Here is a 57,671-nt window from a genome sequence, read left to right on the forward strand (position 1 = left end):
GGGTATTACCGCTTACTTGGTCACACGCTATGTTCATTTTGACTGTTTTAGAAATGAAAGAGAATGGAATAGAACTTTAACCGCCTGTGGATAAGCCAAGTTGTCCACACACTTATACACGGTAATCACAGTTTATTCATAACATTTAATAAGCAAAGTAAATTTCCCCCTGTGGATAAACTATGCAAAAAGGATCTTCAGGTCTATATTGGCCAGAAGATCCTTTCATTTTATATGGATATACTTTCTGATCTTCTGAAACAACTTAAGCCATCATCTCTGACTGGATGGATATACTATAGACAAGCAACCTTTTCAGCAATACCCTGAGTATCATCACTTAATCTATGGTTATTCTCGATATTTGTTTGAGTTAATATATATCTGATTATTGATTTCTTAATACTGTCAATTACACGTTCCGGCTATTTCAGAGGCAGCTTCCGAACTTTTCAGAACACATATGAAAAGAACTATAATCAACTGCATACCTTCCGAAACATTCATAACCCCTTTATTCATTTGGATGATTATAGATTCCCGGGATTAGCTGAGACCCCTCTAAATCTGCCATCAAGGAAAAAAAACTAATGAACAAAGCAATCATTATAATTTATACTTAGGTAGTATTATAAAATAACAATATTTAAATAATTTCGTTCGTCTAAAAAATACTTCAAATAAACCGAAAATAAAATTGAACCATTTGCTGAAACTAAATCAGGTATTTATTTCATGATAGATATTCAATAAAGAGGGGGCATAACATATATAATACGATTAAATAGTCAACAGAACACAGGCTTATAAACATACCTATAAATCCTGAGATTGGAGGAGTTTACAATGAGTGAGCATCATCACCATGGTCATCATCATAGTCACGAAAGCGGAGGCCATCATCATCATAATGCAAATAAAAAAGCCCTTGCGATTAGCTTTAGTTTAATATTTGCCTTCATGATTATAGAAGTGATTGGCGGGATTTGGACCAACAGTCTTGCTCTTCTTTCCGATGCTGGGCATATGCTCAGTGACGCAGCTGCTTTGGGATTAAGCTTATTTGCCTTTAAATTTTCAGAAAAGGCTGCTGATTACTCCAAAACCTATGGCTATAAGCGCTTCGAAATATTAGCTGCATTTATAAACGGCATGACTTTAATCATTATTTCCTTCTTTATCTATTGGGAGGCAATTGAACGTTTTAGAGTGCCGCCAGAGGTTAGCTCCAATATGCTTTGGATTGCTCTAATTGGATTGATTGTCAATTTAGCGGTTGCCTGGATCTTGATGAGAGGTGATACAGAGGAAAATCTGAATATGCGAGGAGCCTTCCTTCATGTATTAGGGGATTTACTTGGATCAGTCGGCGCAATTATTGCCGGAATCTTAATCATTCTGTTCGGCTGGAACTTGGCAGATCCGATTGCCAGCATGATTGTAGCAACTCTTGTCTTAGTTAGCGGATGGCGTGTATTAAAGGACTCTTATCATATTTTAATGGAGGGTACTCCTACAGGAATCCAAATCGAGCAGGTAAGAAAAAGTCTAATGAGTATAGAGGGTGTTCTGGATGTGCATGATTTACATATCTGGACGATCACATCCGGTTTCCCAGCACTTAGCTGCCATGTTGTCGTTGAGAAAAAAGTGGACCGTGATGAAATTCTTATTCAATTACAGAATTGGTTAAAGAACAATCATCAGATTGAACATTGTACATTTCAAATCGAAGGATACACTATAGCAGAGAGCAGTCAACATGAACCATGTAACTAATACTGAATGGCCATTAACCTATTAAGATTACAATTTCGCTACGTTTTCAAGTCAAATTCTAAAAGCAATTGAATGTGAAGGTTCTAACTATTATAATAATTTTATCAGCTAAGGTAATGTTTACATAATTTGTAATCTATTATCTAGAAAGGGAATCAAATATGATCGGTGATCGTGTTAAAAGAATTAGAAAAGAGAAAAAGATGTCTATGACGGAGCTAGCGGAGAAGGCAGGAGTAGCAAAGTCCTATTTAAGTTCACTCGAAAGAAATATACAGGTGAATCCCTCCGTTCAATTTCTTGAAAAGATAGCAGCTGTACTAAATATCCCACTTGATGCTCTCTTAAACGATGAACCAGACATGACCAATCTTGATGAGGACTGGGCAGAGTTAATAAAAGAAGCAATGAATTCGGGAGTATCCAAAGATCAGTTCAGAGAGTTTATTGAATTTAATAAATGGCGTATTAAGAAAGATTGAATAGAAAGGCCTTAAAATAAATACTAGAATTCCCAAAACACTTATATAGCTGTAAGTGTTTTTTCTTGTTTAAGAAAACAAAATAAATACCCCGAACTTCAACTGAAACCGAGGCATTTCATATATTCACCCTCATTCCTGTGCGTTTTCTTCTCTCTCTATAAAGCCCCTAATCTCTTCTTTAGTAAATCCTATTTGTCGGGCGATCAATATAAGATTTACCCACTCTTGATCCAATTCAGCTTTAACGGTACACATCTACTATATCTCCCCCCTAAAATACTTTCCTCTATTTCAGGCAGTCCAGCCATCATAGTAATTAAACCTTAGACCTGTGACTTTGCGTCCTTATTTTTCAATAAGTTTGCCCTTTACTGTCAGTCTTCATTAGTATAATTGCTTACTCACTATTTTATTGCCACTGTTTGTAGTTTTCAAACCTTTTTTGGGTATATTTTCCTTCATTTTTCTACAAATATAGGTAAAAAGGATGATATATGCCGTTTCTAAACTAGACTTATGTCGAAAACAAATGAAATTTGTCCTTTTCCATCTGATATTTTTCATAATAAATTTGTTTATTTTGCGAATACTCTAAGGCTCTTAACACCTGTTGTTTGGTTAAATCATTCCCACAGGAAGGACATAGCCATTCACCAATTTCACAGCTGCTATAAGAAGCTCGATGGCAGATATAACAATTTTTACGATACATAATATCCTCCTTAAATGTTCTTTTTAAAGAACAATAACGTCAAAAAAATAGCATATAATGATGGTGATTAAGTCCTGAATACGGACTAATGGTCTAAATCCATATTAAATATAGAAACGTTCTTTTTTAAGAACATTTTACTATCTATTTATTTAACAGTCAAATAATTCCAGAAAGAACTTATACTATTTATTCCTATAAATGAATCCCTTTTGTATCAATCTATATGGCGCATCCAGATATCTGATTACAAAAAAATCCTCTCACAATAGAGAGGATTGACAATTATTATTTAGAAAACATATAGGTCTTAGTCTTTGTAGATATATTTAACACAATACTTAAAGCGAGAAGAGTTCCCAATACTGAGCTCCCTCCATAGCTCAGCAATGGTAAAGGGATGCCAGTAATCGGAACAAGTCCCATGACCATTCCTATATTCTCAAAGATATGGAAGGTAAGCATGGAAACGATACCTATGCAGATATACCGTTCATACTGTCCCTTATTTAATGTGGCAATTGCAATTATTTTATAAATCATAATGAAGTAAAGGGCAATGACCATACTGGCAACGATAAAGCCTCCCTCCTCTCCAATCACGGTAAAAATAAAATCAGAGTGAGCTTCCGGAACATACATAACACCATTGTTAAAGCCTCTGCCCGAATCCATTCCTGATCCAATGGCAAGTATGGAATTTTTCAGCTGATAGCCTTCACTAAAATTAAATGGATCAACCCAGGCGTGTATCCGATTTATTTGATATTCTCCTAAAAAGCTTAGTAATAGTTTTGTATGATAAAGATAGATGTAAGCTAGCGTAACCACGGCAGAAATCCCTGTTAAAATCAAGGTGAAAATGATTCTCCAATTCACTCCGGACACAAAAATCATGCCTATTAAAATAGCTGCGATTACCATAGCCGTACCTGCATCGGGCTGCAAGAGAATCAATCCAAGGGGCGGAATTGCAGCCAATCCTAATTTCAGCAATAAGATGAAATCAGATTTAAGAGATTTATTTCTCATAAATTTATCATTATGGGAGACTATGATTTTTGCCAAAAAAAGAATGAGAAATACCTTCATAAACTCTGAAGGCTGCACAGAAAAACCAGGTAGTTGAAACCAGGATTTTGCCCCCTTCGTTTCCTCCGCAATACTTTCAGGAGCGACTAGAAGGAAAGCTAATACACCGATTCCGAAAAGATATAGATAGATAGACATTCTCTTAATCTGGCTCAAATCAAAATAATAAACAACCGATGTCAGGATTAGTCCTATACAAAAATAAATGGCCTGCTTTATTGCAAATGGATTTCCATAAGGTAAATACTTCTGTGCACTATAAATATAGAAACAGCTGATGCCCATAAAAACAAAGATAATCAACAATAAGTCCAGATCAAAATAACTCTTACGAACCTTGTTTAAATTCATTAAATGACCCCTACTGTTTTTCCATATTATAACATTCACTAAATATGTATTACAAATATTACAAAAACCAATACTACTATTACAAAAAGAATTTAGATTACATAAATGAAATTATGGCTGAAAACTGATACTCCCCTTCACCATTGAATAGCAAGAGTATTGATAGCGCAAAAAAGAATAGTTAAGAGGGCTAAAATGAACATTTATCAAACGATACTTTATAAAGTAGAAGATATGCTTATTAAATTGTTTACAAAAAAAGAAAAATACGCCGATGTTAAAGCCGGCATTGAACAAAAGAGAGCTGAAAAGGAACAAACTCGCCTTCTAAAGCAACAGGAAAAAGAGCGGTTAAAAAGGGAACGGGAAGAACAGGAAAGAAGAGAAATAGAAGCCATCATCGCTAATTTACTGGAACATAACGGCCAAAATTACTCCCCTTATGAATATAACGAAATTAAAAGGAATAAAGTATTCTTTAGATCCCTTATTCAACGTGTTTTTGAACCTAATGAGAAGGCTTTGGCCTTCATTTACTGTGAATATGATAAAAGCAGTAAGAAGGAAATTTTCGGATACTTAATTCCTACCAATAAAAGGATAATTTTTGTTAATAAGAGGTTCAGTGTAATACAAAGATTCAGGTATCAGACCGTTAGAAACGTCAACTGGTTCAAGGATGGGCTATTAGAAAGAGGATTAAAAATCCAATATGGTAAGCGTAGATTGGAATTTGATGAAATATTTGATCAGGACCAGTTGATTAGAGTAGGGAATATTATTTTGAATAAGTCCAGGAATATTTGAATAGTATGATCCGAAAACTAAATAAAACAGTGATCACAGATATAAGCCTGTGACCACTGTTTTATTTCATTCATACTATTACTAAAGCTTCTACCTCTTCAGTTCACTATCCACTGTCAAAATACCTAATTCGTGATGGTCTCCCTCATATAAGGCATTTTGGACAAGCCTGATTTGCTCATTCGTATCATAGACTTCCAGCTTACAATGAGCACGATTGATTTGTAAGGCTTCATAAAGTTGCTCAGAGTTGTAAACCTGTTGTCCATTCACACGGGTCAAACGCTCCCCTGCTTTTAAACCCATTCGCTCTGCCGGCGATTCCGGAAGTACACCTAGGATCATCAAGCCTTTTTTTCCTGAAGTGAAGAAAGCATTCGATTGATTTTCATTATTTTTATACACAAACTGTATGACTTCCCTGCCAAGGATTGCAACAATGGCAGCTGCTAAACTGACAATCGGATACCACTTTCCTGCTACAGCCAGAGCTAATACAATGATGCCTAGGATAGCTACATGGTTTCCAAGCCTTCCAGCCACATTGCCCATCAAATTACTTTTCACTTTAAGGGAGAACCCCATAAAAAATGGCACCAGAATAGGACTCCAATCCGTTCCTCCAAATGAAAAGACAGGCCAAAAATCTCCGCTAACATTCAACATTCCATTAGGAATAAATAATAAGACCGGCACCAGCCAAACTCTTTTTGTTGTTTGCGTTCCAATATAGAGACCGCGCTTTCCTTTTTCAACTGAAGGAGAAACTTGAATAGCTCCTCTTTTCCGAATTAATACTCCCTCTGTAATAATCAATAAACCTATTAAAACAGCTATTGAAGGATAAATCGCCTGCTCAAATGCAAAAAAGCTGTTATTTAGGATGCCATCAAACCCTGTTACATATAAAATATAGATAACAAGAAAGGCCAATCCAACTGTATAAGCCGGGGAAAGAAATCTGATTTGCATGCTTACACTAATCAGTAACATGAAGATTCCTACGATTACAATGAAATCAAATGGTACAGCTAAGCCGAGTAGCCCAGTGATGACCGAGAGAATGAGTCCCCATACTAAACTAGGAACAATATATTCCTTCATTTCAATCATAGAATCCTCTACACGGACATGAAACAGTTTTCTTTCCTGTTTGACCCTCATGGAGCCAAGTATATATGTAAGTATAAATCCCACATAGAAAAGCGGGTGTAAAAACAATTCGCCTATTCCTTTTGCAATTTCAATTATCCACGTTTCCCACAAATTAATCACCAACCTCGCATACACTTACTTAATATTCTATCAAATCCCCCCCTCCTTTCCTATCAATTCTTTTCAGATAGTCACTATACTACAAAACTCACCAAGAACTTCTAAGATGTCCTCCCTGCAAAGAAACAAAAGGATCGGTAACAAATTACAATAATAATGGATGAATCAGCATACAAAAAAATGAAGGCTCATAGCCTTCACTTTTTTGATATTCACCTTTAAGAAAACAAGGCACTTTATATTCTCATACCATGACCCGAATGCTATTGCTGGGCCAACCAACTTAAACCAGTTTGCAGCTGACGGTCATTTTTTTCATCCTTAATCTTATCCACTACGGCCTGCTGGAGCTTAGCTGCGACATCCTGATCAACACTCCCTGTAACCGGCAATTTATGCATCCGCTGAAAGGCTAGGACAGCCTTCTCTGTCTTACTGCTAAAATAACCATCTGTACGCCCTGGTGCATATCCCAATCCCTCTAACATCTGCTGCAGTGTCTTCACCTGTTTATTATTCATATCCTTCCGCAGGTCTTCCGTAACAACAAGGGGCTGTAAGGTATAGTAGCTATCCTGATGAACGGACATCGTCGGAGCAATACCCTTTTTATGAATCCACGTACCATTTGGTGTCAGCCATTTATAGAAGGTTAACTTAATGGTACTACCATCCCCCATTGAAACAGGCTGCTGAACAGTCCCTTTTCCAAATGTTTTCTCGCCAATCAATGGATAACCTTCCGCTTCCTGCATGGCACCGGCAAATATTTCTGAAGCTGATGCGCTTCCCTTATTAATAAGCACAGCAATCGGGTACTCCTTCTCACTTTTTAAAGTAGAGAAAAATTTATTCTTTTTGCCATTTCGCTCTTGAATTTGAATATAAGGATGTTCATTCGTTACAAATACCTCCAGGATTTCCTGAACACTTGTTAACAGTCCTCCAGGATTTCCCCTTACATCAATCAAAAGTCCATCCACCTTATCCTCTTCCAGACCTTTTAGATCTTCCAGAAAATCCTCTGCAGTTTCTTCACTGAATGAGGTGATTTGGATATAACCAATTTTTTTATCCCTTACTTTCTTTATAGCCGTGTGGATTGTTTCAATCGGAATCTCATCACGCTCCACTAAAAACGTGATTGGCTGATCATTGCCGTTTCTTTTAATGTCTATCGTCACTTTAGTTCCAATCTTCCCACGTATCAGGGAAACTACATCATATAGTTCCAATCCCTTAACATCCTTACTATCAATACGGATAATTTCATCACCAGGTTTTATACCGGATCGTTCGGCCGGGGAATTTTTAAATGGGGACACAATGATAAACTTCCCGTCCATAAAACTTATCTCAGCTCCAATTCCCTGAAACCTGGAATCCAATGTTTGTTGAAACTGTGACGAAGTCTCTTCATCCATATATACCGAATATGGATCTTTGAGCTCCCCAAGCATCCCTTTAATAGCTCCCTCAGTCAGCTGCCCTCCATCTATACGCTCTACGTAATTAGACGTAATAATATCATATGCCTGTCGTACTTTATCAAACTGGGGCCAGGAATCAGCCTGATTCTCTTTTTGATTCTTCGATTCAAGCGTATTCTCCAATGTCACATACTTCCACCACAAGCCAGCGATTGTAACAACTAATAGAAAGATGGCTACAGAAAATAACCAGTACCATTTATTTTTCATAGATCGCTCCTTTCATAGTTCTATCAATTAAAAAAGCACTGCACGTATAAATGTGCAATGCTTAGTCCTACTATATACAGTATGAAAGGCTTGTACATAGTATGATTATTTATCTAATTTTTGACTGGCACCCGGAGCAATCGGTCCTGGATCTTTAGCAAATACTGCAGCACTTCCAAAAGCGCAAGTCAGTATACATAACGTGATGACAAACCCAGCTATTCGCTTCATAAACCTATTCACCTCCCAATCTTGCTTTGTATCTATGTACATTCTCGGAGTTCAATAGTTGAAGATAAAAAAAGTTTGAGTTCGATGTAAAAACATCTCTGGCAACTTGCATTAATTTTTCATTATCAGTTGCGATGCTATAAAAAAACAGCTGATACGAAGTTAAATACCCATTCTCTTTTTTCAGATTATCTAATATATGCAAAGCCTCTTCTGTTCGTCCTGTTACAAGATAGCGATGGGCTTTTTCTGCTTCATCCTTTGGTATTGAGTCAGTATCGACTCCCCAAAAAGAGTTCAAAAACTCCATAGTATTTATTAAAAAACTCATCCTTTTGGATTGTATGTCGGCTGGCAGGGAACTTAAAGTAGCCATTGATTTATTTAGCCAGTATTTTGCCACCTGATAATTTTCAAACATAAAGGATTGACCCAATGTGTGATAGAAAACGGAATAGATAACAGGAAAATATACTTCCAATTCGCGTCTTTCAATCACTTTCATGCATTTTTCTCTGCAGAGATCAATTTTATTCATATACAGGTAGGTAAGAACTTCCATCTCAGCCAAACGAATTGAATATGATTCACGCAGGAAATCATTATCCATTAATTCAACCATTGGTACGATAACACGCCTGACCTTATGAAAAGGTTCATATAGGCCTGTTTCGCTGATTCCATATAGATGAATAATTAATGAAAGAATAAGCGTTTCATTACTCGTATTCTTCACCTTAAAAATGGCATCAATTAAATCCGTACCAGTTAAAAGACCATCTCTTCGCTTACTTAGGATGGAATAGATTGAGAGCCATGTCCTCATCTCCGGACTGTCGAACTCTCTTTCAGATTGGAGGAGGGATTCTACTTCTTTCGTATCTCCCTGCATCGTAAAGTACTCCATTAAAATGTGAGGTTTTATGGCATCTCTGCAATTGATATAATATTCCTTCAGAAAATATTTCTGTTTTTCATAGTTGTTAGGATATAAATCATTCAGTGAAAATATAATACTATGTAAATCAATTTGTGCAGGATCATAGAGTTCTTTTTGTTTACTGATGAAATCTGTAAACTGTTGATCGTCCTTGATCAGAAAATCCTTCAAAATAACACCCTCCATGCCACACCTCATTATTTGTAAAATTTTATACCATAATACAAATTTTAGCAGGCGTTGTCTAAATAGTACACTTTAATTATCCATCAAAATAGTTGGTAAACCGACATATTTCGGGTTTCTTTGCTAGCATATTCAGATTTACCCCAGGAACAAAAAAACGCAGTTCAAAATAGAACTGCGTTACGTGCATCTTTCAACTTACATACCACTTAAATATTTCAATGGATCTACAGCATTCTTTTTAGAAGCAGTCCATTCACCTACGTATAATTCAAAATGTAAATGCTGTCCAAATGAGCGACCCGTATTTCCCATGATTCCGATTTGTTGGCCCTTACTTACTGTTTGACCCTCAGAAACATTTCTTGATCTCAAATGGGCATAGACTGTTGTATAAACTTGTCCATCTATATAGTGCGACAGGTAGATAACATTCCCATAGGAACTTGAAAAATTTGACCTTGTTACGACACCGGCTGCCGAAGCTACGACTGGAACTGTACCTGACTTGGCAATATCAATCCCATTATGGTTTCTTCCCCATCTTCCGCCAAATCCTGAGGATACATATCCTGCTGCAGGGCGCATAAATTTACCGGACGTAATGGCCGGCGCAGATACTGTATTACCATTTCCCCCGCCTGTGCTTGCAGAAACCTTTTTAGCTTCTTCTGCCTGACGGTCCTTTTCTTGTTGAATGGCTTTTTTCACAGCTTCTGCTTGACTCGCCAATAATTGCTTTTCCTCCTCCAGGCTTAGTTTTTCTTCTTCAAGTTCAGCCTGTTCGGATTTTAGAATAGCCATTAATTTATTTTTTTCGACCTTCTGGCCATCAAGCTTTTCATTTATAGTTACCAGCTCTTGTTTCATTGCATTTAATTTATTGAGCTTATCTTCAACTTCTTCTTTTTTTGCAACCAAGTCAGCTTTATCATTTTCTTGTTCCGTTAAGATATCCTTATCCGCTTGCATAATAGTGGATACAGCACCTACACGTTCAACAAATTCACCAAAACTGCTGGCTCCAAAAACAACCTCTAAATAATTCACTCCTCCACCATTTTGCTGGTAGGAGCGAGCCCGTTCTTTTAAAATCTCATTGCGAGTTTCAATTCTGGCCTCAATTTCTTTAATGCTCTCTTTTAAACTTGTAACTTTCTCTTGTGTTGAAGTAATTTGGCTATTTTTCTCTTTAATTTTCTCTTGTGTTTCAGTTATTGATTTTTGTAATTTATTAAGTTCTGCTTTTACTTCAGCTTTTTGAGATTCAATCTGATTGATTTTACCGTTTGCTTCTGAGATATCTGTTTCAACAGCTGATTTCTTTTCTTGGATGTTATTCTTCTTTTGTTGTAAAGAATCAATGGATGCTGCTTGAACACTGCCTCCAAAGAGGCCAGCAAAACCCAGCACTAGCGCTGTGTTTAATGCAACAATGGTCTTCTTCACGTGACTTTCCCCTTTCATACTAGGTAACACAATCTGTCTATTCTATGTAGGCCCCTTTGTTACAAGGGGCACAATTGATAATGTTTGAAATTTAGATGGTTATATTTTCAAAAACTTACGAACCGACATTAAACTTCCCCAAATACCAATCAAAGCTCCAAACAGGACAATCAATAGGGAGACCTGAATGATAAATGGATTGTATGGAAGTAGGCTCATGTAATCAATGGTTAAACCTAATGCAAAATTATCGTAAAGGAACTTATACCCTACAGCAATAATCGCTATTGGAATAATAGATCCCATGATGCCGAGCCATAATCCTTCAAGGAAAAACGGCCAACGGATAAATCCATTTGTGGCACCTACTAATCTCATAATTTCAATTTCACGTCTTCTTGCGAAGATGGTAATTTTAATCGTATTGGATATCAAGAACATCGCCGTAAATAACAAGGCTGCGATTAAAACAATCCCTACATTCCGTGATGTATCGACTATTTTAAACATTTTTTCAACGAATCCTTGTCCGTATTTGACAGTTTCAACATAATCCATTTTTCCTGCTTCTTCCGCAACCTTTGCGACATCGTCAGGGCGATATGTTTTGATGATATATACATCGTTCAGAGGATTGTCCTGCTCAAAGAGTTCAAAGGCACTTCCCTGATCACCCATATTTTCAATCAGGTTGTTTAATTCATCTTCTTTCGGGGAAAAAGTAATAGAATCTACTTCCCCTAATTTTTCTAGATTACTCTCAAGTTGAATCCTTTGTTCTTCAGTAGCAGTGCGATCCACATGGACACGTACTTCAACATCACTCTCAATGCTGCTGGCAAAGTTATTTAAGTTCATCATAATAACAACAAATACACCAACTAAAGATAGTGTAACTGTTACGGCGCTGACAGAAGCAAATGTCATCCAGCCGTTTCTGCCAATATTTTTGAAGCTTTCTTTTATATGTCGGAGGAAGGTTCTAAAGTTCATAGCCATATTCCCCCTTCTGTTCATCACGCACGATGTATCCATTCTCTATCGCAATAACTCTATGTTGTAGTGTATTAACAATCTCTTTATTATGCGTTGCCATCACAACTGTTGTACCGAGACTATTGATTTCTTCGAAAATCTTCATGATTTCCCATGATGTTTCTGGATCCAGGTTACCAGTCGGCTCATCTGCAATTACCAGCTTAGGCGAGCGAACGATGGATCGGGCAATCGCTACCCTTTGTTGTTCTCCACCGGACAATTCAGTTGGAATCATACGAACCTTATGCTTTAAACCAACTAAATCAAGCACGTCCATAACCTTTTGCTTAATGACCTGTGGTCTTTCCTCTGTTACTTCCAGAGCAAAGGCTACATTTTCATAGACTGTAAGATTATTCAACAGTTTATAATCCTGGAAAATTACCCCGATATCTCTTCTTAAAAGAGGCACCTTCGAGTTTTTGATATTGGCAATATTCCTGCCATTGATCATGATCGTACCACTTGTCGGTTTTTCTTCGCGGTACATCATCTTAATAAATGTAGACTTCCCTGCGCCACTTGGCCCAACAACGTAAACAAATTCTCCTGATTTGATTTTTACATTTAGGCCCTTGACTGCTGAAACGCCATTAGGATATGTCTTTTGAACATTAATCATTTCTATCATGTCGTTTTCACCTTTTTCTACCTTCATGTTGTGTATAGTACCTCTATGCTTTATCGACAGGTGTCGTTATTTCTTGTTTTATGATGGAAAAATCCATCTTTTGTCACGATTTTATTATAACATCATAAAATGTCAGAAAAACCACGTTTATATTACATTTATATTTCAACTCTATTACCTTTTTTGTCAGATACCGTAAATATAGTATTAACTATGCCTGTGGTTCATTGTACTCAAGTTGCAATCTTAAAGAAGAGGTCATTTAACCTATTCAATTAATTAAAGGACAAACAGAAACCGGTAAGATAATCTCCTCCGGTTTGGTAAATTCTATTAAAATACTTCACTGCTTATTGCTAAGCCATTCAGCCACTTTTTTAGCATCATCCTCTGCAATCAAATCGCCTGGCATGGCAGGTGCCCCATCATTAATGATTGCTTCAATTTCTTGCACGGATAATTTTTCACCTACAGAAACCAACCCAGGACCAATTCGGCCTTCAAGTGTGTCTCCATGGCAATTTGAACATTTTTGTTCATAAATCTTTGCCGCTTCACTTCCATCATTAGCAATCGAAATCGGAGTGGATGAGGCTGTTTCATTTTTCTCAGTACCCGAATGAGTTGCACAACCAACAAGGGCAATGATAACAACTGCTATGCCAAAATGCAAATAGTTCTTCAAGGAAGTCCCCTCCCAATATTAGGAAAACATTTGTATGCCCTTATTTTAGCTGTATCTAGGCTTTTTTAAAACCCTCTCCAAGTACCTCGGCAGCATCCATCACGACGACAAATGCCTGGTCATCAATACGTTGAACCACTTGTTTAAGTTTTGTGAAATCAGTTTGATCGATTACACACATTAATACCGGACGTTCACTCTCTGTATATCCGCCATGGGCAGATATTCTTGTAACCCCGCGATCCACTTCTTCCAAAATAGCTCGTCTTACTTCTGTTTCATGATTGGTAATGATCATAACCGTTTTAGAGCGATTAATGCCGACTTGGACTAAATCAATAGTTTTGCTCGTTACATATAGCCCAATCAATGCATATAGACCTTGCTCAATATCAAATACGAGACAAGCAGCCAGTACGATTAAACCATCAATGGCGGCAACACAGGTTCCTAAAGAAAGCCCGGTGTATTTATTAACAATTTGCGCTGCTAAATCGGTACCGCCAGTTGAAGCTTTTCCAAGGAATACTATCCCAAGTCCCAATCCAACACCAATCCCACCAAATAAAGCTCCCAATAAGGGATCCTGAGTCCATGGAGACCAGTTACTCGTCAGGAAAACAACGAATGGGAAAAAGATCGTTCCTACAGCTGTTTTAATTCCAAAATGCGTACCAAGCAGAATAACCCCAGCTATAAATAGCGGAATATTAAAGGCCCATTGTACAAAGGCCGGCTCCCATCCGAATACATTATACGTAATCGTACTGATTCCGCTGACCCCACCGGATGCAACTTTTGTCGGTAATAAAAACATATTAAAGGAGATGGCCACAATGGCAGAGCCGATCAGAACATATAAATAATCCTTAATTAGATTGAAGTAAGGATGCGATTCCTTCTGTGCGTTTCTTTTTTTCCTCACAATTGCAAAAGCCTCCGTCTAAACATTTAATAAAGTATATTCATTCTATACGAAATTCCGACATGAAACAATGAAAGGCAATAAAAGATGAAAAAGTCAGACAATAACCGCGCCAAATGGCAAAGAAAAAGGCACCCTATAAAGGGCACCTATTGTAGATTAAATCGAAATATCTTTCTTATTGAAAACAATAAAGGTTATCGCGATAAACAGTACATAGTAAGCAGCCAACACACCGAGTGAGAGACCTACCGTCGCTCCCTCAAACATAGGCGCACTTTCCATAATATATCTTCTCAAATCTATGTGAGGGAACAAAACAAATTTTAACCATTCATATCGTTCAACAAGGGAGGTGATTAACATATTTAAGGTTGAAGAAGCAAACAAGATGAAAACAGAAATACCGACTGCGATTGCCTGGCTTTTAAACAAAGTGCTCAACATAAAAGCCATCGTAATAATGATGAGGAAGCCTGGAACCCAATATAGCATAAGCTCAAAAAAGTATGGGCCTGCTTCTAATGTTATCACTTCGTCAAAACTTGTAGGGTCGATCATCTTATCTGTGAATGATGCTGAACCAAAGAAAATTAACCCGACAAGGTATCCTGCAACACTTAATACAACCACCATTGTAGCTGCATATAATAAAGTTGTTATATATTTCGAGAGAAGAACTTTCCAGCGCCGATGCGGACGAATTAATAATTGCTTAATTGTTCCATCAGAGAACTCCGCGGACACTGAGGCGCTGCAGATAATAACAGCAAATAAGGTCACAAAAGATGCGATTGACGTAACCCAATTGACCATAAAGGTCCAACTTGTTTCTTGGTTAGGATTGATACCAGTATCCAATAATTTCTGACTTCGGGCAATATCTTCTTGAATCCACTCTTTTTCTTCCTCAGACGTCTTCGGATCATCCAAAACAGCTTGCTGGGACTGTATGTTATTCTCTTCCTTCACTTTCCAATCATCTGCATTATTCATGGTCTTTACTAGAATAGCACTCCCTACTAGAGCAACTAGCAAAAAGCCGATAAATATATACGAAGACATTTTAGAGAAAATTTTCATCCATTCATTTTTAATCAATGAAATCATACTCGCACCTCCTCTTGCTCTGTAATCTCGAAGAATCGATCTTCAAGCGTTTTCTTCACAACATTAATTTCATAAACATCTACTTCTGCTTCATTTAACTGTCGATTTACTTTGGCAATATCTTCGCGTGTTGCCTGGAGGGTAATCATCTTTTTATCCTGCTTTACAATATTCAGACTTGAAAATTGCTCTTTAATTACATTGACTGCTGCCAATACATTATTGATGGAGAAAACCACTTCTCTTAAATCTTCCTCTTTTTCCTCTATAATATTGTTTTCTATATGTATGAGCTTTCCTTTCTCAATAACGGCAAAACGATCACACATTAATTGCATCTCGGATAATAAATGAGAGGAAATTAGCACACCTATTCCTTCATTGGCTAATTGATGTAAATAATCACGGAATTCTCGTATTCCTTGTGGGTCCAATCCGTTTGTTGGTTCATCGAGGATTAATAACTGAGGACGATGCAGCACAGCCTGCGCAACCCCAAGACGCTGTCTCATTCCCAACGAATAGGTCTTTACCTTCTTGTCCATCGCATGGTCAAGCTTTACCAAGCGAGCAACTTCATCAATCCGCTCTTTTTTAATCTTTTCTTTGGCCATTCGGGCATAATGGATCATATTCTTTCGGCCGGTCATATATTTGTAAAACTCCGGATTCTCTACAATTGCCCCTAAATCATGCATTGCCCCTTCAAAATCCCTATCCAGATCATGCCCATTAATAAGAACCTGGCCGTTCGTACGATTAATTAGACTGGCAATCATTCTGATAATCGTTGTCTTACCAGCACCATTCGGACCAAGCAGTCCAAAAATTTCACCCTTTTTAACGCTGAAACTAACATCATTGACAATAACAGTGCTGCCAATCTTTTTCGTTAATGACTTCACTTCAAGAGCCGTTTCATTCATACCATCCCGTCCTTTCAAAAATTACACCTATTAATAATACCGTATAAAACGGATAAAAGTTACAGAAATTACAAAATAATTAAAAATTAACCAAAAAAAAAAAAAAAAAAGACCAGCTATATCTTAGCTGATCCTTTAAAAGTTCTATATGAATTAGGATAATTTTGAACGTAAATAAGCATCGATGAACATATCTAAATCTCCATCCATGACAGCCTGAATATTCCCGGTTTCTGCATTTGTACGGTGGTCCTTAACCATGGAATATGGATGGAATACATAGGAACGGATTTGACTTCCCCAGCCAATTTCCTTTTGTTCTCCACGAATTTCTGCCAATTCAGCTTCTTGTTGCTCGATTTCCAGTTGATAAAGCTTGGATTTCAGCATTTTCATAGCTGTTTCACGGTTCTTGATTTGGGAGCGCTCAGTTTGGCAGCTGACCACTGTATTCGTTGGTAAATGAGTGATCCGAACGGCAGAATCTGTTGTATTGATATGCTGACCACCGGCACCGCTCGCACGATACGTATCAATTTTCAAATCCTCTGTACGAATTTCGATATTAATCTCATCATTGAATTCAGGCATTACCTCACAGGAAACGAAAGAGGTATGACGACGTCCTGAGGAGTCAAACGGCGAGATACGTACTAGGCGGTGTACGCCTTTTTCTGCCTTCAAATAGCCATACGCATTGTGGCCTCGAATGCCTAGCGTTACGCTTTTAACTCCAGCTTCATCACCAGGAAGATAATCAAGTGTTTCTACCTTGAAGCCTTTCTTTTCAGCCCATCTTGTATACATACGCAGCAGTAAGGATGCCCAATCCTGAGATTCCGTTCCGCCTGCACCTGGATGAAGCTCTAAAATGGCATTATTCTTGTCATATTCTTCACTCAATAACAGCTGAAGCTCAAACGCATTCAATCTCTCGGATAGTTCCATAAGCTCGCTCTCCAGTTCTTCCTGGAGATCTACATCTGGCTCTTCCTTAATTAATTCAAAGGTCAAATCCAAATTCTCGTATGACTCATTTAATGCATTAAATTCGCCCACTTGATCCTTCAAGCCATTTGCCTCGTTAATAATTCCCTGCGCTTTCGCTTGGTCATTCCAAAATGATGGTTCGGACATGATCTCGTCCAATTCCATAATACGGGCTTCTTTTTCTTCTAAGTCAAAGAGACCCCCTAAAGTCCGCCAAACGTGTGGCTGTTTTTTCTAACTCGTTACGAATTTCTGCTATTTCCATTTACGTTCACCTCATCTATTTTTACAAAGCTTGTTACTCACAATTTAAATCTCCTTTTCAGGAAAAAGAGAGCCGGCCTATCCTTTAGCCGTCCCTCTTTATTTAACATATCTTATTATACGCGTCAACGTCATCTAAAGATACTGACATGTCTTATTTATCTTCCATGGCAATTCTTATATTTCTTACCGCTACCGCATGGACATGGAGCATTTCGTCCAACGGATTCTTCATTACGTTTCGGTTTCTTCTTGACTGTCTCTCCTTCATCACTCTTCGGATTAACAGCCTGTCCTTTCACAACCTCTTCACGCTCTAGATTATTGCGGATCTCAGCTTTCATGATGTATTTAGCCACATCATCCTCAATCGCAGAAACCATGGCCTCGAACATCGCAAAGCCTTCTTGCTGATATTCATTGAGCGGATTGATTTGAGCATAGGCACGTAAATGAATACCTTGTCTCAATTGTTCCATTGTATCAATGTGATCCATCCACTTGCTATCAACCGCACGCAATACAATTACCTTTTCAAACTCACGCATTTGCTCAGAAGAAAGCTCTTCTTCCTTCTCATTGTATTTTTCAATGATTTTGCCATAAATTAATTCAATTAATTCTTCCCCATCAAGCTCTTTTAATTCCTCAGCATTAAAAGTACCTTCAGGCAGAAGGTTGGCATAGACATAATCAAGCAATCCTTCAATATTCCACTCTTCGCTTTCCACATCAGGCGCAAAGGCATAGACATTGCGCTGCAGAGAGGAACGAATCATAGTCTCTACGATTTCACGCAGATTCTCACTTGATAGTACATCAAAACGCTGCTTATAAATAATCTCACGTTGTTGACGAAGTACATCATCATATTCAAGCAATTGTTTACGGGCATCATAGTTATTACCTTCAACTCGTTTTTGCGCAGATTCAACGGCTTTAGATACCATTTTACTTTGAATCGGTTGGTCATCCTCCATACCGAGACGGGACATCATGCTCTTAATATTGTCAGATCCAAAACGGCGCATCAATTCATCCTCTAATGAAAGATAGAATTGTGTAACCCCAGGGTCTCCCTGACGACCGGAACGTCCACGCAGCTGATTATCAATACGGCGGCTTTCATGGCGCTCCGTACCAATAACGGCAAGACCGCCGACTTCCTTCACACCTTCACCAAGCTTGATATCTGTACCACGGCCCGCCATATTCGTAGCAATTGTTACGGCACCTGGCTGACCGGCATCAAGGATGATATTTCCTTCGCGTTCATGCTGCTTCGCATTCAGGACACTATGCGGAATTCCTTTTTTCTTCAATAATTCAGATACATATTCACTCGTTTCAATCGCTACTGTACCAACCAATACTGGCTGACCCTTCGCATGGCGTTCAGCGATATCCTCAACGACCGCTTTGAATTTCCCTTCCATAGAGGAAAAAATCAAATCTGCACGGTCATCACGCACGATGTCGCGGTTCGTTGGAATCGCAATAACATTCATATTATAAATATTACGGAATTCCTCTTCCTCTGTTTTCGCTGTACCAGTCATACCGGCAAGCTTTTCATACATACGGAAGTAGTTTTGGAACGTAATCGTCGCAAGCGTCATGCTTTCATTCTGGATATCGAGGTTTTCTTTCGCTTCGATCGCCTGATGCAAGCCATCACTATAACGGCGTCCTTTCATTAGACGGCCGGTAAATTGGTCAACGATGACAATCTCGCCATCCTGAACCACATAATCCACATCCAAATGCATGGAAACATGCGCTTTTAACGCCTGGTTAATATGATGGTTCAAGGCAACATGGCTAATATCGAATAAATTATCAATGCCAAATGCTTTTTCAGCACGGCTCATTCCTTCTTCAGTTAGCTGAACACCTTTTGTCTTTTCGTCGTATGTGTAATCTCTTTCTTTTGATAAAGTACGGACAAAAGCATTTGCCTGTATATAAAGCTGAGTTGATTTTTGAGCGGAACCAGAGATAATCAATGGCGTACGTGCTTCATCAATCAGGATGGAGTCAACCTCATCTATTACAGCATAATGAAGCGGACGCTGTACCATCTGTTCCTTATACAGCACCATATTGTCACGTAAATAATCAAACCCAAACTCGTTATTTGTACCATAGGTAATATCGGCATTATACGCTTCCTGTTTCTCTTCACGGCTCATTCCAGTAAGATTCAAGCCGACTGAAAGCCCAAGGAAGTTAAATAATTGCCCCATTTCAGTGGCGTCACGGCTTGCTAAGTATTCATTGACTGTAATGACATGAACACCTTTACCAGTAATCGCATTTAAGTAAACAGGCATAGTGGAGGTCAATGTTTTACCTTCCCCTGTTTTCATCTCAGAAATATTACCTTCATGAAGGGCGATACCCCCCATTAATTGAACCTGGAAAGGATACATGCCAAGGACACGGCGTGATGCTTCTCTGACTACTGCAAATGCCTCAGGCAGTATATCATCGAGTTTCTCTCCACCCGCGTAACGTTCTTGAAATTCTGTTGTTTTAGCAGACAGTTCTTCATCAGACAAAGCTTCCATGGCAGATGCCAAAGCTTCTATTTTATTTGCAGCCTTATTCAGGCGTTTAAGCTCAGATTTATTAGGGTCAAACAATTTATTCAAAATCCCCATTAAGCAGTCTCTCCTCTTATCTGTACAGGGTTCATTAGCCCTAGAATGATATAGATTAATAATCGTTCATATTTTTAAATTTCACATTAATAGTAACACTTACAAATGGACAAAACAACAGAAGGAGTGTGTACACACATGATATTTTTGGGTTATTTTACCTCAAAATATACTTAAGTTCATAACTGAGCTTTGAAATTTTGATAGAGAAATTGCATGAAGGGCTTAAATATTGAAGAGAGGTTTCCTCATAAATGGTTAGGCTGATTTCTAATTATAATAGAATTGATACACAAACATAGTAGACTAGGTGCCTCCATAGATGAGGTTTCAATAAGTTCAAGTTTTGATTGAACGAGATGGATTTATGCCCATTTTCTGATCACAATCATTCAATGAAAAAGCAGCCCCCTTACAGGAGCTGCCCATTATCAAGTATAAAATTAGCTTTGTGCTTCAATTAAGCCGTATTTGCCATCTTTACGTTTGTAAACGATGTGAGTGCCGTCAGTTTCTGCATCAGTATAGATGAAGAAATTGTGTCCTAGCATGTCCATTTGAAGAATTGCTTCTTCGCTGTCCATTGGTTTAAGATCAAAGCGTTTCACACGCACTACTTCTAATTTATCATCCTCTTCTTGCTCAACACCGACTTCTCCAGCTGGAAAAGTGAATAACTCTTTACCGCTTTCACGAGAACGACGGTTAACTTTTGTTTTATATTTACGAATTTGTCTTTCCAATTTATCGTTAATTAAATCGATACCTGCATACATATCTGTATTTGTTTCCTCTGCACGTAGCACTAGGTTAGGTAGCGGAATAGTGATTTCAACTTTTGTTGTTTTATCATTGTACACCTTCAGATTGACATGTACGTTTGCATCAGGTGTTTCTGTAAAGTATCTTTCCAATTTTCCGATTTTTTTCTCTACATATTCTCTGATTGCTGGAGTTACCTCAATGTTTTCACCACGAATGTTATAATTCATAAGTGAGTCCTCCTTTTCTACTCTATAACTATTAATATTCTCTAATCCCTTTTAAAAATCCTGCCTATATCGACAATTTGTTTAAGTTTAAATATTCAGGATTTTCAAGGAATTCATATATAGTATACCCTATTCAACAACAAAAAAGCACTACTTCTCATGATAATTCATTTGAGGTAATCATTTCCTCTTATCGTAATAAACTCCATCTGTCAAAATCGCCTCATAGGGGTTGGCATATTTTTGATTATGCTGCTTTTGCTCCCGTACCATTTTAAGGTTCCGAGCCACTTCCATTCTCCGTTTGGCCATTGCTTTCGCCAGTTCTTCATTCAGCTTCACACATAACTCGCCAAGCTTTTTTTCCTCGTCAGTAAAAGGAGGCTGTATGTCTTTTTGCAGACTTTCCCGAATACGAATGATTTCATCCAGCCTAGAAATAGCGATCTCGCGGTCTTTTTCCCAGCTCAAATCACTTAATACCTCTATCGCTTCCCTTGTTACCTGAAAATATTCCCGCAGTGCACTCATCATAAACCGAGCTCCTCTGTCTCTCATTTAAAAAAGCCCTGACTTCTGTAAAAGCCAAGGCCAAACCCCCATTACGTATAAATATTAATGAGCATTCCTTGGATTTCGCCAATCATGCCTAATAAATGTATACGTTTATCTTCCTTATCAAGGACTGCATTTGTGAGGTCAACCAGCTTTTTATCCACTTCTTTTACAAGCTTATACACCTTTGCTGATCCACGATGATTAAAACCGCGATGCTCCTCTAATTGCAGCCCATTTTTTACGGCATCATCTAAAAAGTCTTTCACAAGCTTCTTATATTTTCGTAAATAATCAACCGACTGAGTTTCACCGAGCCTCTTGCCCTGCTCCTCAATCTCCTGCATTTTCCGTGTCAATCGCTCAAGAGTCAAATCATTGCGCCTGGTTCCCATAACCTCTTTAAAGGCAATGGAATCCTTCGCTACCTCTTCCTTAGAACTAACCTTTTGCAAACCAGTCCTGCCTACTCTTTGTACCTCCATGAGATCACCTCAACTTTGTTACTTCAATAATTGTAGCACACCCTGTGGAAGTTGGTTGGCTTGTGCTAACATGGCCTGTGCTGCCTGATTTAAAATGGTATTCTTTGTGAACTCAGTCATCTCAAGAGCCATGTCTACATCGCGAATCCGTGATTCTGCAGAGGTTACGTTTTCACTCATTGTTTGTAAATTCGTAATCGTATGCTCCAGACGATTCTGCATCGCACCTAAGTTGGAACGCTCAGCAGAAACGGCCGCGATCGCTGCATCAATTTTTGAAAGAGCAGCATTCGCAGCCTCTGCTGTTTTCACATTTAATGGTGCAGCTGCGGTTCCTAATCCGAGTTCTTCAGCATTCATTTTATTTATCGTTAACTCAATCGTTTGGCCTGCGTTGGCTCCTATTTGAAAACTAAATTCAGATTGGCTTCCATCTAATAGTTTCGCACTATTAAACTCAGTCGTCTCACTCACACGCTCAATTTCTGCTGTAAGCTGATTATACTCTTCCTGGATGGCTTCACGATCTTCATTCGTATAAGTCCCATTCGCGCTTTGAACCGTTAATTCTCTCATACGCTGCAGCATTTCGTGGACAGATGACAAGGAGCCTTCTGCAGTTTGAATGAGAGAAACTCCATCAAGGGCATTTCGTTCCGCCATATTTAGACCGCGAATTTGTGAACGCATTTTCTCTGAAATAGCTAGTCCCGCTGCATCATCGGACGCTTTATTAATACGAAGTCCTGAAGATAGCTTTTCTAAGCTTTTATTTGTATTGGTTGTATTAGTTGATAGATTACGATAGGCGTTCAAGGCAGAAATATTATGATTAATTTTCATGGAAATGCTCCCTCATTCTATTAGAATTTTTTCCTCATCACGTTATTTTCATAGGCCGATACCATCTTAATTAACGAATCAGCCTTTGCATTATTTTTCAATTGCATGGCATCATTCCAGGCTGTGGATAGAGTCTCAACGATTTTGATCAGGAATGAAATGCTATCCGTATTCTTAGTTAGATTTACCCGGATCAGCTCATCAGCCAGGAAATTATAGAGGGTGTCCAAATTCTCCGTAATTGGGCCTGCTTCATACCGAAGTCCCACACCAAGACGATGAACGATATCACCGGCCCTTTGCAGGCTTTTATTAGCCTGGAATAAATTAGACTCATCTATTTGATCAATGGCCTCATATAAATTGGTTAATAGTCCTTCATACAGCAATGCCGTTAATTCCTGAGATGATTTTTGCACAATAAGTTCCTCTGTTAAAAATTCCATTCACAAAAACCTCCATATCCTCTTATTTTATATATCGACGGGCTAGTTATATTGTTTATCGAGCTCTTCTAATAAAAGGAGGATTTCAGCAATCACTGCATAAAGCTGCGGAGGAATTGAATCTCCAAGATCAATGTCTAAAAGATGGCTGACCAATGACTCATCCTCCTGCAGATGGATATCATTTTTCTTAGCCGTTTCAATAATCCTTCTGGCTACTTCCCCAGTTCCCTGAGCGACTAACTGCGGGGCCTCTCCATTTTGTTCTTCGTACCTGATGACGGCAGCGGTCGGTCCATTCATCTTTTTACGGTTCATTTGATTGAAATATTGCTGTCTCATATCGTTATGTCATACCCCTTTTTCGTAAAGGCTGTTTGGACTGTTGGACTTGCCTCTCGTTCTGAGCTCTTCGTTTCCACGGTCATCGGTTTAAATTGAACCGAGCCAATCGAATAACCAATTTCCTTGAACCGATCAAGCGATGAATCCGATATCCGAGTCATTGATTGCTGTAAATCTTCCTTATCACTTTTAAAGGTTAGGAACAAATTTCGATTGGTTGCCGTCAGCGAAATCCCAATCTCACCAAGCCGCTTGGTCTCCATCACAAAGTAAAGGCTGCAGTTCTCCCAATCAATTTGATCCTTATCAGATTGAGAGTTTACAAATACTTTCACATTCTCAACTTCCTTATGAAGTAAAAGCGGAAGCTGCATGGCCAGATTCTGCATACCGGATGAGTCAGGCTTAGCTAGAAGCTGCTGACCGGTTAGATTTTGAACAGCCTGTTCCACCTGCTGAGCCAGCTTCGGATTAAGCTGGTCAGATTGCAAGATCGAAAGCAGAGAGGATTTTACAGTTTGCGGCATTTCAGGCTGTTTTCCATTCAAAAAAGATTTCGCCACCTCATGTTCATTCATCATCCCAAGTTTCCGAATCAGCTCCAGCACATTACGTCCAGACTGCTCTGGCTTTGCACCTTGAGTAAATACATCTTCACCGACATTACTCGTCACGCCTGCCACAAAATGCTTAACTTTAACATCAGACGGTTTAAACAAAAGACCTTCTACGGATGCTTTAACTTCCTTCACGATCTGGTTCGCCTCAAGGGACTTTCCACTCATAAGAAAATTCTTTGCTTCCTGCAATCTGCTGCTAGCCTGCAGGAGCTTCTTCTCCGTCGACATATCGGTATAAAGCATAAATTCACCTTTTAAAATAGCTTGATCGAGTTGCTTAATGGTAGATTCCAAGACCTGCTTAACCTGGGGCTGTTTTTGCTCCATCATTTTGATAGACTGATCCAAGTTTCTCGTAATCTCTCTTTTTATATGTTTAAAATCGATCGTAAGCTGAGATAGCTTTTTACTAATTTCAGTAACAATCACATCTTTTGATGAGAGATTCAGACCCTGGATGATCTGATTGATTGCATTCTGCTCAGATTCGGTTAATGAGTTGGCCGGTTTTACATCCATTAATTTTGGGTTTTCCTCCTGCATGATTGATAATGCCGTCATCAGTTCTTTGCGGGCTAATAATTCTCTACCCTTGGACACAAGCTCTGTTGCCTTTTCAACCACTCCTGTCAGACGTTCAATACCTTCAAATAGTTTCGCAGAGTCACCACTCAGAAATTCCGTTGCTTTTGCAAAGACCATCGCCATGGAAGAATCCTTTTGAACACTTTTCATCAAATCCATTACTTCCTTGCCATGAACAGAAACCTCCATATTCACTGGAGTGACTGCTACCTTGCTTTTATCAATGAGGGAAAGAATTTGAAGTAAAGCTTCTTTACCAGCCTGCAGAGATTTTAAGATGGCACTCTTTTCAGCTTGAGAAAGATCTGGTGAATCCTTTATAAATTTCATCACCTGTTCAGTGATTTTGGCAGAATCCTGTTGGTGTATGATGGCTGATTTTAAATCGCGGATTGTAGTTATCGGCAGATGAATAGATGGTGTAGAAATCCTCGAAATCTCCGGAAGCTCTTTTCCAATCTCACTGACCATCTTCCCAATCGATTCACCATGCAAGGCAGAGTGAATTGCTTTCAGCTCATGATTGCGTACCTCTAACTGACGCTCCGCCAAAGCCGTAATGGTAGCTAATTTTTGCTCCACTGTCCCCGCCTCTGTGTTCATAAAGCGCTGAATCGTCTGTAAACTATCTTTAGAAAGCGGATAACCTTTTTCCTGCAAAATTTGCACAGCCTGACGGAAGTCTTTATTAGATGCATCAACACCGGCCGCTTTCAGAATCTCTTCAACCTTGGTAGGAGCCTGGCCTTCTGCTGCGGGCTGACTTGTTGAAAGAGTTTTAACCGTTAATTGGTCATTGTTAATTGCTGTAATCTCAACTTGAGCCTTGTTCTGTGCCGGCACTCCATTTTCAAACGCCATGCTCATCTCTTTCCCTTTTAAAGAAACAACAGCTGTATTAACGGATACCCGTTCTTTAATGGTTACAGACTGAATCTGTCCAACTGAATATTGATTGCTTTTTCCGTTTAAGCTATGCCCCGAATGGATTGCTTGAATCTGCATTGCGTTCACTCTCCGTCCAAATTCCTTATTCTTTTTATCGGTAAATTGCCTACAAATATTAGTTTGTGATAAAGAAATAGACACAATTTCCTAGTTTGCCTAAGCACTAATATTCGTTAAAAAGAACAAAAATTTCTTAATATACAACAAAACGCTTGCTATGACAGAAATAATCGGCAATAATGGGTATAAATAACACATAAGGGTTTTTAATCAAAATGGAAGAAGGATGAGAAATGAAAAGGGGTAAAAGTATCCATATACTGAATGGCTTACTAGTTGTATTAATCATATTTAACATCTATTCTTTCATAACTGGAAGATTACAAGGATTGAACTTAGCCATTCTTGGATCTGTGCAAATTCTCATGATTGGTATTATTAATAGTGTGCATCATATGTGGATCACTCATATAGAAGATCAAGATATAGTCGAGTAATATAGAAAGAAAAGGGCCGAAAGATGAACAATCTACTTCATCTTTCGGCCCTTCTTTAAATAGAATCAGGCTTGTCCGCCTGTGGAATATTGCTTTTGTCGATTAAGTTGAATAGCCTGCTTCCATGTATCACGAAACTCTAAAACTAACTCCTCCGCCTCATCCAACATAGCAGGATTATTTTTTGTATTCGCCTCTATCAACCGACTGTTGATATAATCATACATCGCCATCATATTTTGTGAGATCTCCATATCCATATTTAAAGTGATTCGTAATTCACTAATGATATTTTGCGCCTTTAGAAGATTCTCATGTCTGGCCTGGATTTGTTTCGACTCCATCGCAACTCGTGCAGCTTTAATAAATTTCAGGCATCCATTATACAGCATAAGCGTTAATTCTCCCGGTGAAGCAGTGGTAACAGTATTCGTTTGATAAGCCTGATACGGATTTTGTATTGCCATTTATACGTACACTCCTTTTTATTAACCAGTCGCAAACATCGATGATAAATATCCTGATTGGCTGTTTGCCTGTTGAATTGCTTTTTCCATCGCAGTGAATTGTTTATAGTAGCGATTCTCTACCTGGACTAGCCTGTCCTCAAATCGACTAATACGATCATCAATATTGGTTAAATCTCTTCCCATCGTAAACGTAGCATTGGTCGACAATGAGGTTCCCGCTCTTGCCTTCAGCTGGTCAGTAGCTGCAGATATATTTTTCTGCAGCTTTGATAGAATCCCATCCTCCGAAGCAAATAAAGCTTCTACACTTTCAGGATCATCCTCTAAAGCCTGTTTTAATTTGGTTTCATTGATTTCGAGTTTACCGCCTGCCATGTAATCAGAGGTTGTCGTGATTCCGATGCTGCTTAAGGATGAATACATACCTGTTGATGTATTAACCGAGCTATAAAAGCTCCCCCGCATGGAATCTAAAGCTCCATTTAAAATAGAATCATTGCGCAGCATTCCTGTCTTCGCAATATTTTCCCATTTCTCAACCTCTTTTTCACTCAAGCTATCACGTTCATCATCTGTTAAAGGTAAATAGTTTCGGTTACGTTCCTCGCTGACCTTACTTTGGATTGTTGCAATTAATTCATTGTATTTATCTACAAAGCCCTTTATGTTGTCGTACACTTTAGTAGTATCATTGTTAATTCCAACCGTAACCGCTTCAGTAAATTCACTCTTAAGCGTGAATGTGACACCATTCATAGTGAATGTGTTACTTGCCCGCTGAGTCTCTAAACCATTAATTTTTAATAACGCATTGGAACCTGCTTTGTAATCAGCTGAAGTCAATTGAAGGGCTTGAGCTAATGATGAATTATCTATTTGAATATCCTTCAAATCTGTGGAAAAGGTACCTGTTTCTTTTCTTGTCATAGATATTTTGTCTGTAAATGAATCATAGAACATGTTTAATCCAAGCTTTGATGAATTCACTTTACTGATTACGTTATCCAGAGATTGATCAGAAGTAATGAAGAATGTTTCACTCATCTCTCCACTTGAGGTTGTAGTCTTCATGTTCATGGCAGTATATTTTTTCGTATACTCAGCCTCTATTTCTATATCCTCACTTGCAGCAGTTTTAAGATCAACCTTACCTGTTTTGAAATTTACCGTACCAGATATAGTACCAACACTAAAGTCTCCATTTTCGTCAATCGTAACAGATTTACCCCCAACTTTCAGGGTCATAGACCCTTCAATAATGGCTACTTTAGAAAGTTGAAAGCTTGTGGCATCTTTAGCTATAGAGATTTTTTCTACCTTTTTATTGGTTACATAGTTTACTTCGATGGCTGACCCTGATGCAGGTATATTATTTTCGAATGTAATAATTCCTTTATCAATTGAATAATTTCTAACGTCCTTACCATCGGCATCCTTCGAATATTGCTCCAACACTTTTCCTGCCACTTTTATTTGAACCTGATCATTTTGAATAGCTACAGTGTCAGGTAATTTAAGATCAATGGATGACCCGTTGGCCGTAAACTTTTGTGTTTCGACCACACCTGTTTTCCATTCGATAGCTGAAGAAAAGTTGCCCGACATGGACTCTAGGGGTTTACTGGAATCCATTTTTGGATTTTTACCAGACAATTCTATAGTTGTAAGAGAAGCAGCTTTCGCTAGTTTAACATCGGATAATTGATAACTGGTTGCGCTCGCGCCAGATGTTGCGGTGGCTGTAACCGCTGCATCATTTGTACTGCTTGTCGTTCTGGAACGATAGGAAGAACTCAGCTTCATATTCAATACATCTTGGCGAAAATTCGTTAACAGTGTATTGATAGAACGGTAATCATCACGTTTCCACTCAAGTGTCTGTTTATTTTGCTTTAATTTATCTAAAGGGATTCTTTCAGCCTGCATCAGCTGTTTAACCATCGTATCGGTATCTATACCACTAGCTAAACCGGAAATACGCATTTTTTCACATCCTTAAACTTTTCTGTCTACAAACAAAGCCATGTTCTCTACCATAGCTGCATACATATCAAGCATCTTCTTTGGAGGAATTTCACGTAGCACATTGCCTGTTGCGTCATCAACCACGGTTACATAATATTCATTTAGATCCTCGTGAAGCTCAAATTTTAAAGACGCATGCATCGGTCCTATAAATTTATTCATAGCTTCCGTTGTTTCTGTTAGCTTCTCTTTCATTTGTACATCTGTCATAGGTGACTGTTCTTGTTGAGGAATAACATTTTGAATCAAAGCCTGCTCTTTTATAGGAACAGAACTTTTAGTAAAAGACTGTGGAGCCAAATAACCAACATCAGCCGAAATACTATTCACCCTCTCGCACCTCCAACTATTCAGTTCACTGTTATTAGGTATATCGGTAGGATTGGGGGAATTTTAAGAGGAAGGTGTAAATAAAAGGGATATTACTAACGATTTCGCTTAGTAATTTGAAAGTAACAATTAGATTAAAACTTACACCTCACTTCTTTCTACTAAATAAAAAATCCGGTTCTCCCTTAAGGAAAACCGGACCTTCATTATAATTAACGAAGAAGTTGTAAAACTCCTTGTGGTTGTTGGTTAGCTTGAGCCAACATTGCTTGTGCTGCTTGAGAAAGAATAGAATTCTTTGTTTGCTCCATCATTTCTTTCGCCATGTCTACGTCACGGATACGAGATTCTGCAGCAGTCAGGTTTTCACTAGAATTGTTTAAGTTATTGATTGTGTGCTCTAAACGGTTTTGGTTTGCACCCAGTTTAGAGCGCGCACTTGATACTAAATTAATAGCAGCATCTACTTTAGCAATATCATTATCAAAATTTGTTGATGTACCATCCGGATCTAAATCTTTAACATCTAAATGCTCTGAACTGAATCCTTTAGAAGCAACAGGTGTTGGTGGAGTAGTCGCCTCGCCATCAGCAGATTTTATTTCTATAGAAAGGGTTTGCCCTGCATTAGCACCAATCTGGAAGTCCGATTTGAAGCTACCATCTAATAGTTTCTTACCATTAAACTCAGTACGTTCAGCAATCCCATCAAGTTCTTTATTCAACTCTGCAATTTCATCCCTAATAGCCGTTAAATCTTCTGTTTCAAGTGAACCTCCATTACCTGCTTGTACAATCAATTCACGTTGACGTTGTAGGATAGAGTGAGTTTCACTTAAAGCACCTTCAGCTGTTTGAATCAAAGATATATCATCTTGGGCATTACGAGATGCTTGATCTAATCCACGAATTTGCCCACGCATTTTTTCAGAGATTGAAAGGCCTGCTGCATCATCACCAGCTTTATTAATACGTTGTCCAGAAGCCAATTTCTCCATTGATCCTGCTTGTGCATTTGTAGCCGCACCCAATTGACGGTGTGTGTTTAATGCTGTGATATTGTGATTGATAATCATTTAATTTTCCTCCTTGGAATGTGTAGGTGGACTTCCTTTTCCACCTGATAGATTTTAAATTTATATATTAATGGAAACTGGCCCGTTGCCTAGGATGGGGGGTTCCAGTAATAACGAGATTAAAAAAGACGGGCGGTTCTGAAACTGGGATGCTTCCTGCATCGTAGTTTAGTACCGCTCGTCCATGAGCAAATAGGTATCTATTTGTTTTGTTGGTTATCCAATAGTTCCCCACGCGTAATTTTTACGTGTTTGGGGGCATCAATAGCTAAGCGAAGGTGTCCATCTTCACTTTTAACGACCTTAACGATGATGTCATCGCCAATTTTTATAAATTCACCAGGTCTTCTACCAAGTACTAGCATAGTTGTGGTCCTCCTCCTTGAGAAAAGTGATCAGTTTGTAAGACCCCCATAGAGAACATTACCCTCCTTATGCTTTAGTACACATAAAAAAAGTAAACATCCCCTATCTCACATTCGCGTCCTGCGAAGATTCAATAAGAAATATTTACTCGTCCTGAGTATTCAGTATGAAATTTTTTCGGGTTGTTTCTCTTACATAATCTATATCGGAAACTTATTTTAACATTTAATAGTTTTAATATAAAATTTTAACATTTTTTATAATAAAAAAATCGGAACCCATAGAGAATTCCGATTTCGATAGATTTAACGTAGCAATTGAAGCACATTTTGCGGTGTTTGGTTAGCCTGCGCAAGCATTGCTTGAGCTGCTTGAGATAGAATGGATGATCTTGTTTGCTCCATCATTTCTTTCGCCATATCCACGTCACGAATACGAGATTCAGCAGCTGTCAAATTCTCTGCAGCATTGTCCAAGTTCGCAATAGAATGCTCTAATCGGTTTTGGTATGCACCAAGCTTAGAACGTCCAGTAGAAATCTTAGCAATATTCTCATCTAAAGTAGCAATTGCTGCCTCTGCCCCAGTTTGATTGCTGATATCAGCATCTGCAATTGCTGCTTGAATATCATCTAATTTCACGCTAGTTAAATCAACTTGGATAACTTGATCTTTATTCGCACCAACATGCATAGATAGAACACCTGCATTACCAGCAGTACCATCAAGTAATTTTTGTTTATTGAATTCTGTATCAGTATTAATACGTCCAACTTCTGTAGCCAAGGCATCAAACTCATCTTTCAAAGCTGCTCTGTCTTCTGCAATGTTAGTATCGTTCGCAGATTGCACGGCCAATTCACGCATACGTTGAGTAATTGAATGTACCTCGTTAAGAGCACCTTCAGCTGTTTGGATCAAAGAAATACCATCTTGAGCGTTACGAGAAGATTGCTCTAATCCGCGGATTTGACCTCGCATTTTTTCGGAAATAGATAGACCAGCTGCGTCATCTCCGGCACGGTTTATACGAAGACCTGAAGACAATTTTTCCATTGAACTGGATTGTGCGTTGTTCGCTACACCAAATTGGCGGTGCGTATTAATTGCTGCGATATTGTGATTGATAATCATAATAAAAAATCCTCCCTGATTTAACGGATCACGTCCATGTGGTCCTTTTTTGTGTATAAGAGATTAAAAGCGGCCGTCTCTCCTTCTCTTGTACACTATTTGTATCGGGTGATTTCAATCGCTCTCTATGAGTCTTTCGTCCTATTTTTAGAGTTATTAATCAAATCTCCAATATTAACCGTAACCTCCGCTGCTTCTACATTTTCATGCTGAATTTCCTCAAATAGTTCCTTTCGATAGACGTCGACTTGCTTTGGGGCTTTAATGCCAAGCTTAACCTGATCGCCCTGTACAGAAACAACTGTAATTTCAATATCGGAACCGATTAATATGGATTCATCTTTTTTCCTCGATAGAATAAGCATGCTTTACTCCCCCTTGCTTTCTACTTTTGGAAATAAAGGTGTTCTAGTTTGGTAGTTTGTTTGATTCAGAATGATTTGTTTTCCTTTACCCTTCTTCGTATCCATAATAAGCGGAGCCTGAAGATTAATCGTTGACTCCTCGAATGGCTCCTTCGCTGTCACAATCGAAAACACCGTAATATGTTCCTCTGTTACCCCTAATGATTCCACAATTTCATCATCTAATTTAAATTCATAATCAGGGTAGGTTAGGAACGGACTTGTAACCACGAAAGCTAGATTCGGTGTCTTCACAGATTGAAGCACAAAGAATGATTGATCATCTGTTAAAAGAAGCAGCACAAATTTCTGTTCGTTCGGAAAGCCGGGAATACCTTCATCAAAGGTAATGATAACTTTTTCTTCGATCACTTGCTCACCATGATATTTTGTTGTCAGCTTCACGTTAGCTTCACCCCTATAGTTTCATTTCGAATGGATTTTGATTAGCTATAAAAAATTCAAGAGATTGATATTGTTTCATGTAATAGCTTATACTGCCTGGAATAATTAATCGTTGGCTGATGGGTTTGTACCTGAATATTCACCTTCTGAGGCTGTATATCTGTTCGATCGATACATCTGCAATCTGTTGTTCAATCGATTGATTAATACGTTTGATCTGGTAGCCGAGCTGCGCTGATGTTGAGTTCATTTGTAATTGGGCAATGGGCATGGATAGTCTCTCCTCCTCAAAACATACAAAAAGAGTTGACCCAATTGGCCACTGGGCGCTTCTTGAGTCAACTCATCTTTTTTTATCGTAAGAAATCAACCAGGCTTGGCTGAATGATGCTCGCTCCCATTTGTAAAGCAGCTCTGTGCACACTTTCCTGCGTAATAAAATCCGTATAGACCTTTTCCATGTCTACATCTTCATTTTCACTCAGTACCTTTTTCGCCAATACCTCCTGGTTATCTATTCTGGATTCCAATAGCTCCAGGCGATTATAGCGGGCGCCAAGGTCGGAGCGTTCCGCTGAAAAGGTAGTAACCAAACCATCGAATTTCTGGAGTAAAGAATCAAGATCCATATCATCCTCTGATAACTCTCTCTCAATCTCTCCAATTGTATTAAATAATTCCTGACTGAATAGCTGAGAAGGATCTGCATTTGCCTTCAATTGAATTCCTCTTGATACTTCCACCAGATAGGGATCATTCTCTGAATTGACCACGACACCATTTGCATCGGAGGTAACAGGTGCTGTATTCACACTCGTACCATTAAAAATATAGCGCCCGGCAACCTGCGTATTTGCTACGGATACTAAGTCCTCTTTCAGCTGAGCGATTTCCTTTGCGATGGCTTCCCGGTCGGTGGTTTCGTTTGTATCATTTTTTGCCTGGATCATCAATTCACGGATACGTTGAAAACTTTTGTTACCCTGATCCATTGAAGCCTCTGAGTTATCCATCCAAAGATAAACTTCCGATAAATTGCGCTTATATTGCTCTACTTCATTCAGGCTTGTCCGATAATACATCCCCTTTTGGGCAATCACTGGATCATCGGAGGCCTTTGTAATCTTTTTACCTGTTGATAGCTGTTCAAGATATTGCGCCATCGAGCCATAGCTCTTATTGATATTCCGCAAAGAATTGGCTGCAACCATACTTTGTGTGACTCTCATACCTATTCACCTACCTGCCACCGACGCCAAGGCCGTTGATTATTTTATCGAGACATTCATCAATCATCGTAATCATTCGTGCTGATGCATTATATGCCTGCTGAAATTGAACCATATTGGTCATTTCTTCATCCAATGAAACTGCACTGACGGAAGAACGTCGGTCGCTGACATTCTGCAACAGGGTCGCACTGTTCACAGATAATCGATCCGCCTGTTCCGTTTTAACAGCCAATGTTCCTATAATACTTTGCAGGTAAGCGCCTAAACTTTCTTTTTCAGCAGCTGGAGAAGAGTCAGCTAATGCATCCTTATAATTGAGCTTTTCATAAAAGACATCTGCAAGCTTCAATAGATTGCTTGCATCACCATCATTAGGAGTAGCAACGGACGCATTAGCAATATAATCGTAGCTTTCTTTTATTTCATCGGATATTCGAATGCGGCTGGCAAAACCCTTGACGTTCTGAGGATCAGCATTATACTCATCAGTAAAAAACAGAATATCTTCATTAAAATCTTCTATCTTCGCAGCTGGATCACTCTCGAGAGCTGTTTTCCAGGCTGCAAGCTCCTTCGCACTTAGACCATCCTTATGAACCTTATTAAACTCTGTCGCAAAGGTATAAGCCATATGATCAAGTTCTTTAATCATATCCGGCAAATCCCCTGCCAGTTTTCCTTCTGTATTTGTATATCCGTATGTTTGCAAAAGGGACAGCAGCATGCCCTCAGAGATAAAGGTAGCAGTAGGTACTGCATTCCCACCAATTGAAATGGTATCCACCGCACCATCCTCCCCATTAAACATTAAAGCAATAGGATTAACTGTAGTAGAATCAACCAAAGTCAACGGTTCAGCCGTGCCGTTATTTAGCTTTATTACAGCCGATCCCATTGCCTGCGCCTGTGAATTACCGCCGTTTTTCACATAATCGACCTTTATATTCATCATGGAGGATAGTTCATCAATCAACAAATCACGGGAATCGTATAAATCATTCGGCAAATAGCCATGCGGTTCAATCGCTGCAATTTGTTTATTAAGCTGGTCGATGCTTCCCAGCATGCTATTGGCCTTTTCAACCGTCACATTCAATTCATTCTTCAAATCGGAGCGGACCATATTTAGGGAGCTGTTCAGGTAGGTAAACGTATCAGCCAGTGCAATTCCTCGCTCACGTACAACAGCTTTACCACCTGAGTTGACAGAATTGGTGGCCAAGTCCTGTATGGATTGCCAAAATGAATCAATGGAATCACTAAGCCCTGTTCCCTTAAGCTCGTCCATGACATCCTCTATTTTGCTTAACCCTTCCGCTCTCCCCGTCCAATATCCTAGCTTCGTGCTTTCGCTTCTATATTGAACATCCAAAAAGCTTTCACGAACCCGCTGAATGGAGCCCGCTTTAACACCGGTACCCATTTGACCAGGAATTTGTTCGCGGTTCATACCCGGGTTTGGGTAAGCCGTTTCCGCTGCCATGTTAACCCGTTGGTGTGAATATCCGAGTGTATTGGCATTGGCAACGTTTTGGCCCACTACATATAAAGCTGCCTGCTGAGTCGTCAGTCCGCGCCTGGCTGTTTCTAACCCATGAAAGGTTGATGTCATAAATGCTCCCCCTGTTTCTTTTTAGGCCTTCGAATCAAATAGCGATTTACTTGGTTTTCTTGCACCCTCTGGATCCTGTGGCCTGTCGTATGTATAGCTCTCATTCTCTGGTAACATAAGATTTAAATTCAGATTCACAAATTGAAGAGATTGATAGATTAACTGCTGATTTAATTCATTCCGCTCTTTTAAACTCATAATCTCTTCTCGCAATTCAGCGCCCAGGCTGGTAAGTTCTGTTCGCACGTTTTCCGAAGCATATTGAATACATTCTGATAAGAGTGCGGTTCCATTCTGCACGCCCTTTTCTCTAAGAAAGGCATGTACATCACTCTGCCGCACATTCTCAAGCCGTTCAATCGCAACGACTAGCTTCCTCTCCTGAACAAGCAGACTGCTTAACGACTTTAACTCTTCTGCTTTAATGGCCTCTGTTTTTTCCTGAGCCATTTTGTTCAATTCTCTGTGCAGATCGACCAGCTGCTGAAGGGTTTGAATGATAGATTGAGCTGACATTAATTAGTTCACCCCATATAAAAAAAGAAAGCCAGTACAAACCTTATACTGGCTTCAGGTTTAGTTTTTTGAGTAAAAATCCAATACGCCTTTTGCTGTTTCATTGACATTCACTTGATAGGTGCCGTTCTCTATCTGCTTTTTAATTTCGTCTATTTTAGCCTGACGCTCAACCTCTACACTCGATAGCTGTTGCAATTCTTTCGCTTTACTGGAAATTTCCACTTTATCGGCAAGCTGAGAAGGCTTCATGGAGGTATCGGCTTTATTAACTGCCTTTTGGTACGGATTTACGCCATATTGATTAAGATGATTAATTTTCATTTCGCGTTCCTCACTTTCCCTTCCGTCACACTAGCTTCCAAGGTCTATGTTGATCTTTTAATCTGAGTCATATTATGTCTCAGGCAGATCATCAAGAAGACCTTCTTGCTTATCTACTGTTAGTATCGACATCAAGGGTAATTTGTTTACTGTCTGTGATGAAAATTATGACATACAAAAAAGCAATATTCAAAAAGGACTTAACAGGTCTAAATGCTTATTTTTAGTGCGTTTTTCGGTAATAGGTCATTTGGCGCTCACGTTCCTCTATCTCTTTATAGAGTACCTCATCCCGTTCATGCCTCACAAGGTCTGCCTGAAGATCATCCCTGCAGTCTGCACAAAAGCGGCCCTCGCGAATGAGGGAACCGCAATGCTCACAGGCATAGCCCAAATTAGGGTTGGATGTAATACGCAGCTTTCCACTCCTGATAAATCTCATTAATAAAGATTCATCTACACTAGTTGCCTTCACCACCTGAACAATCGTTGCCGTGCGGTTCTCTCGCTTACGGATATAATGGTATACATCATTATAAATGGCCTCTTCTTTTTTATAGCAGCTCTCACATACATCTCTGAATTGATTTTTCACGAATAGAGCCTGGCAAGTCGGACAGTTGGTCAATTCATTCATATTCTTTACCTCCTCAGGAAATGCTCTTAGATTACTTATCGGATATTCTCTTCAAAGATAAAGATTATCGTGCAATCGTCAAAGAAATGATCCTTTTTGCCCCCGCCTCCTTTAAAAGCGCACCAGCATGCCTCAAGGTGGTGCCTGTCGTATAAATATCATCCAGTATAAGAATCGTTTTGTCCTGAAAATCTGAGGCTTTAGGATGGATACGAAAGACCTGTTCAGTGTGGATACGATCATACCGACTCTTCTTAGACTGTTTTTCACCATGTACACGAACTAACCCATTTTCCAAGACCATTCCAGCCATCATACCGATTGCTACAGCCTGATTAAACCCACGCTCGTTCAGGCGCTCGTCACTCAGCGGAATCGGAATGACAAAATGAGCCTTCGGCGCTTTTTTACGCAGTTCGGCAGCAAATATACGTGCCAATTCATAATCACCCCGATATTTAAATCGGGCAATCACATCCTTCATAAACGGATTATAGGTATATAAGGAGACATTATAATCAAGTGCTTGACCAAACATGGGATCCACCAGCCATTCTTCACAATCCGGACATTTGTCTCCCGTCTGAAGCGGTTTACAGCAAATCACACACGTATTCCCCTGAATCGAAATAAGCCTGGAGCGACAGGCCAGACAGAGCAAATCAGCCTCCTCTAAAAAGAAGATATTCGCCCAGCCTGCACTCTCACGAATAGGGCTGTGACAATATAGACAAAGTGATGATTGGAAAATCTTCAATCCAGCAGCCCCCTTTTGACAGCTTCTCTATTCATTTGGTTGATTTGCTGAATCGCATCAAGCATGGCATTAGTTTTTCCATAATGAAAATATACACAATCACCGCGAGGATGGTCCTTACTTCTTCCAATCCGTCCTGCAATTTGGACGAGTGCTGACTCGGTAAAGATTTCATCCTCAGCCCCAATCACCGCTACATTCAATTTAGGAATCGTAACGCCTCTTTCCAATATCGTGGTTGTCAGTAAGCCCTGAATCTCACCTCTGCGCAGCTTCATTATTTTATCTTTACGTTCCGAATCCTCTGCATGGACAGAAAGAATTTCAGGAGCATAGCCTTGAAAGAGAGGAAGGGCTTTTTCCATTAATGCGATATTCGGGAAAAAAATAAGAAAGGGGTTCTTACATTCGATAGCAGTTTTGAGCCAATACAAGAGAGGATTGGGAAGTTTATTTTTCTGAATGGATGATTGCCAGTTTCCAACCCATTTCATAGTGGGGACAGGAATAGGGTGTCTGTGAAAACGGGCAGGGAGGAGAATTCCATTTCTTATACCCTGTTGAAATTCGAGCTGCCACTGTTTTGAAGGCGTTGCCGTCAAATAAATAACAGCAGCATCTTTCTTACACGCCTTTTGAACCGCATATTGGAGATGAGGATCAAAGGAATAAGGGAACGCATCTACTTCATCAATAATCATCACTTCGAAGGCATCGGCATAACGCATTAGCTGGTGAGTGGTCGATAAGACAAATGGAGCAAAAAGCTGTTTTTCTTGACTGTCACCATATAGGGCTACGATTGGAATATCTGGAAATACGCTGCGCAGCCTTGGAGCAAGCTCAAGGATAACATCTGTACGAGGAGTCGCCAGGCAAACCCTTTTGCCTGAGAAAAGAGCTTCTTCTATACCGGCAAAGATCATCTCTGTCTTCCCGGCTCCGCATACTGCCCAAATGAGTAAATCCATTTGATTTCGGACAGCTTCCATGATTTTTTCTGAAGCCTCCTTTTGGGAGAAGGAAAGTGAACCATCCCAACGAAGCCGAGCTAACTCAGGACTCCAGCCAAGATTTTCCCCCTTCCATCCAAAAAGAGTAGAGCAGGAGCTGATTCGGCCCATCATAATACAATGGCGGCAATACAGACAGTTTTCACCACACGCACTGTGGGGGAATGTTGCAAACAAACGGGAATCCGTATTGCCGCAGCGTCTGCATATACCATTCTCAATCCCTCTCACAGAATAAATTTGTTCATTTAAATCCAATTGTTCCTTTAATTCATTTGGAATTTCAGTTATGAGGAGTTCTTTACCAATGAGGAGCTGTTGCAGAGATATAGGTGAGGATCCTGTTGAGTGTCTGGATGCTTTCACGTTCAAATTGAAAACCTCCTTTTAAATAAAAAGGGGCGGCCAAACAGCCAAGCCCCATATTACTAGTTAATTATATCGTTTTGTCCAGCCAAGTCCCGTTGCTCCCTGGCCTAAGTGAGTACTAATAACTGCGCCAAAATAGCTTAGTCTAAATTCCGCTTCAGGGAATTTCTCTTTTAGCTCATTTAACATTTCAGTCGCTTCCTCTTCAATATTGCCATGGATTAAAACAGCCTGAAGAGGCTCACCTTTTTTATATTCCTGCTCAAAAAGCTCGACTATACGTTTTAATGCCTTTTTCTTCGTACGGATTTTTTCAAAAGGGACAATCACTTTGTTTTCAAAATGCAGGATTGGCTTCACTTGAAGCAAGCTGCCAATTAGAGCTGCAGCGCCATTTAAGCGGCCGCCCCTTTGCAGGTTGGATAGATCGTCTACCATGAAGTAAGCATTAGATGATTCGCGGAGTTCATGCAAGCGTGCGATGATTTCATCAGGATGTTTGCCTTCCTTCGCCATTTTGGCTGCTTCGAGTACAAATAATCCCTGAATCATGCAAGTGATCTCGGAGTCAAAAGCATAAACCTTAATGTCATCTACCATTTCTCCAGCTGTAATAGCACCTTGATAGGTACCGCTAATTCCACTCGATAAATGGATACTGATCACAGCATCATAGTCCTTCGCAAGCTCTTCATATTTTTCAACGAATTTTCCGGTTGCTGGCTGTGAGGTCGTTGGAAGCATATCCAAACGCTCGACCATTTCATAAAAGTCAGAAGCAGTTATTTCATTCTCCTCCTGATACACTTCATCTCCAAACACTACACTTAGCGGAATCATATGTATATCATATTGCGTTCGCAGGTCTTTTGGTATATAAGCTGTACTATCTGTAACTATTGCAGTTCTCATTATTGAAAACCATCCTTATTATTGAGATTTTCCTTATTATCTTCTCCATTTTAAATCATAATCAGTCTGTTTGCATTACATTGGTTAAAATGGTAATTTTTAAACTTTTCAATCTATATTTTTTTACCCAAAATCAGCAAATCTCTTTGCACTCCATCTAATTCTGCTACACTAGGCAAATGAGCCCATTCTTCAAATCCAAATTGCTTAAATAGACGTATGCTTGGCTCATTATGGGCAAAAATAAATCCCAGCAATGTATGAATCCTGAGGATGGGAGCATTCTTAATTGCATAGTCTAAAAATTTTGCTCCTATTCCTTTTTTTCGATAAGCCGGGTCAATATAGATACTGATTTCAGCAGTAGCTTGATAAGCAGGTCGTCCATAGAAATCCTGAAAACTGAGCCACCCTATAATCATACCATCATTTTCCATAACCCATAAAGGCCTTTTTTCAGAGGTATGATTCAAAAACCACTCCAAGCGACTTCCTACATCCACCATTTCCGTGTCAGCTGTCACCATTCTGCTCTGAATAGTAGAATTATAAATTTCAACGATGCGTGCTAAATCCTTCTCTTTAGCATCTCTAATTGTATACGGTTGATTCACAATATCTCCTCTCCTACCCTAATCTTTATTAAAAACTTTAACAAAATATGAAAAATGTATATACACTATTGAAAAAAAATATATAAACTGACAGTTTGACAGAATCCATCCCGATTAAAAAAGCACCAACCAATTGGTCGGCGCTTAAATCTATCATCTATTATAATCTAACTTCAACCCAGCCGTTTTTAATCGCATATACAACCGCCTGAGTACGATCATTTACATTCATCTTTTGAAGGATATTACTTACATGATTTTTAACAGTCTTTTCGCTGATAAATAAAGTCTCACCGATTCCTCTATTACTTTTGCCATCAGCCAATAATTGAAGGACCTCGCACTCACGTCTTGTCAGCAAATGCAATGGACGGCGAATCTCGACATTCATGACATTATCGCCATTTGCTGCTTCATCCGTTGCCAATCTTCTGTAATCACGTACTAGATTATGAGTAACCTTCGGATGCAGGTAGGAACCACCATCTGCAACGACTTTAACAGCGTCAATCAAGGCATCCGCATCCATTTCCTTTAATAAATAGCCGCGGGCACCTGTTTTTAAAGCATGGGTTACGTAGTTTTCATCGTCATGAATTGAAAGCATAATTACTCTGGAATCCGGAAATTTCTCAATCAACTGGCCTGTTGCCTCAACCCCGTTGACGTTTGGCATATTGATATCCATGATGATAACATCCGGATGATATGTATCAACAATTGAGATCGCCTCGCTGCCATCGTCCCCCTCAGCGATTACCGAGAAAGAAGATTCGAAATCGAGAATCCGTTTAACCCCTTCGCGAAATAATTGATGATCATCTATGATTGCAATTGTAGTTGTCATTATCTCTCATCCCCCATCTTTTTACAGTAAGTAGTCATTATCCTAATTATATTCTTGACTACTAGTAAACTCCAAACATTTACAATAAATATAACTAAAAAACTATTTTATAAAAAAATTACACAATTATTGATGCCTTTAATGGAATCTGAATATAGACAAGCGTACCTCCACCCACACTTGATTGAATGGTCATTTCTCCTTCAAGTGTCTCAACACGCTCATTCATTCCCATGATTCCAAAGGAACCTTCCTTTTGTTTATGCGGCTCAAATCCACGGCCATTATCCCGTACAGTCAATGTCCCTTTATCATTCAAAAGTTCCAGTTTAACCTGAATCAGGCTGGCATTCGCATGTTTGATTGCATTTTGGACTGCTTCCTGGGCAAGCCTGAATAACGCAACTTCATAATTCGGCTCAAGTCTTTTTTCCTGTCCATAAATCTGAAATTTAAAATCAATCTCTGAATTGTATTCACCAATGGTTTGCAAATACTTACGCAGAGTCGGGATAAGCCCAAGATCATCCAAGGCCATAGGCCGCAGGTCATAGATAATTCGCCTAACCTCAGCCAGCGCACTCCGAACCATCTGCTTCAGAGATTTTATTTCCAGCAACGCTTCCTCAGGACCGCGTTCCCTGAATATCCGCTCCGTTAAATCTGAACGGACCATCACATTGGCAAGCATTTGTGCAGGACCGTCATGAATTTCACGAGAAAGCTTTTTGCGCTCGGCTTCCTGGGCCTCAATGATTTTAAAGCCAAAGTCCTGTTTCTGTTTATACATATCGAGAACCTCAGACACGTCCTGCAGGTCACTTGTTAAATAATGCAGAACAACCGTGATTTGCGAAACGAGATTCTCAGCTCTATCAATAGTTTCCTTTAGATTAATGAGCCTTCTTTCAAGGTCATCTCGACGTTTACGGAGCTGTTTTTCCAGCTCTCTGTTCATGGTCAGGTCAACCTGATACGTATGTGCCTGTTCATAGGCTGCCCTCACTTGTACCTCCGTAAATTCCTTGAAACGGGAGGAAACATCTGATAAGCATTTACGGGATTCACGCGCCTTTTGATCAAGCTCATCCCCATCAGCAATGACCTTCAGCACCATTGTTTTAACAGATTCTAATTCAGAAGAAAGTTGAGCAAATTCATGCTGACAGTGTTCCCCTATTTCATATATTTCTCCCTTACTATTGTCCACGGTACTGATCATATGATTAAGGATGTTATCGAGTGCCTTTCCATCCAGCTTAGGTACCCGCATAATCTTACCTCCTGTTTGACGCAAAAGAATCCTCCGCTTCTTCTGTACCAATTCATATAAAATAGTTCGGTCTTCACGAATTTCCTTTGTGGGTGTTTTTAGAAATTATTGGGTAAATAAGTTAATATACCAGTGAAATACTACATAATAGTTAAATTATAGCACGATTACCAGTATTTTTTTTACTTTTTACTATTTCACATCTCCATCACAGCATATTACTCTTCTGTAATAAAGATGTCGTACGAACCGAATAATAAAGTATACTAGAAGGGATATAAAGAGAAAGGCGGCAGTTTAAATGCTGAATTCATATAAAACAGTAAAGGGATATGGCGAATCTGAACAAATCATCCAAAAGTCACGCTTTATTGCCTATGTGAATCGCGTGGAATCAGAGGAAGAAGCCATACAATTTATTCAATCAATCAAGAAAAAGCACTGGGATGCGACCCATAATTGTTCAGCCTATATGATCGGTGAAAATGACCTCATCCAAAAAGCCAATGATGATGGTGAACCTAGCGGCACAGCCGGTGTCCCTATTCTCGAAGTCATTAAGAAAAAGGGCTTGAAGGACACTGCGGTGGTTGTGACACGCTATTTCGGAGGAATTAAACTTGGGGCTGGCGGATTAATCCGCGCATACGGCGGAGCAGCTTCTGAAGGAATTAACGCAACCGGTGTGGTGGAAAGAAGATTAATGCGCATCATGAAATCCACGTTCGATTATACACTTCTCGGGAAAATTGAAAATGAACTTCGAAATTCGCACTATGCCATTAAAGAAATTCATTATCTGGACCGAGTCATGATTGAATCCTACGCAGAGGAAGACGCAAAGGAAGCCTTCATAGACTGGATGACGGATTTATCAAATGGACAGGCATCCATAGAAGAAGGCGAAATGCTATACCTCGAGCATGACCTCTAATTCTAAAAGAACTCAATTCCCCCTTCTTTGTCTAAAATCTTAGGAAAAAAGTTTAATTTTATCGACAAAATACAACAAGAATTATAGTTGCAATTAGGTAAAATGAATCAATACGATATTGGACAAAGAAGGGGTTATTTATGAAAAGAGTATACCAGGTTCTATTCAGCCTCACGGTACTCGTTGTCTGTCTATTGGCAACCTCCTTATCGGCAGAGGCACACGTGAAAAAAATATCCACTCCTGTTTTAACTCAGGAAATCCACAACATCTTCAGCACAGATTCTTCAAACTGTATACGCCATGAAATAATTTTCAATTCTATTAAAATTTAGGCCAACTTCCCCGCTAACTTTAACCATAGCAACCTAATGCAAAATAACTAAGCCAAAATACAACCCACACTTTTTATTAACTCGACAATTAGCCACTAAAAACAATTTTTATAGAAAAGAATCCATATTAAAGTCTATTAAAAAGATCCAAAGTATAACTATTAAAATAGTTAAATATTACCATATTTATCCGATATAATAAATAGGGGATTATTGTAATTAATGCATTTAAACTAGGGGGATATTGAATGAGGAATTCATTAATTAAAGGAATTAGTGCCTTTATTGTATTTTTGTTTTGTTTCATGGTTTCCACTGCCAATGTAAACGCTGCGGAAACATTACAAAAACAGAACAATGCTCAAAAAGGCGGTATAAAATTATTCAGTACTGCGGATGAGAAAGAATACACAGAGCAAGAGTTGATTGTTAAGTTTAAATCTGTCCTTTCTAAGGGTCAGCGAAAGCAAATCATCAACAGCATTAAAGGTAGTGAGCTATCCTTTTCTGAAACAGGAAATTATTCTTTAGTCTCTGTAGTAAAAAATACTGACCTATCTTCTATTGCCAAAAGGCTCTCTAAGCACAAATCCGTTCAATTGGTTGAACCAAATATATTATACAAAACGGCTTATACCCCAAAAGATAAACATTATAAAAAACAATGGCATTTACCAAAAATCAATATGCCAAAAGCATGGGATAAATCAAAAGGATCCTCTTCGATCATAGTTGCTGTTATCGATAATGGAATGCAGACAAATCATCCAGATCTAAAAGGGAAAATTACTAAGCAAAAAAATATTGTACGCAACAACTCGACGATAACATCGGCAGCTCATGGTACCCATGTAGCTGGTATCATTGCAGCTACTCAGAACACAATCGGTATTTCAGGTGTAGCTCCAAAGGTTAAAATCATGCCTGTTCAAGTTTTCAATGGGCAATATGCAGACGCTTATAGTATTGGTGATGGAATTGTATATGCAGTCAATAATGGTGCAAGAGTATTGAATTTAAGCTTTGGAAGTTATTCTTACAGTTCATATGTAGACAGTGCAGTGGCATATGCGCATTCGAAGGGCGCTATTATTATTGCAGCTGCAGGTAATGACAGCACCTCCTACACTTCTTATCCAGCTGCTTTAAATCATGTGTTGGCAGTTAGTTCCACTAATAAGAAAGACAGCGATTCATACTTTTCTAATTTTGGAAACTACATAAATTATTCAGCTCCTGGTGAAGATATCTATTCTACCGTCAACGGCAGTTCTTATGAATATATGGATGGAACATCAATGGCGGCTCCTTTAGTAAGTGGAGTAGCTGCTCTAATGCTTTCTAAAAATCCTTGGTTATCACCAGACCAAATAGAAATTATTATGAATAAATCTGTCAAAGACCTCGGGAAAAAAGGCTGGGATTCTTTATATGGATATGGTCGAATTGATGCGAGCAAAGCAATGTCAAATACACCTGGGCAGTTATCAACGATAACCGCGAGTACAAAATTCACTGCTACAGGGAAAAATAAACATAACATCTCTGTAAGCGCATATGGCTCGTCAAAACTATCAATCTATGTAAAGGATTCCAAAGGAAAATTGGTTAGAAGTTTAGTCTCCAATAAACCGTGGAGTTGGGGGAAAATTTCCACATCATGGGACGGAAAGACAGGATCATATAGCTACGCCAAATCAGGAAAATATACGCTTGTTGCAAGAATGACTAGAGGCAGCAAAAACATTTATAAAACCAAAACTGTGACAGTTAAGGATAATGTAGCCCCAACAGTCACCAGTAAAGCTGCCAATTTTTCACACAAGGTCACTACATCAATAAAAGTTCCTTATGTACTTAACAAAGATTCAAAAGTAACTGTTAAAGTTTTGGATAGTACGGGGAAAACAGTTGGAACAATTATGAAGAGCAAGACCATCAAAGGTGGCAAACAATCAATTACTTGGAACGGGAAAAACTCCAGTAACAAGCTAGTGAAGGATGGCAGTTATAAACTGTCATTCGAAACCATCTCTCTAACGAAGGTCAAAGGAAAAACAATTAAATCAAGTATCACTGTGGATACGACTATAAATGGCTCTCTAAATAATATAGCTACCCCATTTAAAGCAACAGAGAAGAATAAACAGAATGCAACCTTTAAATCCAAAGAAAAACTATATATGACTGTTTCTGTTTTGAATAGCAAGGGTTCGAAAGTAAAAACACTGGTTACTAACAAATTGTATGATCCTTCATCCATACAACATAGTTGGAATGGAACAGACAGTAAGAATAAATTTGTTACAGAAGGAATTTATGTTTTTCAGTATGAGTTAAAAGATCTCATTGGTAATAAAAAAACGATTAAGAGTAAAACTTTCAACCTCGAAGATCATCGTGCTAATTTTGTAAGTGGCAAAGGAACAAAGAATATCACCGGTAATACGGACGTTGCTATTCCATATACACTCATTAAAGCTTCCAGTGTGTCTATCAATGTTTATAAAGGCTCGACACTTGTAAAAACAATCCTAAAAGATGAGGACCAGAAGGCTGGCAGCTATGATTTCTCTTGGAATGGAACCAATTCTAATGGTGAGTATATTGGAGATGGAGTTTATACCTACAGAATCAACGCATCTGACAAGTATAAAAATAACGCAACTTACAGTGCAAATCTTAATGTGGATCGCCAAGTTATTAAAGTTGAGTATCCGAAGCACGTACAAAATAAATCTAAAGAGTATAATGAAGCAGATATTGAAGTCTTCTATAAACTCTCTGATCCTGCTACCGTCACGGTTGAAATTTATGACGGCGATGATTCTCTAGTTAAGACTATCAGTAAAAATGTAAAACAAGAGGCGGGAATTCAGAATTTCACGTGGGATGGAGTAAGTGACGATGGCAACGATTATTGGTATTACGAACCTCTCAATTACGTTATTAAAGCCAAAACAGAGATGGGCAGAGAAACAAAAGTAACCGGCTCTATCTTAAGCAATTATTATGAGGAATATCCAGAGTGGATTCAAAGTCATTCTGTAGATACACATAATACGGGCATCGATATAGTAACAAACTTATCAAAAGATACAGAGATGCAATTAACTGTCTATGATTATAATCATTATAACTCCGGCAATCTTAGTAGCTATTATGATCAGCAAACATATACAATCAAAACAGGGCAAAACACCTTGAATTATCTTGTACCTGACAATCTCTTTGTTGATAATAGTTACATCGATTTAATGTATGTATTATCCTATAAGGATGAACTGGGGAATAAATACGAGTACGCCTATAACGATGGGTACTATAACTATTAATTTATAGGATCTTAAATTAGCTGTCTAAGAAAACGTATCTTCTTAGGCGCACTCTAATTAAGTATAGGTATTTATAGCCTAGCTCATGTAATCAACACTCTCATTTTATAGTTGATTCTATAGTTTGCTTAATGGAATGGCTGACAAAGAAAATAGTTCTCCCATTTTCCTCTAAGACTTCTAGCAAATACTTGGTCACAAATAGATAAAGCTTGAGTAAATAAATCACCAGAACTAAAAAAAGCTGCGCACTATCCGTTTTTTAGGATAATCGCAGCTTTTTAGTTTGTCATCCAGAGCGGTCAATGAACTCTTTGCCTCATAAAACGCTCTAGTGCATCCCTCCAGGTTGGTATGACAAAACCTGTATCCTTTACTTTATCCAATGACAGGACAGAATGCTTTGGCCTTGCAGCCTTTTGTGGGAATTCAGCTGATGTCCCAGGCAAAACCTCTACCCGTTTACCTTTTAATATTTCTTTAGCAAACTCAAACCATGTCGCCACTCCATCATTCGAAAAATGATAGACACCTGCCTCGACTTCATGATTCACAATATAAACCATGAATGCCGCTAAATCATGCGCATAGGTCGGCTTTCCATATTGGTCATTTACCACCTTAATCGTATCCATTTTCTTAGCTAAATTCAGCATGGTATAAACAAAATTACGGCCATGTTCTCCAAATACCCAAGAAGTACGGATGATATAGGCAGAAGGACTATATTTTAAAATTGCCTCTTCACCTGCAAGTTTAGCCGCCCCATATTGATTGATAGGATTTGTTTGATCTGACGGTAAATAAGCTGCCTCTTTTGTTCCATCGAATATATAATCTGTACTTATATAAATAACTCGAGCCCCTATCTCCGCTGCCGCTTTACTAATATAAGCAGATCCATCTCTATTAATTCTCCAATTCGCTTCCCTGCCTTCTTCCTCCGCAGCTTCAACATTCGTATAAGCTGCACAATGAAAAATCCAGTCCGGGTGAATGGAAGATATGGTCTCGGAAACTTCCTGTTCATTAGATATATCCAACTCTTCCTTAATAAAGGGGAATACCGTGTGTATCCCTTCCTCCTTTAGCAGGGTAACAACTTCAGTCCCGAGTTGGCCATTCGCTCCCGTTACTAGTATCTTCATCTTATTTACCCAGTTTGGCGCGTTCCTTTAATGGACGCCACCATTCCTCATGATTGACATACCAATCAATTGTTTCCACAATCCCCGTATCAAAGGTATACTTTGGCTTCCAGCCCAGCTCAGTTTCGAGCTTAGTGGGATCAATCGCATAACGGAGATCATGCCCGAGCCGATCCTCTACATAGTGAATCCTATCACTTGAGAGACCAAGATGCTCTACAATTTTTTGAACGATTTCATTGTTGGTCCGCTCATTATGACCGCCAACATTATACACTTCTCCACTTTTCCCCTTATGGAGCACTAAATCTATCGCGGCACAATGATCGGTAACATGCAGCCAATCGCGGATATTCTCTCCATTTCCGTAAATCGGTAACATGTCCCCATCTATTCCATTCGTTATCATCAATGGAATTAATTTTTCAGGAAAATGATAAGGCCCATAATTATTTGAGCAGCGTGTGATAGTAACCGACAAGCCATAAGTCTCATGATAAGCACGGACGAGCATATCTGCTCCTGCTTTACTTGCTGAATATGGGCTGTTCGGTGCTAACGGTGTCTCTTCCGTAAAATACCCTGTTTCCCCCAGTGATCCATAGACCTCATCCGTCGATACTTGTAAAAACCTTTGTATATGACATTCCTTCGCTGCATCCAATAAAGCCAATGTTCCCTGAATATTTGTTTCAATGAATATTCCTGGATTCAAAATACTGCGGTCCACATGTGACTCAGCGGCAAAATTAACAATTGCCTGGATATCATATTGTTCGATTAAGCTCTTGATTAGCTCACGGTCCGTGATATTCCCTTGGACAAAATAGTGATTTTGATTCTCCATCACATCATCCAAGTTATGTATATTACCCGCATAAGTTAGTAAATCCAAATTAATAACTCGATAATCAGAATAGGTAGTTAATAGATGACGGACAAAATTACTTCCAATAAAGCCCGCCCCTCCTGTAACCAAAATGTTCATTAGGCATCCTCCCAAATAAAATTATAATCAGCTCCATGAAGCGACGGATGTTTTTGGTCCTTATCAGATAAAATCGGAACCGAAACTGGCCATTTAATAGCTAGCTCCTCATCATTCCAGGCAATTCCCCGGTCATGTTCAGGTGAATATAATTCATCCACCTTATAAAGTACATTTACATTTTCCGTAATGGTACAAAATCCATGTGCAAACCCATTTGGAACGAATAATTGGCGCTTATTAAATTCACTGAGAATAAATCCTTCCCATTGCCCGAAAGTTGGCGATCCTTTTCGTATGTCTACCACTACATCATAGATTGCTCCTGTTACCACACGTACTAATTTGGTTTGGCCCTTAGGTTCCAATTGGTAATGCATCCCTCTCAATACGCCGGCTTCCTTTGAAAGAGAATGATTATCCTGTATAAACTGATCAAGGATGCCATGTTCATGAAATAGCTTTTCATTATAGCTTTCCGTAAAGAAACCACGATGGTCCCCATAAACGGCAGGTTCGATTAATTTAACACCCTTCAATCCGCTTTCAATAACATTCATAATTCCACCTCTTCTTTAGGCGTCATTTGATCTTGCTCGATCATCCTCATCAAATACTGCCCATACTCATTTTTCGAAAGTGGTTCAGCCAATTGTCTGACCTGCTCAGCATCAATATAGCCCATTCGATAGGCGATTTCTTCTAGGCAGGCAATCTTAAGCCGTTGTCTTTTTTCCACTGTTTCTATGAATGTGGAAGCTTCGAGCAGGCTCTCATGCGTACCTGTATCCAACCAAGCAAAACCGCGTCCCATGATTTCTACGGTCAACTCGCCATTTTCGAGATAGATGCTGTTTAAATCTGTAATTTCCAATTCTCCTCTGGCAGATGGCTCAATTCTTTTCGCATATTCTACCACTCTATTATCATAAAAGTAGACACCTGTCACAGCATAATTGCTCTTCGGGTTCTTCGGTTTTTCTTCTATGGATATAGCCTTCATCTGATTATCAAACTCTACTACACCAAAGCGTTCAGGATCATGTACATGATAGCCAAATACAGTAGCTCCATACTCCTTCGATGCCGCTTTTTGTACCATTTTGGATAATCCCTGTCCATAAAATAGATTGTCCCCTAAAATGAGCGCAACAGAATCTTCGCCAATGAAGCTTTCACCGATAATAAAAGCCTGTGCTAGCCCCTCCGGTTTTTCTTGTACAGCATAGGAAAGGCTTATGCCAATATTGGAACCATCTCCTAACAGTTGTGCGTAACGTGATGTATCTTCTGGAGTTGAAATGATTAAGATTTCCTTTATACCTGCCAGCATCAATATGGATAAAGGATAATAAATCATCGGTTTATCGTAAACCGGCAGCATTTGTTTGGAAATAGCACTGGTTAATGGATATAATCGGGTACCACTTCCGCCTGCCAATATAATTCCCTTCATTTCCATCCTCCTTAATAGTCAACATCACTCACTTGAACAAATTCTGTATTTATACTCCGTCCGTATCCAACGGGCGCAGTTCATACCAACCTTTTACACTGGGATAGATTGTTAACTCTACTCCACTTTCTGTATAGTGATGAACGACAATAGAATTCACAGAAGGCCGTGCATATTGTAAACATCGCTTTTATTTGTCCTGGCTTTCATCATCCCAACCCCTCCACCATTCTATTCATAACTGTAGACGGCAGTTTTACATCGAGAGATATATTGTCGAATTTTTCTGTAAAATAAGAGCGCACAGTATAGCTTAATCGAAACGAACCTACTTTATTGCTTTGATTAATTCCATTTAAATGCCTGGCCGCATTATAAATGGGTATAGCTGCAGTAAGGTATTACCCATTCAGTACCTTTCCCACCTGCCAGAATCTCTGCATAAATCACTTGTTTACCCCCATTTCAAACTAGAATACTTACTAAATCCATAAGACCAGATTATTAACATTTAATTCCTTAAATAGAAATAATATCATTTAACAAAATCATACAAAAATTAAGAGATTATATCTACCTATTTTTACTGGGGAAGTCTGAACGATCCTAATTTGATAGAGCTTGTGCCTAGTTTAAAGTGATTTGATGGTCAAAAAATGCAAAATCCCCCTGATGTAAACAAAAAAAGTTGTCAGAATTCCGACAACTTTTAAAGATATTACTTATTTAATTCCATCGTTAGATAAGCAGAAGAAACCCAGCCTTGTGTTCCATTTGATAATTTAACTTTATACCAAGATCCACTTTTAATTGGGTTTTTACTTGAATCCACCACAAGCTCGACATATTGATGATTTGGCAATGATCCCAATATAGCGCCCACAGTACTCGCTGTTGCCCGTACATTCAGGGTACTCGAACCACTGACACTCACCCGAGCTAAGTTTTTAACAGTCATATACTGATTATATTTGCTTAAGCTGACCGTATTTGTATAATATTTCTTGCCTTTATAATTGACTGTCAACCAGTAATCATTCCATTTTTCCAATAGATTAAAGGTTTCACCCTTTCCAATTGTTGCTGCCACAGTCGCAGAGCTGCTTGTCTCATTTCTTAGACTTATAGAAGAATTGGCAACAGCAATTGTACCTGTCGGAAATACATCCTTGCCAATTGGATAGCTTGGCTTGGCTGGTACTGTCGTATTTGCACTTTGGCTGACTGCCCCTTCCTTACTGTAAGCTAAAATCTCGGACATATGGTTGGCAATCTTACTTCCCCAATTGGAATCACTGGCATAGTAAAAGTTCATTCCTTTACTTAAATCTGCACTCCGATTTCCATTGGCATCCTTAATGGTATATCCAAGTGTTGCCCCCTGATACTTCCAGTTAGATGGATTTAAATAAGTCGCCTTCATTTCCTGTGCAATAAAGAGAATATTCTCATCAATGGAGGAAAATTTTACAGAGCCTACAAATGGTGCTAGATCATAGGATCCAAAACCAAATAAATTGTTTTTCCCCAAAGAAATCGTCGATTTTCCAAAATCACTTTCATGAATCGCATGTGCTGCTAAATACAAGGCATTTAGGCCATATTTATTGGCGGCAGTGATAAACACCGAGCCTTTGTTATAGAGGACACTATTACTCGATGTTGCATTCTTCGCAATATAAGTATTAATTTGTGCAGCTGTAACAGAGGACTTCGTACGCAAATCCATATGTATAAAGGAATTCTTATTCGCTTCATAAGAGTTCATTTTATCGTAGTTCGCTTTTGTAATTAAGTAATCTCCTGATACATAGCCTGTTACTCCATCATACGTTACCCGATACCATCCCTCACTGGTTTTATAGGTTGATTTTACTTGTGTGTATTTGGGGATTAAACCGATTTTAGTAGACGATGTCGTATCAGAGGCACGAATATTCAAATCAGCAATCGGCAAATAGGTTGTTTCAGTAATAGTAGAACCGCTCGGAGTGTTGCTTGAGGTACTACTATATGCAACCAAATAAGTGCCGCTAACCCAACCAGTTTGACCATTATAGCTCACTTTATACCAATCTCCTGATTTTGCTGTGGCCGTCACGATTGTATTTACAGGAATAGTGTCCATTTTTTCTCCGGAAGTGGACGCTGTCTTTCGTAAATTCAGATTGGCCGTCGTCTTATACTTTGTAGCTGTAATTGACGTGTCTGTTGATGATACCGTTTTCGAGAATTTAGCTATATTGATATAACCCGTTTTTCCTCTATACGTTGTTTTATACCAATCCCCAATTCTATAAGTGGTTGTTATTTTGACTCCCTTAGGGATAGCAACCAATGTTCCATGTTTCTCCCCAGCAAAGGAATATAAATACGTCGCTTCTTTTGCCGTATAGGAAGTACTTGTAACCTTAGCTGCAGACACCTTACTTACAGACCCGGATTTAATGAAATAATTCTTCCCTTTATAGGAAACTCGATACCAGGTTTCTCCTATACTATTAACTACCTTTTGAGTAGATGTAAATATATTATTCTTTGGTATGGAATAGATTGCAGCTTTTTTTGTATTGGCAGCGCTATACAAGGAGCTTGTCGCATTCGTCTTATAGTAAGTGGTACTTATAGTCGTAGTTTGATTGTATTCTTTTATATACGAACTGCTTACCCAGCCTGTTTTACCACTATAAGAGACCTTATACCATGAGCCTGATTTTGCTGTAGCCGTGATCATTTTATGCTTTGGTATAGTAAGGAGTCGAGTGCCACTTGTTGATGCTTTTGACCTCATGTTTAAATTTGCTGTCGTTTTAAATTTAGTCGACTTAATCGAAACAGTGGCAGAGGAACTCGTTTTTTTAGTGACCTTGATATATTTTGAGCTTACATAACCTGTTTTTGTTCCATATTTCACTTTATACCAGCTGCCGCTTTTTGAAAGATACGAAACTGTTTTTCCTTTTGGTATAGTCGTAATGATGGCCGCACTGGTTGAAGCTGATTTGCGTAAATTCAGATTAGCTGTCGTTGTGTATACTGATGTACTCGTTGGCAAAACGGCTTTTAAATAGCTAGAACTGACATAACCCGTTTTTGTTCCATATTTCACTTTATACCAGCTGCCGCTTTTTGATAAGTATGTAACTTGTTTTCCTTTTGGAATCGTTGTAATAATTGATGCAGTCTTACTTGCAGACTTTCGCAAGTTCAAATTAGCTGTTGTCTTGTAATATTTCTCCGCAGCTGCTTCTACTTTTAATTCCCAAAAACTATCCTTCAATCCAATTTCAGGCCCAAAAATCAAGCCAGTAGATAGAAGAACGGATGTTGCCATAACTCTAATTGGTTGTTTATACCTTTTATTCATTGAACTCTCCCTTTTTAGTAAATAAGACGCACCGTACTAAACTATTATTTAGATATATATCTTATACTCTTATAAGCATATATTCCCCCCATTAATAGAATTACGAATAATAGCGCGTTTTTCTAAGGGTAAGCACTAAATTAATTCATTCATTAATCAATTTTCTTGTAAAAATGCTTACTTTTCACACTACCATTTCATTCTCTTCCCATAATAGTTTCAATCTTATTCGTGCCCACTTTCTTAATGATGACCAACAAAAAGAGGCTGTTGACATGATCAACAGCCTCTCTTTCTTAAACCTATTTATTTAACTCCCTTACTAAATAACTACCCGATACCCAGCCAACTTTTCCATTTGATAGCTTAACCTTATACCAACCGCCATTAGTGATTGGACTTTTACTTGAATCCACCACAAGCTCGACATATTGATTGTTCGACAAAGATCCCACTTTAGCAGCTTCCGTACTAGCGGATGCGCGTACATTCAATGTACTCATACCACCAACACTTACACGGGCTAAATTTTTAACAGTCATATACTTATTATATGTGCTTAAGCTAACCGTATTTGTATAATAAGTTTTGCCCTTATAACTAACTTTCAACCAGTAATCATTCCATTTTTCGAGTAGGTTAAAGGTTTCACCCTTCTTAATTGTTGCGGCTACAGTCGCTGAGCTGCTTTTTGAGTTTCTTAGACTAATAGATGAATTGGCAACTGCATTCGTACCTGTTGGGAATACATCTTTCCCGCTTGGATAGCTTGGTTTGGCTGGTATCGTCGTATTTGGACGTTGACTGACAGCTCCTTCCTTGCCATAAGCCAATATATTCGACATATGGGTGGCAATCCTTTTTCCCCAATCAGAATCACTCGCGTAGTAAAAGTTCATTCCTTTACTTAAATCAGTGATTCGATTTCCATTCGCATCCTTAATTGTATAACCAAGCGTTGCACCCTTGTACTTCCAGTTAGATGGATTTAAATAGGTTGCTTTCATTTCCTGTGCAATAAAGGCAATATTCTCTTCAATAGAAGCAAATTTGACGGAGCCCACAAATGGCGTACTATCGTAGGATCCAAAACCAAACAAATTATTTTTCGCTAATGCGATTGTAGCTTTCCCATAGTTACTTTCATGAATGGCATGTGCTGCTAAATAAAGGGCATTCACTCCATATTTATTGGCTGCTGTAATAAATGCAGATCCTTTATTATAGAGAACACTATTAGTCGATGTTGCATGCTTTGCAATATAGGCATTAATTTGCGCAGCAGTTACAGAGGATTTTGTACGTAAATCCATATGTATATAGGAATTCTTATTATTTTCATAAGAGTTCATTTTATCGTAGTTCACTTTTGTTATTAAGTAATCTCCTGAGACATAGCCTGTTACTCCACCATATGTAACCCGATACCAGCCCTTGCTAGTTTTATAGGTAGATTTCACCTGTGTATATTTAGGAATTGAACCGACTTTAGCTGATGAAGTAGAATCGGAGGCACGTATATTTAATTCAGCAATCGGCAAGTATATGTTTTCCGTAACACCAGAACCACTCGGGCTGCTGCTAGTGTTGTTGCTGGAACTACTATACGCAGCCAAATACGTACCGCTTACCCAGCCGGTTTTACCATTGTAACTCACTTTATACCAAATGCCAGATTTTGCAGTAGCTGTGACAATCGTATTTTTAGGTATTGTATCTAATTTCTCTCCGGAAGTAGATGCTGTCTTTCTTAAATTCAGATTGGCCGTAGTCTTAAACATTGTATCTGTAATAGACGTGCTTGATGAAGTTACCGTTTTCGAGAATTTAGACATATTGATATATCCCGTTTTTCCTCCATACGTTGTTTTATACCAATCTCCAATACGATAACTGGTTATTATTTTGGCTCCCTTTGGAATAGAAACTAAAGTCCCGTGTTTTTCCCCGGCAAATGAATATAAATAAGTATTTTGGTTTGCCGTATAGGAGGTACTTGTAACAATTGCTGCAGATACCTTACTTACTGATCCAGCTTTAATATAATAATTTTTCCCTTTAAAAGAAACTCGATACCAGGTTTCTCCTATACTATTGACTACTTTTTGTGTAGAAGAAAATATATTATTCTTAGGAATCGAATAAACAGCTGCTTTATTTGTATTGGCAGCACTATACAAGGAGCTTGTCGCATTCGTCTTATAGTAGGCAGTACTTGTCGTTGTAGTTTGATTGTACTCCTTCATATACGAGCCGCTGACCCAACCGGTCTGACCACCATAAGAGACCTTATACCACGAGCCGGACTTTGCTATGGCTGTAATAACTTTATTCTTTGGTATAGTTAAGAGCCGACTGCTGCTCGTTGTGGCTTTAGACCTCATGTTTAAATAGGACGTAGTAATATATTTAGTCGACTTAATCGTTGTTGACGCAGACGTAGATGCACTTGTTTTGTTCGTAACCTTTATATAGCTCGAACTGACATAACCGGTTTTTGTTCCGTATTTCACCTTATACCAACTGCCGCTCTTCGATAGATACGAGACTGTTTTCCCCTTTGGGATAGTCGTTAAGATTACCGAACGGGTTGAAGCTGTTTTGCGTAAATTCAAATTGGCCGTCGTTGTATATACGGATGCACTTGTTGACTGAGCAGTCGAACTCGGTACAATCTTCAGATAGTTGGAGTTGACATAACCTGTCTTCGATCCATATTTCACCTTATACCAACTTCCATTTTTAGATATATAGGTGACTTGCTTTCCTTTGGGAATGGTTATGATAATTTGGCCCTTAATACTGGCTGTTTTTCTCATATTTAGGTTGGCTGTTGTTTTATAATATGATTCAGCAGCTTGAGCCACTTGCATTCCCAGAAAACTTTCTGTCGGTTCAAGACTGCTCCCCAAAACTAGACCCGTAGATAGAAGAACGGATGTTGCCATAACCTTAAGTGGTTGATTATACCTATTATTCATTGCAATAAAATCTCCCTCTTTAGTAAATAAGACACCAAACTAAATTACTATTTTTATATATCTTTATTTTTATATAAAGTTTTAAAATTATCAAATATTTTGTAAATATCCAGATTTAATCAACTTTAAAACATATAATAATTGCTGATTAACCAATCAAATATTATGTCTAAATAGTTAATTTCCATCGTATTCGCTATAACTAATGGCTTACTTAATGAAAAAAGAGGTTGTTGACATGGTCAACAACCTCTTTT

General features: G+C 38.8%; 54 protein-coding genes and 1 riboswitch (1 of these 55 running past the window's edge). Of the genes, 7 read left to right on the forward strand and 47 right to left on the reverse strand.

The features are described 5' to 3' along the window. The 3 genes from F7984_RS17215 to F7984_RS17225 all read left to right on the forward strand — a co-directional run. A protein-coding gene (locus F7984_RS17215; protein ID WP_139892194.1) for a glycoside hydrolase family 15 protein crosses the window boundary here: on the forward strand, positions 1–80 show its final stretch. It extends 1,861 nt beyond the left edge of the window; only the last 80 of its 1,941 coding nucleotides appear in the window; its start codon lies off the left edge, out of view; its stop codon occupies positions 78–80. Between the two features lie 766 nt (positions 81–846). After that, the gene (locus F7984_RS17220; protein WP_140461787.1) at positions 847–1,779 is read left to right on the forward strand and encodes a cation diffusion facilitator family transporter; all 933 of its coding nucleotides are present in this window, start codon (positions 847–849) and stop codon (positions 1,777–1,779) included. Positions 1,780–1,940: 161 nt separating this feature from the next. Further along, the gene (locus tag F7984_RS17225; RefSeq protein ID WP_066106107.1) at positions 1,941–2,261 is read left to right on the forward strand and encodes a helix-turn-helix domain-containing protein; all 321 of its coding nucleotides are present in this window, start codon (positions 1,941–1,943) and stop codon (positions 2,259–2,261) included. 132 nt (positions 2,262–2,393) lie between these two features. Here the strand turns inward: F7984_RS17225 and F7984_RS17230 are convergent, their stop codons facing one another. Beyond that, a complete protein-coding gene (locus F7984_RS17230) occupies positions 2,394–2,519 on the reverse strand; it encodes an anti-repressor SinI family protein (RefSeq protein WP_077248107.1) in 126 nt (41 codons plus the stop codon). A gap of 36 nt (positions 2,520–2,555) precedes the next feature. Next, positions 2,556–2,640, reverse strand: a riboswitch (cyclic di-GMP riboswitch). Positions 2,641–3,264: 624 nt separating this feature from the next. Then, complete coding sequence (locus F7984_RS17235) at positions 3,265–4,419, reverse strand: FtsW/RodA/SpoVE family cell cycle protein (protein WP_140461788.1); 1,155 nt, start codon at positions 4,417–4,419, stop codon at positions 3,265–3,267. Between the two features lie 195 nt (positions 4,420–4,614). Between F7984_RS17235 and F7984_RS17240 the strand changes: the two genes are divergently transcribed. Further along, positions 4,615–5,226 carry a PH domain-containing protein gene (locus tag F7984_RS17240; RefSeq protein ID WP_140461789.1) on the forward strand — a complete coding sequence of 204 codons (612 nt, stop codon included), beginning with the start codon at positions 4,615–4,617 and terminating at the stop codon, positions 5,224–5,226. A gap of 90 nt (positions 5,227–5,316) precedes the next feature. On the opposite strand, the gene F7984_RS17245 is transcribed toward F7984_RS17240, so the two are convergent. The 20 genes from F7984_RS17245 to F7984_RS17335 all read right to left on the reverse strand — a co-directional run bounded on the left by F7984_RS17245 (position 5,317) and on the right by F7984_RS17335 (position 26,115). After that, positions 5,317–6,501: a PDZ domain-containing protein gene (locus F7984_RS17245; RefSeq protein WP_192796819.1), complete on the reverse strand. Its 1,185-nt coding sequence runs from the start codon at positions 6,499–6,501 to the stop codon at positions 5,317–5,319. A 263-nt stretch (positions 6,502–6,764) separates the two neighbouring features. Next, a complete protein-coding gene (locus F7984_RS17250) occupies positions 6,765–8,201 on the reverse strand; it encodes a S41 family peptidase (protein WP_140461791.1) in 1,437 nt (478 codons plus the stop codon). Between the two features lie 105 nt (positions 8,202–8,306). Continuing rightward, a complete protein-coding gene (locus F7984_RS19605; RefSeq protein WP_257469103.1) occupies positions 8,307–8,432 on the reverse strand; it encodes a hypothetical protein in 126 nt (41 codons plus the stop codon). Positions 8,433–8,436: 4 nt separating this feature from the next. Next, a complete protein-coding gene (locus tag F7984_RS17255; RefSeq protein ID WP_140461792.1) occupies positions 8,437–9,543 on the reverse strand; it encodes an AimR family lysis-lysogeny pheromone receptor in 1,107 nt (368 codons plus the stop codon). Between the two features lie 213 nt (positions 9,544–9,756). Next, a complete protein-coding gene (locus F7984_RS19660) occupies positions 9,757–11,007 on the reverse strand; it encodes a murein hydrolase activator EnvC family protein (RefSeq protein ID WP_066106090.1) in 1,251 nt (416 codons plus the stop codon). 99 nt (positions 11,008–11,106) lie between these two features. Further along, positions 11,107–12,000 carry a permease-like cell division protein FtsX gene (gene ftsX, locus F7984_RS17265; protein WP_066106086.1) on the reverse strand — a complete coding sequence of 298 codons (894 nt, stop codon included), beginning with the start codon at positions 11,998–12,000 and terminating at the stop codon, positions 11,107–11,109. After that, a complete protein-coding gene (ftsE, locus tag F7984_RS17270) occupies positions 11,990–12,676 on the reverse strand; it encodes a cell division ATP-binding protein FtsE (protein WP_066106856.1) in 687 nt (228 codons plus the stop codon). The genes ftsX and ftsE overlap by 11 nt, the downstream gene beginning before the upstream one ends. A gap of 343 nt (positions 12,677–13,019) precedes the next feature. Then, entirely contained in the window at positions 13,020–13,361 is a 342-nt protein-coding gene (locus F7984_RS17275; RefSeq protein ID WP_077248104.1) for a c-type cytochrome, read from the reverse strand. Positions 13,362–13,416: 55 nt separating this feature from the next. Then, the gene (locus F7984_RS17280) at positions 13,417–14,286 is read right to left on the reverse strand and encodes a YitT family protein (protein WP_375138414.1); all 870 of its coding nucleotides are present in this window, start codon (positions 14,284–14,286) and stop codon (positions 13,417–13,419) included. A gap of 159 nt (positions 14,287–14,445) precedes the next feature. Next, positions 14,446–15,396, reverse strand: coding sequence for an ABC transporter permease (locus tag F7984_RS17285; RefSeq protein WP_140461794.1), 951 nt, complete (start codon positions 15,394–15,396; stop codon positions 14,446–14,448). Beyond that, positions 15,393–16,322: an ABC transporter ATP-binding protein gene (locus tag F7984_RS17290; protein WP_140461795.1), complete on the reverse strand. Its 930-nt coding sequence runs from the start codon at positions 16,320–16,322 to the stop codon at positions 15,393–15,395. The genes F7984_RS17285 and F7984_RS17290 overlap by 4 nt, the downstream gene beginning before the upstream one ends. Positions 16,323–16,475: 153 nt before the next feature. Continuing rightward, positions 16,476–17,577 (reverse strand): peptide chain release factor 2 gene (prfB, locus tag F7984_RS17295; RefSeq protein WP_139063848.1). Its coding sequence is split into 2 segments (ribosomal slippage): positions 16,476–17,504 and positions 17,506–17,577, totalling 1,101 coding nucleotides; the frame shifts between segments, so codons are not numbered across the junction. 157 nt (positions 17,578–17,734) lie between these two features. Further along, positions 17,735–20,239 (reverse strand): preprotein translocase subunit SecA, encoded by a 2,505-nt coding sequence (gene secA / locus F7984_RS17300; protein ID WP_140461796.1) that lies wholly within the window; start codon positions 20,237–20,239, stop codon positions 17,735–17,737. A 443-nt stretch (positions 20,240–20,682) separates the two neighbouring features. Then, positions 20,683–21,231, reverse strand: a complete 549-nt coding sequence (gene hpf, locus F7984_RS17305) for a ribosome hibernation-promoting factor, HPF/YfiA family (protein WP_066106072.1) — start codon at positions 21,229–21,231, stop codon at positions 20,683–20,685. A 180-nt stretch (positions 21,232–21,411) separates the two neighbouring features. Next, positions 21,412–21,765 (reverse strand): flagellar protein FliT, encoded by a 354-nt coding sequence (locus F7984_RS17310; protein ID WP_066106070.1) that lies wholly within the window; start codon positions 21,763–21,765, stop codon positions 21,412–21,414. Between the two features lie 68 nt (positions 21,766–21,833). Beyond that, on the reverse strand, positions 21,834–22,271 hold the full coding sequence (locus tag F7984_RS17315) for a YaaR family protein (RefSeq protein WP_140461797.1): 438 nt from the start codon (positions 22,269–22,271) through the stop codon (positions 21,834–21,836). A gap of 18 nt (positions 22,272–22,289) precedes the next feature. Further along, a complete protein-coding gene (locus F7984_RS17320; RefSeq protein ID WP_140461798.1) occupies positions 22,290–23,114 on the reverse strand; it encodes a flagellin N-terminal helical domain-containing protein in 825 nt (274 codons plus the stop codon). A gap of 20 nt (positions 23,115–23,134) precedes the next feature. Then, entirely contained in the window at positions 23,135–23,560 is a 426-nt protein-coding gene (gene fliS / locus F7984_RS17325) for a flagellar export chaperone FliS (RefSeq protein ID WP_140461799.1), read from the reverse strand. A 42-nt stretch (positions 23,561–23,602) separates the two neighbouring features. After that, positions 23,603–23,902 (reverse strand): EscU/YscU/HrcU family type III secretion system export apparatus switch protein, encoded by a 300-nt coding sequence (locus F7984_RS17330; RefSeq protein WP_140461800.1) that lies wholly within the window; start codon positions 23,900–23,902, stop codon positions 23,603–23,605. Continuing rightward, positions 23,899–26,115, reverse strand: a complete 2,217-nt coding sequence (locus F7984_RS17335) for a hypothetical protein (protein ID WP_140461801.1) — start codon at positions 26,113–26,115, stop codon at positions 23,899–23,901. The genes F7984_RS17330 and F7984_RS17335 overlap by 4 nt, the downstream gene beginning before the upstream one ends. Before the next feature lie 236 nt (positions 26,116–26,351). On the opposite strand from F7984_RS17335, the gene F7984_RS17340 reads away from it, so the two are divergent. Further along, positions 26,352–26,555 carry a hypothetical protein gene (locus F7984_RS17340; protein WP_139892176.1) on the forward strand — a complete coding sequence of 68 codons (204 nt, stop codon included), beginning with the start codon at positions 26,352–26,354 and terminating at the stop codon, positions 26,553–26,555. A gap of 65 nt (positions 26,556–26,620) precedes the next feature. On the opposite strand, the gene fliS (F7984_RS17345) is transcribed toward F7984_RS17340, so the two are convergent. The 19 genes from fliS (F7984_RS17345) to F7984_RS17435 form a co-directional block, all read right to left on the reverse strand. After that, positions 26,621–27,022 (reverse strand): flagellar export chaperone FliS, encoded by a 402-nt coding sequence (gene fliS / locus F7984_RS17345; RefSeq protein WP_139892175.1) that lies wholly within the window; start codon positions 27,020–27,022, stop codon positions 26,621–26,623. A 21-nt stretch (positions 27,023–27,043) separates the two neighbouring features. Then, complete coding sequence (gene fliD, locus F7984_RS17350) at positions 27,044–29,008, reverse strand: flagellar filament capping protein FliD (protein ID WP_140461802.1); 1,965 nt, start codon at positions 29,006–29,008, stop codon at positions 27,044–27,046. A gap of 12 nt (positions 29,009–29,020) precedes the next feature. After that, entirely contained in the window at positions 29,021–29,380 is a 360-nt protein-coding gene (gene flaG / locus F7984_RS17355; protein ID WP_225983627.1) for a flagellar protein FlaG, read from the reverse strand. 212 nt (positions 29,381–29,592) lie between these two features. Further along, positions 29,593–30,456, reverse strand: a complete 864-nt coding sequence (hag, locus tag F7984_RS17360; RefSeq protein WP_140461803.1) for a flagellin Hag — start codon at positions 30,454–30,456, stop codon at positions 29,593–29,595. Between the two features lie 200 nt (positions 30,457–30,656). Then, complete coding sequence (locus F7984_RS17365) at positions 30,657–30,821, reverse strand: carbon storage regulator (RefSeq protein ID WP_140461804.1); 165 nt, start codon at positions 30,819–30,821, stop codon at positions 30,657–30,659. A gap of 306 nt (positions 30,822–31,127) precedes the next feature. After that, complete coding sequence (locus F7984_RS17370; protein ID WP_066106034.1) at positions 31,128–31,955, reverse strand: flagellin N-terminal helical domain-containing protein; 828 nt, start codon at positions 31,953–31,955, stop codon at positions 31,128–31,130. A 125-nt stretch (positions 31,956–32,080) separates the two neighbouring features. Then, on the reverse strand, positions 32,081–32,320 hold the full coding sequence (csrA, locus tag F7984_RS17375; protein ID WP_066106032.1) for a carbon storage regulator CsrA: 240 nt from the start codon (positions 32,318–32,320) through the stop codon (positions 32,081–32,083). Between the two features lie 3 nt (positions 32,321–32,323). Next, on the reverse strand, positions 32,324–32,764 hold the full coding sequence (gene fliW / locus F7984_RS17380) for a flagellar assembly protein FliW (protein WP_066106029.1): 441 nt from the start codon (positions 32,762–32,764) through the stop codon (positions 32,324–32,326). Between the two features lie 353 nt (positions 32,765–33,117). Beyond that, positions 33,118–33,993 (reverse strand): flagellar hook-associated protein FlgL, encoded by an 876-nt coding sequence (flgL, locus tag F7984_RS17385; RefSeq protein WP_140461805.1) that lies wholly within the window; start codon positions 33,991–33,993, stop codon positions 33,118–33,120. Between the two features lie 10 nt (positions 33,994–34,003). Continuing rightward, entirely contained in the window at positions 34,004–35,608 is a 1,605-nt protein-coding gene (gene flgK, locus F7984_RS17390) for a flagellar hook-associated protein FlgK (protein WP_140461806.1), read from the reverse strand. 21 nt (positions 35,609–35,629) lie between these two features. Beyond that, entirely contained in the window at positions 35,630–36,124 is a 495-nt protein-coding gene (locus F7984_RS17395; protein WP_066106021.1) for a flagellar protein FlgN, read from the reverse strand. Between the two features lie 60 nt (positions 36,125–36,184). Beyond that, positions 36,185–36,448: a flagellar biosynthesis anti-sigma factor FlgM gene (gene flgM / locus F7984_RS17400; protein ID WP_066106018.1), complete on the reverse strand. Its 264-nt coding sequence runs from the start codon at positions 36,446–36,448 to the stop codon at positions 36,185–36,187. Positions 36,449–36,671: 223 nt separating this feature from the next. Continuing rightward, positions 36,672–37,085: a TIGR03826 family flagellar region protein gene (locus tag F7984_RS17405; RefSeq protein ID WP_066106015.1), complete on the reverse strand. Its 414-nt coding sequence runs from the start codon at positions 37,083–37,085 to the stop codon at positions 36,672–36,674. A 64-nt stretch (positions 37,086–37,149) separates the two neighbouring features. After that, positions 37,150–37,842, reverse strand: a complete 693-nt coding sequence (locus F7984_RS17410) for a ComFC family protein (protein ID WP_140461807.1) — start codon at positions 37,840–37,842, stop codon at positions 37,150–37,152. After that, on the reverse strand, positions 37,839–39,221 hold the full coding sequence (locus F7984_RS17415; RefSeq protein ID WP_308810546.1) for an ATP-dependent helicase ComFA: 1,383 nt from the start codon (positions 39,219–39,221) through the stop codon (positions 37,839–37,841). Before F7984_RS17415 ends, F7984_RS17410 begins: the two co-directional genes overlap by 4 nt. Before the next feature lie 66 nt (positions 39,222–39,287). Continuing rightward, positions 39,288–40,136: a DegV family protein gene (locus F7984_RS17420; protein WP_066106009.1), complete on the reverse strand. Its 849-nt coding sequence runs from the start codon at positions 40,134–40,136 to the stop codon at positions 39,288–39,290. Between the two features lie 113 nt (positions 40,137–40,249). After that, positions 40,250–40,750: a GNAT family N-acetyltransferase gene (locus tag F7984_RS17425; RefSeq protein ID WP_077248102.1), complete on the reverse strand. Its 501-nt coding sequence runs from the start codon at positions 40,748–40,750 to the stop codon at positions 40,250–40,252. A gap of 160 nt (positions 40,751–40,910) precedes the next feature. Continuing rightward, the gene (locus tag F7984_RS17430; protein ID WP_066106006.1) at positions 40,911–41,597 is read right to left on the reverse strand and encodes a response regulator; all 687 of its coding nucleotides are present in this window, start codon (positions 41,595–41,597) and stop codon (positions 40,911–40,913) included. A 118-nt stretch (positions 41,598–41,715) separates the two neighbouring features. Continuing rightward, entirely contained in the window at positions 41,716–42,870 is a 1,155-nt protein-coding gene (locus tag F7984_RS17435; RefSeq protein WP_066106003.1) for a sensor histidine kinase, read from the reverse strand. Positions 42,871–43,171: 301 nt separating this feature from the next. Between F7984_RS17435 and F7984_RS17440 the strand changes: the two genes are divergently transcribed. After that, positions 43,172–43,804: a YigZ family protein gene (locus F7984_RS17440; protein WP_140461808.1), complete on the forward strand. Its 633-nt coding sequence runs from the start codon at positions 43,172–43,174 to the stop codon at positions 43,802–43,804. Positions 43,805–44,387: 583 nt separating this feature from the next. Further along, on the forward strand, positions 44,388–47,474 hold the full coding sequence (locus F7984_RS17445) for a S8 family serine peptidase (protein ID WP_140461809.1): 3,087 nt from the start codon (positions 44,388–44,390) through the stop codon (positions 47,472–47,474). A 302-nt stretch (positions 47,475–47,776) separates the two neighbouring features. On the opposite strand, the gene rfbD is transcribed toward F7984_RS17445, so the two are convergent. The 6 genes from rfbD to F7984_RS17475 all read right to left on the reverse strand — a co-directional run bounded on the left by rfbD (position 47,777) and on the right by F7984_RS17475 (position 57,414). Next, positions 47,777–48,622, reverse strand: a complete 846-nt coding sequence (rfbD, locus tag F7984_RS17450; RefSeq protein ID WP_140461810.1) for a dTDP-4-dehydrorhamnose reductase — start codon at positions 48,620–48,622, stop codon at positions 47,777–47,779. A gap of 1 nt (position 48,623) precedes the next feature. After that, positions 48,624–49,610 (reverse strand): dTDP-glucose 4,6-dehydratase, encoded by a 987-nt coding sequence (rfbB, locus tag F7984_RS17455; protein ID WP_140461811.1) that lies wholly within the window; start codon positions 49,608–49,610, stop codon positions 48,624–48,626. Beyond that, complete coding sequence (rfbC, locus tag F7984_RS17460; protein WP_140461812.1) at positions 49,610–50,170, reverse strand: dTDP-4-dehydrorhamnose 3,5-epimerase; 561 nt, start codon at positions 50,168–50,170, stop codon at positions 49,610–49,612. The genes rfbB and rfbC overlap by 1 nt, the downstream gene beginning before the upstream one ends. Then, positions 50,167–51,066, reverse strand: coding sequence for a glucose-1-phosphate thymidylyltransferase RfbA (rfbA, locus tag F7984_RS17465; protein WP_066105988.1), 900 nt, complete (start codon positions 51,064–51,066; stop codon positions 50,167–50,169). The genes rfbC and rfbA overlap by 4 nt, the downstream gene beginning before the upstream one ends. Before the next feature lie 718 nt (positions 51,067–51,784). After that, positions 51,785–54,433 carry an SH3 domain-containing protein gene (locus F7984_RS17470; RefSeq protein WP_140461813.1) on the reverse strand — a complete coding sequence of 883 codons (2,649 nt, stop codon included), beginning with the start codon at positions 54,431–54,433 and terminating at the stop codon, positions 51,785–51,787. 302 nt (positions 54,434–54,735) lie between these two features. Then, the gene (locus F7984_RS17475; RefSeq protein WP_140461814.1) at positions 54,736–57,414 is read right to left on the reverse strand and encodes an SH3 domain-containing protein; all 2,679 of its coding nucleotides are present in this window, start codon (positions 57,412–57,414) and stop codon (positions 54,736–54,738) included. Positions 57,415–57,671 lie beyond the last annotated feature (257 nt).

This window comes from Pradoshia sp. D12 (genome assembly GCF_008935075.1).
In the GTDB taxonomy this organism is placed as follows: Bacteria; Bacillota; Bacilli; order Bacillales; family Pradoshiaceae; genus Pradoshia.

Coding starts and splice junctions, on each gene's coding strand:
- F7984_RS17475 (WP_140461814.1), bottom strand. CDS start 57,414: ATGAATAATAGGTATAATCAACCACTTAAGGTTATGGCAACATCCGTT.
- F7984_RS17430 (WP_066106006.1), bottom strand. CDS start 41,597: ATGACAACTACAATTGCAATCATAGATGATCATCAATTATTTCGCGAA.
- ftsE (WP_066106856.1), bottom strand. CDS start 12,676: ATGATAGAAATGATTAATGTTCAAAAGACATATCCTAATGGCGTTTCA.
- F7984_RS17335 (WP_140461801.1), bottom strand. CDS start 26,115: ATGCAGATTCAAGCAATCCATTCGGGGCATAGCTTAAACGGAAAAAGC.
- F7984_RS17285 (WP_140461794.1), bottom strand. CDS start 15,396: ATGATTTCATTGATTAAAAATGAATGGATGAAAATTTTCTCTAAAATG.
- rfbB (WP_140461811.1), bottom strand. CDS start 49,610: ATGAACATTTTGGTTACAGGAGGGGCGGGCTTTATTGGAAGTAATTTT.
- F7984_RS19605 (WP_257469103.1), bottom strand. CDS start 8,432: ATGAAGCGAATAGCTGGGTTTGTCATCACGTTATGTATACTGACTTGC.
- fliS (WP_139892175.1), bottom strand. CDS start 27,022: ATGGCAATACAAAATCCGTATCAGGCTTATCAAACGAATACTGTTACC.
- F7984_RS17225 (WP_066106107.1), top strand. CDS start 1,941: ATGATCGGTGATCGTGTTAAAAGAATTAGAAAAGAGAAAAAGATGTCT.
- secA (WP_140461796.1), bottom strand. CDS start 20,239: ATGGGGATTTTGAATAAATTGTTTGACCCTAATAAATCTGAGCTTAAA.
- F7984_RS17250 (WP_140461791.1), bottom strand. CDS start 8,201: ATGAAAAATAAATGGTACTGGTTATTTTCTGTAGCCATCTTTCTATTA.
- flgM (WP_066106018.1), bottom strand. CDS start 36,448: ATGAAAATTAATCATCTTAATCAATATGGCGTAAATCCGTACCAAAAG.
- rfbD (WP_140461810.1), bottom strand. CDS start 48,622: ATGAAGATACTAGTAACGGGAGCGAATGGCCAACTCGGGACTGAAGTT.
- rfbC (WP_140461812.1), bottom strand. CDS start 50,170: ATGAATGTTATTGAAAGCGGATTGAAGGGTGTTAAATTAATCGAACCT.
- F7984_RS17405 (WP_066106015.1), bottom strand. CDS start 37,085: ATGAATGAATTGACCAACTGTCCGACTTGCCAGGCTCTATTCGTGAAA.
- F7984_RS17340 (WP_139892176.1), top strand. CDS start 26,352: ATGAAAAGGGGTAAAAGTATCCATATACTGAATGGCTTACTAGTTGTA.
- F7984_RS17220 (WP_140461787.1), top strand. CDS start 847: ATGAGTGAGCATCATCACCATGGTCATCATCATAGTCACGAAAGCGGA.
- F7984_RS17470 (WP_140461813.1), bottom strand. CDS start 54,433: ATGAATAAAAGGTATAAACAACCAATTAGAGTTATGGCAACATCCGTT.
- F7984_RS17240 (WP_140461789.1), top strand. CDS start 4,615: ATGAACATTTATCAAACGATACTTTATAAAGTAGAAGATATGCTTATT.
- F7984_RS17365 (WP_140461804.1), bottom strand. CDS start 30,821: ATGCTAGTACTTGGTAGAAGACCTGGTGAATTTATAAAAATTGGCGAT.
- F7984_RS17395 (WP_066106021.1), bottom strand. CDS start 36,124: ATGTCAGCTCAATCTATCATTCAAACCCTTCAGCAGCTGGTCGATCTG.
- fliD (WP_140461802.1), bottom strand. CDS start 29,008: ATGCGTATTTCCGGTTTAGCTAGTGGTATAGATACCGATACGATGGTT.
- fliS (WP_140461799.1), bottom strand. CDS start 23,560: ATGGAATTTTTAACAGAGGAACTTATTGTGCAAAAATCATCTCAGGAA.
- F7984_RS17290 (WP_140461795.1), bottom strand. CDS start 16,322: ATGAATGAAACGGCTCTTGAAGTGAAGTCATTAACGAAAAAGATTGGC.
- F7984_RS17370 (WP_066106034.1), bottom strand. CDS start 31,955: ATGATTATCAATCACAATATCGCAGCAATTAATACGCACCGCCAATTT.
- F7984_RS17320 (WP_140461798.1), bottom strand. CDS start 23,114: ATGAAAATTAATCATAATATTTCTGCCTTGAACGCCTATCGTAATCTA.
- F7984_RS17445 (WP_140461809.1), top strand. CDS start 44,388: ATGAGGAATTCATTAATTAAAGGAATTAGTGCCTTTATTGTATTTTTG.
- F7984_RS17310 (WP_066106070.1), bottom strand. CDS start 21,765: ATGATGAGTGCACTGCGGGAATATTTTCAGGTAACAAGGGAAGCGATA.
- F7984_RS17230 (WP_077248107.1), bottom strand. CDS start 2,519: ATGTGTACCGTTAAAGCTGAATTGGATCAAGAGTGGGTAAATCTTATA.
- F7984_RS17315 (WP_140461797.1), bottom strand. CDS start 22,271: ATGGAGGTACAAAGAGTAGGCAGGACTGGTTTGCAAAAGGTTAGTTCT.
- ftsX (WP_066106086.1), bottom strand. CDS start 12,000: ATGAACTTTAGAACCTTCCTCCGACATATAAAAGAAAGCTTCAAAAAT.
- flgK (WP_140461806.1), bottom strand. CDS start 35,608: ATGACATCAACCTTTCATGGGTTAGAAACAGCCAGGCGCGGACTGACG.
- rfbA (WP_066105988.1), bottom strand. CDS start 51,066: ATGAAGGGAATTATATTGGCAGGCGGAAGTGGTACCCGATTATATCCA.
- hag (WP_140461803.1), bottom strand. CDS start 30,456: ATGATTATCAATCACAATATCACAGCATTAAACACACACCGTCAATTG.
- csrA (WP_066106032.1), bottom strand. CDS start 32,320: ATGCTTATTCTATCGAGGAAAAAAGATGAATCCATATTAATCGGTTCC.
- flgL (WP_140461805.1), bottom strand. CDS start 33,993: ATGAGAGTCACACAAAGTATGGTTGCAGCCAATTCTTTGCGGAATATC.
- F7984_RS17235 (WP_140461788.1), bottom strand. CDS start 4,419: ATGAATTTAAACAAGGTTCGTAAGAGTTATTTTGATCTGGACTTATTG.
- F7984_RS17435 (WP_066106003.1), bottom strand. CDS start 42,870: ATGCGGGTACCTAAGCTGGATGGAAAGGCACTCGATAACATCCTTAAT.
- hpf (WP_066106072.1), bottom strand. CDS start 21,231: ATGAATTATAACATTCGTGGTGAAAACATTGAGGTAACTCCAGCAATC.
- F7984_RS17420 (WP_066106009.1), bottom strand. CDS start 40,136: ATGAGAACTGCAATAGTTACAGATAGTACAGCTTATATACCAAAAGAC.
- F7984_RS17440 (WP_140461808.1), top strand. CDS start 43,172: ATGCTGAATTCATATAAAACAGTAAAGGGATATGGCGAATCTGAACAA.
- F7984_RS17330 (WP_140461800.1), bottom strand. CDS start 23,902: ATGAGACAGCAATATTTCAATCAAATGAACCGTAAAAAGATGAATGGA.